The sequence below is a fragment of the Candidatus Pelagibacter sp. PS_34 genome (genome assembly GCF_059417845.1).
This window is the reverse complement of sequence record NZ_CM182068.1, coordinates 1-57,671: the sequence shown is the minus strand read 5'-3', so window position 1 is coordinate 57,671 and position 57,671 is coordinate 1. Positions and strand designations below refer to the sequence as shown.

Sequence of the window (57,671 nt, the reverse complement as noted above, 5' to 3'; positions counted from 1 at the left end):
TAACTGTAACTTATTCTCAATTTCAGTAGTAATTAAAATTCCTTGATAAATTAGCGCTCTTGTCTCAATTCTTGAGAGTACTTTTGTTGATTCTTTAATATTTAATAATTGATTAATATTAAATTGAAATCTCTTATAAAGTTCAAATAATTCTTTTTCTGCATAATTTCCCTCATGTGTTGCTTTCTCAATACTCTTAATTTTCTCTATATCTGTAAGCTCAATATCACTAATATCATCTAATAGATTTGAAGTTGATAGATATTTCCATATTTGCCTGGATGTAGTATTTTTTGGTTCAAATTTAAATTCTGGGTTCGTTCTGTGAGATAAATGGAAATCTAAAATTGTTTTTTCTGAAACTTCTGTTACTGGTTCTGTATTATACCCCATTAAATAATCAATTTTTTTACTAAAAAACTTATCTGCAATGCCTAATTCTAATTGAAGATCGATAAGCAATTGAGCTTCATCTCTTTTATTATTATTAATTAAACAATAAATATTGAATTTAGATAAATATAAATCTTGTATCGGTGCATTAATTTTAGAAAAAATTTCACAAGCTTTTTTAACATCTGATTGAGACAAATAATGATCTACTAAATGTTTGGTAAGTTTTGGATGCTCATTAATAATCTCATTATTTAATAAATATTTTTCAATCAAGTCAAAGTTTGAGCGTTTAATAAGCCACTTTGATTTAATTTCTAAAAACTGTTCTTTTGAAATATTCATTTCTGGATAATGTGCATTTGTTAACAATAAAACATCCAAAATCTCTGCAGCGTCTCTTGAAAGTTCCAATTTATCTATTCTTTTAAAGATATTTAAAATTTGATCTCCATTAGAATTAGACCACATATTAATATCCAAACCATTTTCTGCAGGATCATAAATTCCAATTAATTTTTTTTCTTTTGAAATTAAAGTTTGTGTTTCTTCTATACTTAATTCCCCTTCTTTTTGGGACTGCATTTCATAAATACTATTCTGTGGAATATTTTTTTCCGCTTCATCTTCAGTTAAGATTATGTTTTCTTTAGATTTTTTTTCTCCTACTTCCCAGATATCCACTGGTTCTTGTGAGTTGGTTGCAAAACCAAAAAATAAGGAAAATAATATAACTAAAAAATAGTTCTTACTTAACAATTTTAAGTTTTTCATTAGGGATAATTTTTTCAATGTCTTTATTTGGAGATGGAAATTCAATATTACCAAGTAGTACTATGGCTCCAATAAAAATAATTAACACAAATACTATTTTGATTAATAAACTTTTACCACTCCGATTACTTGTGTTTTTTGAAAATTGCATATATTCTTTAGTAATTTCAAATTAAGACATATTTGTGTTTTTTCAATAAAGAAAGCTTATGAATTCAAATAAAAACCTCGTTTTTTTAGGTATGATGGGGTCAGGCAAATCTTCTATTGGGGCTATGGTTTCCAAAAAATTGAATATTCCATTCATTGATATAGACAATTTAATTGAAGAACATGCTGGTATGACCATCTCAGAAATATTTAAAGTAAATGGCGAGGCATACTTTAGAAATTTAGAAGAAAAAATAACTATTAAGTCTTTAAAACATAAAAAAGTTGTTGTTTCTTTAGGTGGGGGCAGTTTTATTAATGACAAGATAAGAAAAGATATTTTAAAAAATCATTTTTCTTTTTGGCTCGATTGGGATGATTTAATTTTAATTAAAAGAATTAAAGGTAGTAAAAAAAGACCCTTAGCCTCAAATTCAACTGATCTTGAAATTAAAGCCATTATTAATAAAAGAAAGAAAGTATATTCAAAAGCTAATTTTAAAATAAACTGTAATAAATTAACAAAAAATGAAATAGTTAAAACAATAATAAAAACATATGAGCTTAATTAAATTAAAAGTTAACACCAACAGCCAACAATATTCAATTATTATTGGAAATAATATTTTAAAAAAAGTAAATAAATTTTTGAAAGAAAATTCTATTGATTTTAATCAATGTCTTCTAGTAATTGACAAAAATATTCCAAAAAATTTAGTAAAAGATACTTTAAAATCTTTACCAAAAGGATCTGTTTCAATTCATTATTTTAATGCGAGTGAAAAAAATAAAAATCTAAAAAGTGTCAATGAAATCACATCAATTCTTTTAAAAAAAAGTTTTAATAGAAATGATTGTTTAATTTCTATTGGTGGTGGTATTACTGGTGATGTATCAGGCTTTGCAGCAAGCACTTTTAAGCGAGGCTTAAAGTTTGTAAATATACCAACTACACTACTTTCACAGGTCGACTCATCAATCGGAGGCAAAACAGGTGTAAACACCAAATATGGTAAAAACTTAATTGGCTCATTTTATCAACCTAGTCTAGTTATATCAGATACTAACTTTTTAAACTCTTTACCAAAAAGAGAAGTTGTATGTGGCTATGGTGAAATTTTAAAACACTCACTTATTAATGGAAAAAAATTTTTTTATTTTTTAAATAAAAATGGAAAAAAAATTATCCAATTAAAAAGTCCCTTTATACAAACAGCTATTCATCAAAGCTGCTTGATTAAAAAAAAAGTAGTTGAGGCTGACGAAAAAGAATTAGGTATAAGAAAAATACTAAATTTTGGACATACCTTTGCTCATGCCTTTGAAGCAACACTGCGTTATTCAGCAAAGTTAAATCATGGTGAAGCAGTTATCCTCGGTGTTAAAACTGCTGCTAGATTTAGTTTATTAAATAAAATTTTAAATAAAAAAGAATTTAAATTAATTGATGGTCACTTAAATGACCTAAATCTTCCAAGAGATATTAATAAATTCTTTTCAATAAAAAATTTAAATACAATTTTATCTTTTATGAAAAAAGATAAAAAAAATAATACAAAGAAAATTAGTCTGGTTTTGCTTAAAAGAATAGGTTCTCCAGTTTACAAATTACAGTTTAATGAAAAAACTATTAATCTCTTTTTAAAAAAAGAATTAACTAAGTAGTATTTGAACAGAATGTATGTGTTCTTTCAACTCATGATCTAAAATATTATAGATTTTCTTGGTTGATACTATCTTATTTAATTTTTTAAGCTCTTCAGATTTAATAATTAATTTTAGATGGAACATTCCTTCTTGATTTCCTTTATGATTTTTATGTAAAAAACTTTTATCTTCGATTTTAAGATCCTGTATAACAATTTTTGCTTCAAGTTTATTTTTAACAATTTTAATTAATTCGTTTATATTCATAAATAATAATTTATTACTATACAGCATGAAAAATATTTGTGATTGGAATAATTGCTTTGATACTGGTGAATATAAGGCACCAATTGAGAAAGATAATAGTAAACGCTACAGATTGCTTTGCTTAGCTCATGTTAAAGAATTCAATAAAAATTGGAATTATTTTAAAGGAATGGATGATGAACAAGTATTCGATTTTTTAAAGTCTGACATGACCTGGCATAAACCCACTCAAAGCTTTAGCTCTTCAGATAATTTTTTTAAAGTTCTATGGAACAACACTTTAAAAGATGAGTTTGATAAAACCAAGCTTAGAGGTGAATATAACCATATGAATCAATTCAAATTTGATGCTAATGATATTAAAGCTTTTAGTATTCTGGGTGTTTCAGTTGGCCAAAAATGGGAACAAATACAAGATCAGTTCAAAACTCTTGTCAAAAAATTTCACCCTGATATTAATTTGGGAAATAAAGAATACGAAGAAAAACTTAAATTAATTACTTTGGCTTATACTCAGCTAAAAAATACTTATAAGGAAAAAATTGACACCTAATTTAAACATACAACCAGACATTAAAATGTCTTTAAAGCAAAGTTTTGGAATTGATTCAGATATGGAAGTTGACGCTTTCTCTAAAAGAAGTGAATACGTTCCCGAAATAGATAAAAATTATAAGTTTGATAGAGATACTACCCTTGCTATCTTATCAGGTTTTGCTTTTAATAAACGTGTCTTGGTTCAAGGCTATCATGGTACAGGAAAGTCTACTCACATTGAACAAATCGCAGCTAGATTAAACTGGCCTTGTATTAGAGTGAATTTAGACAGTCATGTAAGTAGAATTGATCTTATTGGAAAAGATGCAATTGTTGTAAAAGATGGAAAACAGATTACTGAGTTTAAAGAAGGTATTTTACCTTGGTCCATTCAAAACCCTGTTGCACTTGTTTTTGATGAGTATGATGCAGGAAGACCAGACGTGATGTTTGTTATTCAAAGAGTATTAGAAGCTGAAGGTAATTTTACTCTTTTAGATAAAAATAAAGTTATAAAACAAAATAAATTTTTTAGATTATTTGCGACTTCAAATACAGTTGGTCTAGGGGATACAACAGGATTGTACCATGGTACTCAACAAATTAACCAAGGGCAGATGGATAGATGGAATATTGTAACATCTTTAAATTATCTTAGTCTTGATAGAGAAATGGAAATCGTTCTTGCTAAAAATAAAAATTTAAACAACCCAAAAGGTAAAGAAAAAGTCTCTAACATGATTAAAGTTGCATCTTTAACTAGAAAAGGCTTTATAGCTGGAGATATATCAACCGTAATGAGTCCAAGGACGGTACTTCATTGGGCTGAAAATGCTGAAATTTTCAAAGACACAGGTTATGCTTTTAGGGTCACTTTTTTGAATAAGTGTGACGATATAGAAAAAAATACAATAGCTGAATATTATCAGAGATGCTTTGGAGACGAATTACCAGAGTCGATGGTTAATATTCAGATCTAAATGAGCTCAAAAGAAAACAATTTTAAAGAGCAATTTAAACAAGCATTAATTTCTACAGCTAAAGTAATTTCCGAAGATTATAAATTAGATGTTAAAAAATTAGATAAAGATTTAAGTAATAAAAAAACTAATTTTTTTGATATAACCAATTTATCAAATAAAAATGATTTTGTTAAACTAAGAGCAGAAACTGACTCTGGTGCCTTAAAGAAAAAATTTTCAAATAAAGAAATATTTAATAAAAACCTACCTAATAATCCTTCTTGTAAATCTTTATATAATATTGCCGAAAAAATCAGGTATGAGCTTCTTGGCGGTAAAATGCTTAAAGGAGTTGGAAAAAATTTAAGTGAAAATTATAACCAAAAAATACTTTCTAATCGTAAAGAACAATTAAAAAATAAAGAAGATGTTCCTGTGAATGAAGCTTTTGAATTATACATGTTAAACAAATTCTTTAAATTAGAACTCAATGATGTGTCTACAAAAATGTTAGATTTTTGGAAGAAAGAATTTGACGAATCTATTGATAAACATTTTGATTTTTTAAGTAAAAATTTGGAAGATCAAAATAATTATAGTTTAAAATTTTCAGAAATTTTAGAAAATATGGATGTCTTTGCTTCAAATAATGAAGAAAATAATGAAGAAAATGATGAACAAGAAAATGAGCAAGACAATAAATCAGAGAACAATAATGACGGCCAGTCTGATGACAAAGAAGAAGAAAATAAACAAGATGACAGCCAGACTAGTTTAGATGCTGGCTTTGACCTAAGCGACCAGCAGATGGAAGAGCAATTAGAAGATTCGGATTCTTTAAAGGAGAGTGCAGAAAGTGTTTTACAAAAAACAAATGTTGATAATATTGATCAAGATTACAAAGTATTCACCACAGAATTTGATGAAATTGCAAAAGCTGAAATATTAGAAGATATAAAAGAAACACAAAAATTAAGAAAAAATTTAGACCAACAACTTGTCGGGTTTCAAGATTTAATTACTAAGCTTGCTAACAAACTACAAAGGCAGCTCCTTGCAAAACAAAATAGAGCATGGGAGTTTGACTTAGAAGAGGGTTTATTAGATAGCTCAAAATTAACTAGAATAATTATGGATCCTTATAATTCTTTATCTTTTATGAAAGAAAAGGATCTTGATTTTAAGGACACAATCGTAACCTTGTTAATAGACAATTCTGGTTCCATGAGAGGTCGGCCAATAACAATTGCTGCACTTTGTGCAGATATATTATCTAGAACTTTAGAAAGATGCTCAGTAAAAGTAGAGGTTTTAGGCTTTACTACAAAAAATTGGAAAGGTGGTAAAAGCAGAGAAGCTTGGTCTAAAAATGATAAGCCAAAAAATCCTGGAAGATTAAATGATTTAAGACATATAATTTATAAAGGTGCAGACACTCAGTGGAGGCAGGCGAAAAACAATATAGGCTTAATGCTTAAAGAAGGATTATTAAAAGAAAATATTGATGGGGAAGCTATTTCGTGGGCCTATAATAGAATTAAAAAAAGAAAAGAAGAACGGAAAATACTGATGGTTATTTCAGATGGTGCCCCAGTTGACGACTCAACTTTATCAGTTAATTCAGGAGATTTTTTAGAAAAACATTTAAAAAAAATGGTTAAATTTATAGAAACTAAGAGTGACGTTGAAATTTTAGCTATCGGTATTGGGCATGATGTTTCTAGATATTACAATAAAGCTATTAAAATAACAGATGTGCATGAACTTGGAGATGTTATGGTTTCACAATTGAGTGGCTTATTCGAAAATAAAAAAAAACTACATTAAAGTTTTAAAAGATCTTCATTTTTCCATTTAATACTTACTTCTGCCCCACTTCTTGTTTGGGAATTTCTGCATAAAATATTTGCATAATTTTTTTCAAGTAAAGTTTTGCCTATAAAAATTCCAAGACCTAATCCAGATTTAGATTTTATTGAAGACTTAAAAGATTTAATATAAGGCTCTCCAATTTTACTCAAAACATCTTTTGGGTACCCCTCACCATCATCTTCAATCATAACTTCTGTGAAATCGCTATCACTTTTTATATTAATAAAAATCTTATTTTCAGAAAACTTATTTGCATTACCAATAAAATTTCTTAGTCCATAAACAATTTCTATTGATTTAGTTATATTTAGTGAATTTGAATTTTGATCATAATTTACAATAAAATCTTTTTTACTTGTTTCTTGGAATGATTTGACTATTTCACTCACGTATTCTGCCATTGTTAAATCACGATCAATAAAATTATCTTCGATTATTGGGTTTAATGTTAATTTTTTTAAAATTTCACTACATCTCTCTAATTGACTGGATAATAACTCAATATCTTTTTTTACATCTTCATTATCTTTAAATCGCTCCAATAAATCAGTGGAGATAATCTTCATTGTTGAAAACGGTGTACCTAATGAATGTGCGGCGGCAGCGGCCTGCCCTCCTAATGATAATAGCTCATGTTCTTTTGACATGATTTCTTCCATTTTATTTAATGCCTCTTTCCTTATTCTAGATTCTGATCCAAAGGTTAAGGCAAAATAATTTAAAAAAATTAAAGCAATAATTAATGCGATTGGAATTGAATAGTAATAATAGCTGTCTACGTGAAAATGTTCTTTAATTGGATAGGGCAAAGGTTGATTAAAAAAAGTAAGAAAAATAATCACTAAAACTGTGAGGCTGACTAACAATAAATTACTCCTAAAACCTAAATTAGATGAGGAAAATATAGCTGGGATAATCAAAAAAATTGAAAAAGGATTTATAATTCCACCTGTTAAATAAATCAAACAACTCAGTTGTAAAATATCAATAGATAAAAAAAGGAATGCTATTTTATCTGACAGTTGTGTGTTTTTGTTAATATAGATTAAATAAAGATTGCTTAGCGCTCCAATCAAAATTATTGAATTTTCTAGAATTAGATTAAATCTAAAATCAAAAACAAAATAAATAACATTAACTGTTATAAGTTGGCCAATAATAGCAATCCATCTGAGATTGATGTAGGTTGATTTTTTTAATGAAAAATATTTAGAAGTTTCGAAAAACTTCATTATTAGATATCTAGATTTTGAACATTAATTGCATTTGAAACAATAAAATCTTTTCTCAATGCAACATCATTACCCATTAATGTGTGTATTAAATCTTGATCTTTTTTTATATCTTTTGAGTATTGTACTTGTAATAAATTTCTTGTTTCAGGGTCTAACGTAGTATTCCATAGCTCTTCTGGGTTCATCTCTCCTAATCCCTTAAACCTTTGAATGCTCATTCTAGATTTTTCATCTTCATAAGCTTTGGTGAATTCTTTTGTTCCTTTTTTAATTTTTTGTAATTCTTTGTTATTCTTTAAAATATAATCTTCTAACTCTTTTTCGTCTTTTATATAAATGCCTTTTGTACCCTTATTAATCTTGAATAAAGGTGGCTGTGCAAGATAAACGTGTCCATTTTCAATTAGTTTATTAAATGGCTTGTTGTTAAAGAATGTTAGTAATAATGCTCGTATATGAGAACCATCAACATCAGCATCAGTCATGATAATAATTTTTCCATACCTTAAATCTTTCAAATCAATATCTTCAACTTTTGGATCAAGGCCAAGTGCATTAATTAAAGTCACAACCTCATTAGATGACATCATTTTTGCTAAAGATTTTGTTCTATGTTCGCTACCATCTCTATTACTATTTTTTTTAAGAATAATCTCTTCCACATAAGTATTAAGAATTTTACCTCTAAGTGGTAAAACAGCTTGATTTGACCTATTTCTTCCTTGTTTAGCAGAACCACCCGCAGAATCTCCCTCAACAATAAACAATTCTGTTCCTTCTTGTTTGCCTATTTGACAATCTGCTAATTTTCCAGGTAATCCACTTAATTCTAAAGCACCTTTACGTCTAACATTTTCTCTAGCTTTTCTAGCAACGTCTCTTGCTAGAGCTGCCTGCATTACTTTAGCTAAAATAATCTTAGATAAAGTTGGGTTTTGATCAAACCATATTGAAAGTTTTTCACTAACAATGCTTTCTACAATCATTCTAACTTCTGATGAAACAAGCTTATCTTTTGTTTGAGAAGAAAATTTAGGATCAGGTATTTTTGCTGAAATTACACATGTAAGACCTTCTTTAATATCATCTCCTGAAATAGTTAATTTATTTTTTTTTAATAAATTATGCTCTGTAGCATATTTATTAATGACTCTTGTAAGGGCACTCCTAAATCCTAATAAGTGGGTACCACCGTCTTTTTGGTAAATGTTATTTGTATATGGATAGATGTCTTCTCCATAACTTGCATTCCACTTTAAAGAACATTCAATTTCAATATTGTCTTTTTTTCCTTCAATATAAATAGGCTTCTTAAATAAATCATTACCGGTTTTATTTACAAGTTTTTCTCTTTTTTCGTCTAAAAAATCAACAAATTCTAAAACTCCTCCATCAAACTTAAATACAATTATTTTTTCTTTTTTTTGATTTAAATCGTTAACGGTTATTTTTATTCCCTTATTCAAGAATGCAAGTTCACGCATTCTTTTAATAATTATATTTGGAGTAAATTTAATTGAAGAGAATATTTCTTTTGATGGTAAAAATGTTATTTGTGTTCCAGTTTCTTTTGATTTTCCTATAACTTTAAGGGGTGCTTTTGATGCTCCATCTTTAAATTCTATAAAATATCTATTTCCATCTCTATCGATTTCTAATTTTAATTTTTCTGATAATGCATTTACAACTGAAACTCCAACACCATGTAAACCACCCGATACTTTGTATGAATCATGATCAAATTTTCCTCCAGCATGAAGCTGTGTCATAATAACTTCTGCAGCAGACATTTTTTCACCCTTATGCATATCCACAGGTATTCCTCTGCCATCATCTCTAACAGTAATGGTGCCATCAGAATTTATTTTAACATCTATATTTTTACAATGTCCTGCTAAAGCCTCATCTATTGAATTGTCTACAACCTCATAAACCATATGATGTAAACCAGTTCCATCATCGGTATCACCAATATACATTCCTGGTCTTTTTCTAACTGCTTCAAGACCTTTTAAAACTTTGATAGAATCCGCCTGATATGTGGAAGTATTTTTCATATTTTATTAATTTGAAATTAAGTAACTATAACATTTTTTATAAAAAAAGAGGAAAATTAATTATGTTAATCCACTTAATTATTGTTAATGAGCATTTTTTTTATCTATCTAGTTCTGGCGGAGAGACAGGGATTCGAACCCTGGGTACCTTTGATAGTACACACACTTTCCAAGCGTGCGCTTTAAACCGCTCAGCCATCTCTCCAAAAATTTACAAAACGTATAATATAGTTAAAATAAAGATTATATGGATTTAATTATACATAAACATCTGGGTTTGGGAGATATGATTTTATGCAATGGCTTGATAAGACATATTCTAAACCAAAAATGAAAAAATTCTATTAATTTGTAAAGATATTCACTTCAATACTGTCAAGTTTATGTATCGAGATGAAAGTAGAATTAAGCTTTTAAAAATAAGTAGTAAAAATAATGAGAATGATGAGGTACAAAAATATTTAATTAAAAATAAATTTAAAAAAAATGACTTTTAAAAGATTGGACATGAGTTTTATCAAGCAACATCAAATTTAGATAAATCAAATGAATGGCCTTGTGATGTGGTTTTTATAAACAATTAAATTTTCTATTTAAATACAGATTTACAAAGACATTCTAGAAAAGAGACATTGAATCTCTATAAAGTTTAATATTTAAGACTCTAGAAGCCTTAATAGTATCTGCTTTATATCTAATCATATTACCAATTTTCTATTAATTAAAAGAATAAAATAATTTTAATTCTAACTTTTAAGTAAAAATATGTCATTTAGTTGTTAATGGAATTTTGGAATAAAATCTAACTTGATTTAATTAATAATAATTTTATTTCGATTGTCCTAAGCTGAATAACTTAATGATTTGAATTTTACTCAAAGTATACTAAATTTAAATTTATAAATGCCAACAGGGTTCTTAACAAAAATTATATTATCTATTATTATTGTAATTGGCTTATTTATATTTTTAAGCATAGACAATGGTTTTTTGTTTTTTGTTATAATTATTTTAACATTTTTGATAGCTTACTTTCTATTGATTATTTATAAACTGAATATTGGTATACCTATTAATAATAATAAATCTAAAAAAATTCCAAAAAAGATTTATGTCACCTATTATAACAAAAAAAAAATTCCTAAGAAAGTATGGAAAAATTTATATTATTTCGGAAAAGGATATAAAATAAATTTTTTCTCAGACTATGATTGTATAAATTACTTAAATAAAAATTTTAATCATAAATTTTCAAATAAATTTAAGCAAATAAAACTAGGAGCTCATAAAGCTGATTTTTTTAGATATTGTATTTTATATAAGGAAGGTGGCATATACCTGGATATTGACCTTGAACCTAAAATCAAATTTGACAAAATTTTTGATCATGAGTCAGAAAAAATTTTTTATACAATAATAACTGAAACTAAATTGGGTAAAAGAAAAAAAAAATTATTTAAAATTAAAGAAATATTTAGACGATTAAATAACCAAAGTGAAAAATCAATTTTTCAAGCAATGATAGCTACCTATCCGAATAACCCTATATTTAAAAAATTAATTAAAGATTTTTGGGTTATCACTAATTTACATAAAAAATATGATATTATAACAATAAAGTTTTATTATAGGTTAAAAGATATAGTGTCACAAAATCTTAAAGAAGGGAGTTTTTTAACAAAAAATAAAGATAAAATAATTTTATTCTCAGAACGTAATAAAAAAATTAAAAAAAATGAAAAACCAGATAGGACTGGTAATTACCCTAAAGTTTTTAATAAAAATAAGGTTTTATTTAATTCAAGATATTTTGATTATCCGTGGTAACTGCTTAATATAAAAAATAATTTAAAATTATTAGTTAGTAAGTTTTGAAAGAAAAAAAAGATCTTTAGATCTTTACAATTGAAATTATGTTCACTTTTCAAAAATCTATTTTCACTAATTTGATTACAATTGCTCAAAAATTATCTAATTGTATCCAATTCTCTTCTTTAAAAATTGTATTCTTTTTAAACCAATAAGATAAATATCTTTCAGCCAAATAAGCAAATAGTCTTCTGGTGTCGTAATCTTTAAGATTTTCAAATTTAAATTTATATTCACAACGCTCTAACCAGGAAAAAAGGCTCTCAAACCATTTATTAATTATAATTGGTTTAGTAATAAACATTATATGTGGATTGAAAGTATTGTTATTCATAACATAATCTCTAAAATCATCTCTATTTTCATCATCTAATTCATTTATAGCTATATCTAAATTTCCATTTCCATGATGCATATCAAAATGTAGTAAAATATTTTGTTTTTTTTTATTAAATAAGATTGATGGATTTTTAATTACATTCCTCCATCCTCTTTTAATTATTTTTATTTTTTTAGCTCCAGAGACTTTAATTTGTTTGCATATTATAGCTTGATAATTAGACCAGTCATTTAAAGGTTCTGTGATCAAAAAATTATTGATATTATCTTGATTAATTAAATTGTTTGATTTTTCTTTAATCCAAAATCTTCTTTTTTGACAAAATCCCACCCACTGATTATTATTTTCATACTGAAGTAAATTTTTCCAATACCAATAATGAAAAGTAAGCTCTGAATAATATTTTTCTTTATAATAAATATTATTTCCACTATTACATGTTAAATAATTATTTGGTGCAACTTGTTCACCAACCCAACATAAATTATATTGATTTTTTTTAATAAAATTTACTTCTTTGTTTGTTACACAATAAAATTTAATATTTTTAAAATTCATATTTATTTATGATAATTATACATTAAAATATGTTTAATATATCTTAAGTAAAATTTAAAAAAATTTTTTAAAAAAATTGTAATTAAGCCAGTGTAACTTTGAGATCTATTAAGCATACCTAAACTTTTAATATTTCTATGTACGTGTTCATAGGTTACGTGTTTATATCCTAATAATATTGAAATGCTTTTTTGAAATTTTGTTAATTTTCCATCTAAACCAAATCTTAAAAATAACATGGGTTTTTGCATTATCTTGTTATAAATTAAATTTGACTGTCCAATAAACTCATACTCAGAAAATAATGATCCATTATAAGTTTTATGTTTTTTGAAAATACTTTGAATAATAAATTCTGATATTTTTTGACCTAAGTCTTCATTTAAATAATCATATTTTAAATGGCTATTTATTAAAAAATCACATTCTTTTTTTGAAAGTGCAATAAATTGATTTAAGAAGGAAATAAAGTGGCGTGGCAATTTTTTAAAAATAGCCTCATTAGTAACATAATAAGCTTTGTGATACTCAAAAAAATTTCCATAATTAATAGACTGATCATTATAAAAAAAATTAATCTTATCTAAGATTATTGTATCAGCATCCCAAATTATTAGGTTTTCTTTGCTTGTTTTAATAAAGTTAATTGCAAAACAAATTTTTAAGATTTGTTGATAATACCAATTAAGTCTTTCTTTAAATTCATTTTGATAATTAATATTAATTGATAAATCATTACATATTTTATTAAAATCTTTAAATGAAATAATTTTATTTTCATTTATTATTTCAACACCTTCTAGGTTTAGTCTATTTCGAAACTCATTAATTTGTGTTTCTGGGCAAATTATATATATGTTTATTTTCTTATAAATTTTTTTAAAATTCTTATAATTTTCGATTATTAATGGTATATTTTTGTTAAGTGATACTTGACAAATATTTAGAGTATTTTCTGACATAAGTTTTTTTGAATTATAAATTATTTTTTTATGCTAATTTTAAAAGAATAATAATCTAGCATAATACTAATAACTACCATAAATTATTTACTTACATGAAAAATAAGTTTTTAAAAAAAGTCATAAATCTTTTTGGTTATAAGCTAATTGAAAAAAAACTTGTTAAAAATAATAGGATTCTTTCAAAAAATGCAGTCTTAAATTTAAGATTAATTCTTAGTAATATTTTTGAAAAAAATAATATTAAAAATTTAGTACAAATTGGGGCAAATGATGGCATCTCTTTTGATGAATTAAATTATTTTATCAAAAAGAACAAAGTTAAAAGTGTCCTAGTTGAACCAATTATTGAAAATTTTTTAAACTTAAAAAATAATTACAAAAATTGTGATTTTATTATTTTTGAAAATTCTGCAATATCTTCTCATCAAAAAATGTATCATTTATATAAAGTTGATACTAAATTTGCAAAAAATTATGGGAATCATATTCCAGCAATACCATCATTTGATAAAAATCATCTTATTAAACATGGTGTAAAAAATTCACATATTGTTAAAGAAAAAGTTAATTCTATAACTATTAAAGACTTAATTAATAAATATAAAATTATAAATTTAGATTTATTTTTTGTTGATGCAGAAGGGTATGATGGAAATATAGTTACTGATTTATTAAACGATACTAATTTAAGACCAATAATTATTTTTGAATATATTCATATTGATAACATAACTTTTCAAAATTTGTTAAATTTATTAACAAAAAAAAATTTTTTTTATTTTAACATATCAGAGTGCTTAATTGTATTTCCAGAAGAAAAAAAAATACAAATTTCTTTTTAGGTTATTAAATATTCCTTAAACTTATCTCTATTATTTAATAAATATTTAGGAAACTTATAATCAAAATTTACAACTTCATAATGATGCCCTCTATTAAATAAATCAATTTTATTATTTATTTTTTTTTGAACAATAATTTCATCATAAAATTCAATTTTTGAAAATTCTATGTGAGCAAATGTTTTAAGTTTTAAAGAAATTTCTTTGGCTGTTAAAATATTATTAAAATGCCAGCCACCTTTTTTAAAGGTTTCAATATTTTTTTCTTTATCAAACCTGAAAAAATTATATTTCAAATTTTTTGATTTTACTTTTTGTCTTAAAAAATCTATAGATTGAATATTTTTCTTCTTTGCAACTCTTGTTCCTTCCCATGGAGACTCATGGGGATTATAAAGATTAAATTTATAATTAAAGCAATCTTGCATAAAAATTCCATATTTTTTTTTTAATTCAAAATTTTCTAAAAGCTCAGGCCTTACAATCTCATCAGGGTCAGAAAAAAATATGTAATCTTCTGAGTTTGCAAAATTAACAGCTTCTAAAAGATGCTCTCTTTGAATTGCTTGATTTTGCCATCTATCTGTATTCTTTGGAAATGGTCTATCTATTAATATATATTTAATTTTATTTTGGTCATAATAATCTTTCCACTCAAAATTTTGTTTTTTAGAATTTCCTTTATGATCAAATTTTGACTCACAAATAACAAAATAATCAACAAATTCTGACAGTATATTATAACGAATTTCAAACATAAAATTATTATCAAAAAAAGTGATGCAGTCTATAATTTTACTTTTATCCATCTAACCAATTCTCTAAGATTTTCATATTCAGCATTGTTTCCTCTATGCTCATACTGGGGTATACTGGTTTGTAAATGCCTTTTAATATATTTTTGCTTATAGTTGCTATTTGAAATGAATAGATATTTTTATTTTTTTCAATATTTATAACTTTCTTATAATTATTATTTATTTTTACTATATTATCATTTCCTAACCATGTATCATTGAGAATTAGAGAACCTTTCTCACCATTGATAATTGTTTTTTTACCTATATCCTTTTTAAATGACGCATTTATTTTCGATTTAAAACCTTCCTCAAATAAAAGCTCACCACAAGAATCAATATCAACACCTGTTTCACCTATTTCTTTATTGATTTTAGAAATTTTCAATTTTTTATAATCTAATTTTTTTATTAATGATCCAATCAACAAGCTAAATGAGGATGGATAGCATCCCAAATCTAAAATACACCCCCCACCAAGCGTTTTGTTAAATAATCTGTTATTTTTATCTATTTTTTTTTTTTCAAAAAAATAAAATTTTTTCTTTGTTAATATATTTACTCCAAATGAGGACTCCATGGACAATAAATTTCCTATTTCATTATTTACAATCATATCTAATACTAACTTGATTTGAGGGTGATTCCTGTACATGAAAGCCTCTCCAAAAAATAAATTTTCATTTGATAAATTTTCACTTATATCTTTTGATTCTGCTGTATTTAATGTTGCAGGTTTTTCTACTAAAACATTTTTTTTATTTTTTAAGCTTCTGACAATCCAATGATGATGAAATGAATTTGGTAGTGCTATATATACAATATCTATTTCTTTGCAGTTAATTAAATCTTCATAATTATTAAATGAAAATTTTTGCTCTATGTTAAATTGATCTTTAAATTTTTCTAAATGTTCTAAATTTCTACTTGCCACAGCCAACAGTTTAGCATTTGGAGTATCAAAAAAACCTTCTGAAAACTTTTGGGCTATGCCACCTAGACCAATAATTCCCCAATTAAGTTTTTCCATATATTATTCTTTTTTTATCTTAAGCACTCCAATAAATGCCTCTTGTGGTATTTCAACTTTTCCAAACTGTTTACCTCTAGCTTTTCCTTTTTTCTGCTTATCTAATAGTTTTCTTTTTCTATCTCTAGCACCGCCACCATGAATTTTTGTTAAGACATCTTTTTTAAAACCTTTAATAGTTTCTCTTGCTATAATCTTTCCTCCAATTGCTGCCTGAACTGGGATCATAAAATTATGACGTGGGATTAAATCTTTTAATTTTTCACATACCTCTCTTCCAACAGTTTGTGCAAAATCTTTATGAACCATCATTGATAAAGCATCAACTGGCTCAGCATTAACAAGTATTCCTAATTTTACCAAATCCCCTTCTCTATGACCTATAATCTCGTAATCAAAACTTGCATAACCGCTAGTCATTGATTTAAGTCTATCATTAAAATCAAAAACAACTTCATTTAGAGGGATTTCATAATTTAAAACCGCTCTATTACCCGAATAATTTAAGTTTGTTTGTACTCCTCTTTTATCCTGACAAACTTTTATAATTGCACCTAGATATTGATCTGGTGTAATAATCGTTGCTTTAATCCAGGGCTCTTCAATAAATTTGATTAAAGTAGGTTCTGGTAAACTTGAAGGGTTTTGTAACTCTATTATTTCTCCTTTGTTCATATGAACTTTATAAACAACCCCCGGTGTTGTAGTTAATAAATTTATATCAAATTCTCTTTCTAATCTTTCAGTTATAATTTCTAAATGCAAGAGACCTAAAAAACCACATCTAAAGCCAAGACCTAACGCAGATGAAGATTCTGCCTCATATGAAAAACTAGCATCATTTAATTGAAGTTTACCTAGGCCATCTTTTAATTTTTGGTATTCAGAGCTATCAACAGGAAACAAACCACAAAATACAACTGGCTTACTTGGTTTAAATCCAGGTAGTGCTTCTTGTGTTGGTTTAGTTGCATCACAAATAGTATCTCCCACTTTTGTTTCTGATAAAATTTTTATTCCTGTTGTTATAAAACCAATTTCTCCTGCGTTTAATTCCTTAACATCAGTTGCTTTTGGAGTAAATACACCTACTTTTTCAATTATATATTCTTGATCAGTAGACATCATTTTAATTTTCATATTTTTTGAAATTTTTCCATTAATAACTCTAACTAGAATAACCACCCCTAAGTAAGTGTCATACCAACTGTCAACTAATAAGCATTTTAAATCAGCATCTTTTTCTCCTTCTGGAGCTGGTAGTGACACAATAATTTGTTCTAGAATATCTTCTATACCCTCACCCGTTTTTCCAGAGCAAGGTATGGCATTTTCAGTGTCAATACCTATGACCTCTTCTATTTGCTTCTTTGTTTTTTCTAAGTCTGATGCTGGTAAATCAACTTTATTTAGTACAGGTACTATCTCATGCTTGGTGTCTAAAGCTTGATAAACATTAGCTAATGTTTGAGCCTCTACTCCTTGGGTACTATCAACAATTAAAATAGATCCCTCACATGCATACAGCGATCTACTAACTTCATAGCTAAAATCTACGTGTCCTGGAGTATCAATTATATTTAGAATGTACTCTTTACCATCTTTTGCTTTATAATTAAGTTTAACTGTTTGAGCTTTAATAGTTATGCCTCTTTCTCTCTCAATATCCATTGAGTCTAAAACTTGTGCCTTCATTTCTCTTTCGGTTAGACCACCACAACTATGAATTATCCTATCTGCAATTGTTGACTTACCATGATCAATATGCGCAATGATTGCAAAATTTCTGATGTGATCAATTTTTGTCATGATTATGATCTAATCTTTGCACCAGTTTTGGATTCAACAGCAGAAATAATAAGTTGATTAATTTTGTTTAAATCATCCTCAACCAAAGTTTTTTCTAAAGATTGAATAATTACATTTAATGCAATTGATTTTTTACCTTCAGGAATATTCGCTCCTTCATAAACATCAAATACTTTGACAGATTTTATTAACTCTTTGTCTACATTAGAGATGGTTTCAATTAATTCTTGAGCTTTAAAATTTTTATCTAAAACAAAAGCAAAATCTCTTTCTGATTTTTGAAAATCTGAATATTTATACTGAGTTTTTTGATCTTTTAATGATTTTTTTGGCTGTTTTAAATTGTCTAAAAATATTTCAAAACCCACTAAAGACTCAACTTTAATATCTAATTTTTTTAATATACCTGGGTGAATATCACCAAAAAAAGCAACTATTTTTTCTTTTCCTTTGTTAAGAAATATTCTTCCTGATTTTCCAGGATGATAATAGCTTGGTGTTTCATCATCAATATAGAGCTTATCTTTATTATAACCTGCTTCAACTAAACTTTTGATAACATCACTTTTAACATCAAACACATCTATTAATCTTTCTTTTTCCAGCCAGCTCTGCCTAGCCAATTTTCCTGATCTTAATCCAGTAGCGACTGTCTGTTGCTCACCTGGCTCAGATCCTAAAAAAATTGGACCTATTTCAAAAAATGACAAATCTTTAAATCCTCTTCCTAAATTCTTATTCAAATGAATTATCAAATTAGAAAAAATTGAACTTCGCAAAACGTTCAAATCAGAACTTATAGGATTAATTATTTTAATTTCTTTGTTATTTTCAATGAATAGTTGATTAATTTTACTGTCGGTAAAAGACCATGTGATAGCTTCAAAATACCCCTTAGAAGCAATAGATCTTTGTAAAAAATGAAATAATTTTTGTTTTAAATTTAATGTTTGTTTTTTTCTAACTTTTTCTGGTTCAATAATTTTAATTTGATCATAGCCCTTGATTCTTACAAGTTCTTCTACCACATCAACTTCCTGTGAAATATCTGGTCTCCAAGATGGTATAACGGCATCTAGCATTCCCTTGTTTTCTTTAATTTCAAATCCAAGGTTATCTAAGATTTTTATCATTTCTTTTATATCAATATTAAATCCAGTAATTTTTTCAAACAAAGAAGGATCAAATTTTAATGATTTTTTTTTAACATCTTCAATTTTTTGAATATCAAATTCACTAACTTCACCGCCACATATTTCTTGTATTAAATTAGCTGCTCTTTCAAGTCCTTGATCAATTGATAATGGATCAATACCTCTTTCAAATCTAAATTTTGCATCCGTATCTATATTCAAGATTTTAGATGATTTTCTGATTGATCGTGGACTAAAGTAAGCAGACTCAATTAACACATTCTTTGTATCTAGTTCAGTTCCAGTTCTTGTGCCCCCTATTATGCCTCCAAGACCTAATACGCCTGACGCATCTGATATGACACACATCTCATCCTCTAATTTATACTCCTTATTATCTAATGCTTCGAATGTTTCACCTTTCTTAGAATTTCTTACAACTATTCCTTTATCTATTTTATCAACATCATATGCATGAAGTGGTCTATTCAAATCAAACATTACATAATTTGTAATATCAACTATTGCCGAAATAGGTTTTTGGCCCAAAGAAATTATTTTGTCTTTTAGCCACTCTGGACTTTCAGTGTTTTTTACCCCTTTAATTAAACAACTACCAAAGGATGTACATGCTTGATTTTTTTCATCTTCAATTTTTACACTAATTGTTTGTTTATTTTTTTTATCAAGTTTTTTTTCTTTTTGATTTATTAATATTCCCGCACCTGCAGCAGCTAAATCTCTTGCTATTCCTCTAACCCCTAAGCAATCTGCTCTATTTGGTGTAATAGAAATATCAATTACGTTTAAATTTTTTTTTGGAAAATAATTTTCTCCTACTTTTTTGTTATATTTTTCTGGTAAAAGCTCTGTTATGCCATCACTTTCGTTTGATAGGTTAAGTTCAGATTCTGAACAAAGCATTCCATATGAGGTTACACCTCTTATTTTACTTACCACCAATTTCATTTGACTTTTTGGCACTATAGCACCAGGAGGAGCATAAATTGTTAATAAACCCTCTTTAGCATTTGGAGCTCCACAAACAACTTTTACTGGTTTGCCCGAACCTATATCAACATCACATACTCTAAGCCTATCTGCATCAGGATGCTTTTCAGCCTTCAAAATTTTAGCAATTACAAATTGATCAAGCTCTCCTGATTGACTATCAACACCCTCTACTTCTAAACCAATATCTGTAAGTTTATCGATGATTTGATTTTCATTAAGTTTGGTATCTAAATGATCTTTGAGCCATGCTGTTGTAATCTTCATCGGCTTAAGCCCCTATAGTTTGTTGGGACATCTATTGGATCAAACCCAAAATGATTTAACCATCTATAGTCACAATCAAAGAAGGCTCTTAAATCATTAATGCCATATTTCAACATTGCGAGTCTATCTATTCCTATTCCAAATGCATAACCTTGGAATTCATCAGGGTTTACTTTAACATTTTTTAAAACATTCGGATGAACCATTCCACAACCTAAAACTTCTAGCCATTTATCACCTTCCCCAATTACTATTTTTCCATCTTTTATTTCATAACCAATATCAACTTCTGCAGATGGCTCTGTAAATGGGAAATGACTAGGTCTAAATCTCATTTTAATTTTATCAACCTCAAAAAACTCTTTAATAAAATAATTTAAGCATCCTTTTAAATGCCCCATATTAATATTTTTATCAATATGTAGCCCTTCAACTTGATGAAACATTGGAGTATGAGTTTGATCGCTGTCAGATCTATATGTTCTACCAGGTGCTATTATTTTAAAAGGTGGTTTATCATTAAGCATTGTTCTAATTTGAACTGGCGAAGTATGTGTTCTTAACAATAGTTCTTTTGCATCATCTAGATAAAAAGTATCATGCATATCTCTTGCAGGATGGTTATCAGGTGTATTTAACGCAGTAAAATTATTATATTCATTTTCAACATCTGGTCCTTCTTCTACACTAAAACCAATTTCTGAAAAAATTGAAGAAATTTCATCTATAACTTGAGATACAGGATGAATTTTTCCCTGAACAAAAGGTCTCTCTGGTAAAGTTATGTCTATTTTTTCTTTTTCTAATTTTTTGTTAATCTCTTTTTTTTCAATATCATCAATTTTTATAGTAATTAAATTTTCAAGTTCACTTTTGACTAAGTTTAAATCTGATGCAAATTTTTTTCTTTCTTCTTCTGCTAATTTTCCAAGCTGTTTAAATTGCGAGCTGATTAACCCAGTTTTACCAAATAGTTCTGTTTTAATTTGATTAACTTGATTTAAATCTAAATTTTCTTTTAACTTTAAAAGAAATTCATCTTTTATTTTTTTAATATCAGACATATTGAGAGATTATTTCTTCACCGAAGAAAAACAATAGTGAAGATTAATTTAGTGCCGATTGAGCTTTTTGAACGATCGTTTTAAAGGCTTCTGGGCTATCGTATGCTATTTCAGCTAGTATTTTTCTATCTAACTTAATTCCACATTTAGTTAAACCATTAATAAATTTTGAATAAGTTATTCCTTCAGATCTAACACCTGCATTAATTCTTTGTATCCATAAAGATTTAAATTCTCTTTTTTTAGTTCTACGATCTCTGTATGCATATTGCATAGCTTTTTCCATAGCTTGCTTTGCAACTCTTATAGTGCTTTTTCTTCTGCCCCATTGACCTTTGACAGCTTTTAAAACTTTTTTATGTTTTGCGTGACTTGTTACGCCTCTTTTTACTCTAGCCATTTTATCCTCTTAAACTGTAAGGCATGTATGATTTAACTATTTTGCCATCTTGTTTTGACATAGCAGTCGTGCCTCTTAATTTTCTAATTTGTGAATTTGTTCTTTTTATCATACCATGTCTCTTTCCAGCTTGAGCCATCATAACTTTCCCTGTAGCTGAGATTTTAAATCTTTTTTTTGCTGAACTTTTAGTTTTTAATTTTGGCATAATTCTGCGGACTTATACAAATATTGGAATGGATTTACAACCTCTATTAAGCCTTATAAAGGCTGAATAACCATGATCATTTGCTTACCATCAAACTTTGGGTGCAATTCAACTTTGCCAATATCTTGCATATCAGCTTTTATTTTATCCATTAATTCTCTACCTAAGTGTGAGTGTTGTAGCTCTCTACCCTTAAATCGTATTGTAAATTTTACCTTGTCACCTTTTCCAATAAATTTTTTAGCATTTTTAACTTTAAAATCATAATCATGAGTTTCTGTAACTGGTCTCATTTTAATTTCTTTTAATAAAACTATTTTTTGTTTCTTTTTAGCAACATTTGCTTTTTTTTGAGCATCATATTTAAATTTACCCATATCAATAATTTTACATACAGGTGGTTTTGCGTTTGGAGCTATTTCAATTAAATCCAATCCTTGCTCTTTAGCCATTGATATAGCTTCATTAGTATTAATGATTCCTATATTTTCACCATCGCTTCCAATTACTTGAACCTCAGGTGAAGAAATTCTATTGTTAGATCTTGGACCTTTATCTTTAGTTCTTCTTTGAAAATAATTTTGTTTAAAATCTGCCACTTAGTTTGAGGATGCTTTGTTTAAAGCTGAGAAAGTTTCTAAGAATAAGTTTAATTCCATATTTTCTTGTTTGTTCGTATCCAATCTTCTAATCGTTACTGAGTTACTGTCAACTTCTTTTTTTCCACAAATCAATAAAAGTGGTATTTTTGATAGTGAATGTTCTCTAATTTTATAATTTAAGTTATGGTTTTTTAAATCTACCTCAGAGCTTATGCCTGCATTGTTAATTTTTTCATTTACTTCTTTTGCATAAGAATCAAATTCCTCTGAAATTGGAATTACAACAGCTTGTAAAGGAGCTATCCAAAATGGAAATTTGCCTGCATAATTTTCTATAAGAATTCCAATAAATCTTTCTAATGATCCAAATAACGCCCTGTGAAGCATTACAGGAATTTTTTTAGTTCCATCTTTATCAACAAAAGAAGCATCTAATCTTCCTGGTAAATTAAGGTCTACTTGTAAAGTTCCACATTGCCAATCCCTACCAATAGCATCTCGTAAAACAAATTCAATTTTTGGACCATAGAATGCTCCCTCTCCTTTATTAATTGTGTATTGAAGCTTTGAAGCTTTAACTGCATCTAATAAAGCTTTTTCAGCTTTGTCCCAAACATTATCATCACCAACTCTTAAGTCTGGTCTATCTGAGTATTTTAATATTACATCTTCAAATCCAAGATCTTTATAAATATCTAAAATTAAATTAGTAACAATCAAACATTCTGATGTAATTTGATCTTCTGTGCAAAAAATATGAGCATCGTCTTGAGTAAAAGCTCTAACTCTTAAAAGTCCATGTAAAGCACCTGAAGGCTCATATCTGTGTACTTTTCCAAATTCTGAAATTCTTAAAGGAAGATCTCGGTAACTTTTTAATCCTTGATTAAAAACTTGTACGTGACCTGGGCAATTCATTGGTTTTATTGCAAATATTTTTTCATCTGGTGTTTGAGAAGTATACATATGCTCTCCATATTTTTCCCAGTGGCCAGATTTTTCCCAAAGAGATCTATCTAAAATTTCAGGAGTGTTCACTTCTTTGTAGCCAGCTTTTTCTTGTCTAGCTCTCATATATGCAACTAATTTTTGAAATAACTTCCAACCTTTTTCATGCCAAAATACTGATCCTGGACTTTCTTCCCTAAAGTGAAATAAATCCATTTCTTTTCCAAGTTTTCTGTGGTCTCTTTTTTCTGCTTCTTCTATTCTTTTTAAATATTCATCTAAATCTTTTTGTGATGCCCAACTTGTTCCATAAATTCTTTGCAACATTTCATTATTTGAGTCACCTCTCCAATAAGCCCCAGATACCTTTGTTAATTTAAAGTACTTACCAATTTTTCCCGTTGAAGAAAGATGAGGGCCTCTGCATAAATCATGCCAGTCTCCATGAAAATATATAGAAACATCTTCACCCTGTGGAATACTTTCAATAATTTCAGCCTTGTATATTTCTCCTTTATCTTTGAAATGAGATATGGCTTTATCTCTTTTCCAAACTTCTCTTGTAGTTGGAATATCTCTATCAACGATTTCTTTCATTTTATTTTCAATTTTATTTAAATCATCTTCTGTAAAGGGTTCTTTTCTTGAAAAATCATAATAAAATCCATTTTCTATAATTGGACCAATGGTTACTTGCGTTCCTGGAAAGAGTTCTTGAACTGCCATTGCAGTTATATGGGCCGTATCATGACGAATAGTTTCTAAACCTTCTTTATCTTTTGAAGTAAAAATTTTAACTGAGCAATCCTCATCAATAACAAAACTTAAATCCTTAAGTTCTTCATTAACACTAATAATAGTTGCCTGCTTTGATAAAGATTTACTAATCTTTTCAGCAACCTCAAGTCCTGTTACTTTATTTGGAAATTCAATAGTGTTTCCGTCTGGCAATGTTATTAATGGCATTTAATTTAATAATTTTTTGTATTCTGAATATGTAGAAAAACACATTTTTTCAACATTAAATTTTTTAATTATATTTTTTCTACCTTCTATACCAATAGATTTCAATCTAGATTCGTCTAATTGTAAGACTTCTATTATTTTTTTACTCAAAGCTTCTGCATTACCAGACTGAAATAAAAAACCTGTCACGTTATCAATAATAGTTTCGTTAGATCCCCCAATATCACTTGCTATTATTGGTTTTTCCATTGATTGAGCTTCAACTGCTACCCTTCCAAAAGCTTCAGGTTCTACTGAGGCTGAAACAACAATGTCTGATATTTTATAGGCTAACGGCATATTTTTACAATGTTCTATAAATTTTAACTGACTAGTTAGCCTATATTGCTCAGCCAATCTTTTAATTTTTTTAGTATAAATGTCTCTTCCTTGATCGCTACCCAAAATAATAGCATTAAAAGACTCATACCCCAGTTCTTTATTAACAAGATTTAATGCCTCAATAAATGTCTCCTGACCTTTCCAAGCAGTTAACCGACCTGGCATTAGGATCGTTTTTTTATTTCTATCAACATCCCAATCTGAAATAAGTCTGTTTTCTTCACTGTCTAAAATTGTTGATAATTCAAAATAATCGACATTAATTCCCCTAAAAATTACCAAGAATTTTTTTTTTAAATCTAAATATTTTGGATAATTTTGATTAATATGTGAAAAAATAAAATTTGATCCTGCTATTATTAAATCTGATCTAACCATTACTGAATTATAGAATTTTTTAATTGAGTTTTTAAAATTATAGGTACCATGAAAAGTTGTAACAAACTTTCTTCTTGTAATTTTTGTTGCAAACAAACAAGACCAAGCTGGAGCACGACTTCTTGCATGAACAATAGATATATTATTTAGTAAAATAATAAAAATCAAAGCTATTGAATTAAAGAGCATTAAAAATGGATTTTTACTATGGACGGGAAGTTTTATTACTTTTACTTTTTTTTTATCAATAAATTTTAATAACTCTCCTCCACTAGTTACTATATAAGAGCTACAATTATTTTCTGGTAAATAGTGTGCAAGATCGTAACAGCCTGTTTCCGCACCCCCATATCCAAGTTTAGGAATTACTTGCAGTACTTTTAATTCTGAAGACATTTGATAGAACTATATATTAAGAATTAATTCTAATAAACTTATATGAATAAATTTAAATATATTAAGGTCCTTAATAACAGGCAAATAAGATACTTAAGTAAGGATTATAGAGATAATCTTTATATTGTTTTTTTACATGGTTTTATGTCAAGCATTGAAGGTGAAAAACCTCAGGCAATACTAAAATTTGCAAAAAAAAATAAGCTTGGTTTTCTTGCTCTTGAATATTCTGGTCATGGAAAATCTTCAGGAAAATTTACCAAGGGAAATATCACACAATGGTCAAAAGAAGTTAAAATAGTAATAAAAAAAATAGTTAAAAAAAACAAATTTATCTTAGTTGGTTCAAGTATGGGAGCGTGGCTCTCCTTAAATCAATTTAAATATTTTAAAGATCAAATTAAAGGTTTTTTAGGAATTGGTTCAGCTCCAGAGTTTTTACAAAACCTAATGTGGAAAAAATTTACAAAAAAAATGAAAAATGAAACTATAAAGAAAGGAATTTATAACTTAAAACATGGTAATTATGAGTATCCAATCACTTATCAGTTAATAAAAGATGGTAGAAAAAATAAAATCTTGAATAAAAAGATTAAATCTAAAATCAATGTAACTATGATTCATGGAAGTAAAGATGAAGTTGTTCCAACAAGTTATTCTAGAAAAGTTCTTAAGTTATTTACTAAAGCTAATAAAAAATTAGTGATAATAAAAAATGGTGATCACAGCTTATCAAGTAAACGAGGTTTAAAAAAAATACTCTTAGAGCTAAATAAAATTACAACTAATATAGTTTAATCCTTCGATATAGCTTGGAAATTTTAAATTATAATCAAAATAACTTTTCATCTTTTTGTTACTAACTTTTTTAGACTCATTATAAAAATTTTTCAACATCTCACTTTTAATTTGGTCAACTTCAATTTTTTCGATATTTTCAATATTTAATATCTTTGCTCCAAATAAAGTAACCTCTTCAGATGTAGAAGGTTTATCATCAGATAGATTGTATATTTCTCCTGACTTAAATTTTGATAAAGATTTAAATAATATATTTGAAATATCATCTACATGAATTCTAGAAAAAAAATGATTTTTTTTGTTGATCAATTTCACGCCTCCTGATTTTAGACGTATTAAAATATTTTTTTCATTAGAATAAATTCCAGATAACCTAAATATCTGAATTGGTATTTTCTTACTTTTTTCTAGAGAAAACCATGCATTTTCAGCTTTCAATCTTGCAATACCATTATTTGAAATTGGGTTTGTTTTGCTATTTTCATTAACCCACTCTCCCTTATGATCACCATAAATACTAGTGGCTGATAAATATGTTATCCATTTTACTTTGGAGCTTTCTATAAATTTAGAAAAATTTTTTATAACTAAATCTTCTTGATTTTCTGGTGGTATAGAAACTAAGATATGATCTGCTTCTTTTAATTTTACAACTAAATTTTGATCAAAGTTGTCTCTATTAAATAGATAACTATTATAATTAATACCCTTGAATGTTTTTTTTGAAGACTCACTTCTAGAGGTTGCTGACAAATTAATATTATACTGCTCAACACTAAGCTTCTTTATAAAATTTTTTGCTACTTGGCCAAAACCAAAACAAAAAATATTTATATCCTTCATTTTAACTAACTTCTTTTATAATAGATTTTAAACTTATTGGGTTTTTTAGCTTATCAATCATTTCTTTTGGACAAACTTGAATAAAATTAGAAATTTCTCTATCAAAATTTTCTATAATCTTTTTAGAAAAATCTGAATTTGTCTCCTGATGATGCTCTTGAACTAAATTTTTTAAATAAGTTATCCAATAATCTGTTTCTGGCGTTTGCCATACTACAGTCTCTGGGTTTACTTTTTTATAAAATTTCTTATTTATATCGTAAATAAACGCCATTCCGCCAGTCATTCCAGCTCCAAAATTGTCTCCTACATCGCCTAGAATTACAACTGTACCACCAGTCATATATTCACAAGCATTAGAATCGCATCCTTCAATAACTGAAATTGATCCTGAGTTTCTTACAGCATATCTTTCTCCAGCTTGACCTGCTGCAAAAAGTTTTCCAGATGTTGCTCCATACAAAACTGTATTTCCTATTATGGTATTCTCATGTGAAACTAGATTACTTTCGTCTGGAAGTTTGACTACCACCGTTGCGCCTGATAAACCTTTACCAACATAATCATTAGCATCGCCTTTTAAAATAAGTTTTAATCCTTTTATTGCAAATGCACCAAATGACTGTCCAGCTGATCCTTTAAACTTTAAAGATAAAAAGCCATCATCTAGTTTTTCAGATCCATATTTTTCATAAAGATGATTAGAAATTCTTGTTCCAACTGTCCTATGAGTATTTTTAATAATATATTCCTTTTCAATAATTTTTACTTTTCCAATTTGTTCTTTAATTTCAGGTAAAATTTCTTGATCCAAAGTATCTGGAACAGAATTTATTTCTGGAACTGTACAGTATCTTGTGTTCTCACCAGCATCTGTTTGAACAAATAAAGGGTTAAGATCTAAATCATCTAAGTTTGGTGAAGCTTTACTTACCTGTCTTAATAAATCAGTCCTACCAATTATTTCATTTAATGATTTAAATCCTATTTGTGCTAAAATTTCTCTTACTTCCTCGGCTATAAATTTAAATAAGTTGACTACCTTTTCTGGCGTACCAGAAAATTTTTCTCTTAGTTTTTCATCTTGAGTACAAACTCCAACTGGACATGTGTTTGAGTGACACTGTCTAACCATTATACATCCCATGGCTACTAAAGCTGTAGTAGCTACTCCATATTCTTCTGCTCCCATCATGGCTGCAATAATAACATCTCTTCCTGTTTTAATTCCACCATCTGTTCTTAGAGTAACTTTATGCCTTAAATTATTTAAAGTTAAAACTTGATTAGCTTCAGTTAATCCCATCTCCCAAGGTATCCCCACATATTTAACACTTGTTTGTGGTGTAGCTCCTGTTCCTCCATTATGTCCAGAAATTAAAATTATATCTGCTTTAGCTTTAGCTACTCCAGCTGCGATTGTTCCTATCCCAGAAGATGCTACTAATTTTACACCAACTCTTGCTTTTGGATTGGCTTGTTTAAGATCGTAAATTAATTGAGCTAAATCCTCGATAGAATAAATATCATGGTGAGGTGGTGGTGATATTAGGGTTACACCCGGAGTTGAATGTCTTAATTTGGCAATTTCTTCTGTAACTTTAAACCCTGGTAATTGACCTCCCTCACCAGGTTTTGCTCCTTGTGCAATTTTAATCTCTATTTCGTTACAGTTATTTAGATATTTAAGTGTTACTCCAAATCTTGCTGAGGCTATTTGCTTAACTCTAGAATTAGCACTATCTCCGTTTTCCATCTTAATAAATCTTTTTTCATCTTCTCCACCTTCACCACTACAAGAGGCTCCTTTAATTCTATTCATTCCTATAGCTAATGTTTCGTGTGCTTCTTTCGATAATGCGCCATGAGACATACTTCCACTTCCAAATCTTGTTAAAATATTTTCGATTGGTTCTACTTCTGAAATATCTAAGGATGGGTTTAAATTTTTATCTCTAAATCCAATCAAGTCTCTAAGGTGTATAGGAGGAAGATTATAAATACCTTCTGCATATTTTTTATAAGCTTCAAAAGAATTTGATGAAACTGCACTTTGCAAAAGATGAATGAGCTTACCTTGATATTGATGAGTTTCACCATCCTTTCTATATCTATAAATTCCTCCAATTGGTAAAACTGCATCCGTTCCTTCAAATGCTTCTTTGTGAATAGTTCTTAATTTTTTTTCTATTCCATTTAACCCTATGCCTGAAATCTTTGATAAAATTCCTGGAAAGTATTCTGATGCTACTGTTCTACTCAAACCAACTGTTTCGAAATTACATCCACCTCTATAAGAGCTTATGACCGAAATTCCCATTTTTGACATTATTTTCAGAAGTCCATAATTTACCGATTGTATATATCTAGCTATGCATTCATCGTACTCAAACTTTCCAAATAATTTTTTTTCAAACCTTTGATATAAACTATCCATTGCTAAATAAGGATTAACAGTAGTTGCTCCAACACCTATAAGTGTTGCAAATGAATGCGTGTCTAATGCTTCTCCAGTTTGAGCATTGATTGATGCATAGCCTCTTAATTTTTTTTTAATAAGATAAGTATTTATTGCACCAACACATAATAGCATTGGGATGGGTAATCTTTTTTCAGAAATATTTTTATCACTTAAAACTAATTGCGTAAGGCCTTGTCGAACTGCAATTTCAGACTCTTTTCTAATTCTCTCAATAGAAGTTTCAAGATTTTCACTTTTATCAAAAGTACAATCAATTGTTATTGATTTTTCCCCAAAAAAATTAATAAATTTTTCTAATTGAGAATTTGATAATATGGGGCTGTCTAAAACGTATATGTTTTCTTCTGTTAAATTAGTGAAATCTAAAATATTTCCAAGATTACCAAAACGAGTTTTTAAACTCATAACCTTGTTTTCTCTTAAAGAATCAATTGGTGGATTTGTAACTTGACTAAAATTTTGTCTAAAAAAATGGTAAAGCGGTCTATAACGGTCAGACAATACTGCAAGTGGAGTGTCATCACCCATAGAACCAATGGCTTCTTTTGCATCTTCTGCCATCGGATGAAGAATAAGCTCCAGATCTTCTAAACTATAACCAAATGTATGTTGTCTTTTTTTTAGCTCATCACCTGAAAAAGTAGATTTTTCATTCTTTATTGGGAATTTCTTTTCTAAATCAATTATTTGATTGTTAAAATGTTTAAACTCTTTTGCTAGATAGTCTTTTATTTCAACATTAGAGAATACTTTACCTTTAGCTATTCTAACTCCAAGAATTTCTCCAGGTCCTAATCTACCTTTTTTAAGAATTTGCTTCTCATCAATTTCAACCATTCCCGTTTCTGATCCTGCACACAATATTTTATCTTTTGAAATAGTATATCTCATTGGGCGTAACCCATTTCTATCAGCAGCTACTATAGCCCATTCATTATCAGTAGCTGCAATAGCGGCTGGTCCATCCCATGGCTCCATTGTACTATTTAAAAAATTAAATAGTTGTTGGTGATCTTTTGATAATGTTTGACTTTTTTTAGACCATGCATCTGGAATTAACATTAATTTTGCAAGGGGTGCTGATTGGCCAGAAATATTTAAAAGTTCAAAAACACTATCTAGCGCAGCAGAGTCTGATGATCCTGGTTGTATAACTGGTTTTAAATTTTCCATATTATCAAATAATGGACTATTCATTTCTTGCTCATGAATTTTCATCCAGTTTGTATTTCCTTTGAATGTATTTATTTCTCCATTATGAGCTAATGCTCTAAAAGGTTGTGCCAGATCCCAACTAGGTGCTGTGTTTGTTGAAAATCTTTGATGAAATATTGCAAATCGAGATATAAACCTCTCATCCTTTAAATCTAAATAAAAATCTGCAATAGACTCCGCTAAAAACATGCCCTTATAAATAACTGACTTAGAACTTATTGAACAAATATAAAAACCTTCTATCGCATCTTTAATAGCTTCTTTTTCAATTTTTCTTCTTGATTCATAAATTTTTCTTTCTAACTCTTTTTCTGTTAAATCTTTATTATTATGTTTAAATAATACTTGAGTAATTTCTGGTCTTGTAAGATTTGCCTTTTCACCTAAAACTTTTGGATTTACTGGAACCTGTCTCCATCCATAAATACTAAAATTACTTTTTGTTAATTCACTTTCAACTAAAGTTCTTGCATTTTCTTGTGCTTGATAATTGTTTCTGGGTAAAAAAATCATACCCACACAAATTTCTGAACCATCATGGTCATGACCTGTGATTTCTATCTTTTCAGCAAAGAAGTCTGAGGGAATTTCTAAATGGATTCCAGCTCCATCACCTGTTTTTCCATCAGCATCAACTGCTCCTCTGTGCCAAACCGCTTTTAGGGCATTAATTCCATATTCTACTACTTTCCTTGATTTTTTACCTTCTGTAGAAGCAATTAACCCTACTCCACAAGCGTCATGCTCCATTTCTTTAGAATAAACATGACCATCCTCAAGAATTTTAAGATTTTTTTTATAATTTTTCATTAAGCAACCTTCTCTTTACTGAGTTCTTTGGTTTCTAAAAAATTTTTTATTGATACTGCTACATCTCTTCCGTCTTTTATGGCCCAGACAACTAAAGATGCACCCCTAATAATATCTCCAGCTGCAAACACACCTGGTAAATTTGTCTCCATAGTATCAAAATTGGTTTTTAATGTTCCCCATTTAGTAACTTGTAGATCCTCAGAACCAAATAGTTTTGGTAAATTTTCTGGATCAAAACCAAGAGCCTTAATTACTATGTCTGCCTTAATATTAAAGTGAGAATTATTCTGAATTTCTGGTTTACGTCTTCCACTGTCATCAGGTTCCCCAAGTTTGATCTTATCCACTATCAAACCTTCAACTTTATTTGTTCCAATAAATTCTTTGGGACTAGATAGCCATACAAACTCTACTCCCTCTTCCTCTGCATTGGCTACCTCTCTTGCAGATCCAGGCATATTTTCTTTGTCTCTCCTGTAAAGACATTTAACTGATTTTGCTTTTTGTCTGATTGAAGTTCTAACACAGTCCATTGCAGTGTCACCTCCTCCAATTACTACAATATTTTTTCCTTCAGCATTTAAAGTTCCATTATCAAATAATTCTACTTTGTCTCCTAATCCTTTTTTATTTGAAGCTGTTAAAAATTCCATGGCTGGAAATATATTTCCTAAATCTTTTCCTGGAAGATCTATTTCTCGAGCTTTATAAACTCCAGTTGCAATTAAAAGAGCATCATGTTTTTTTCTTAATTGCTCTAATGTAGCATCTTTTCCAACTTCAAAATTTTGAACAAATTTAATTCCACCTTCTTCTAATAATTTGGTTCTTCTCTCTACAACAAATTTTTCTAATTTAAAATTTGGAATGCCATAAATCATTAAACCACCAGCTCTATCATATCGATCGTATACTGTAATTTGATAACCTGACTTACGTAACTGCTCCGCAGCAGCTAGACCAGCTGGGCCTGCTCCTATAATTCCAATACTTTGACTCTTTTCATTTTTAACCTTTATTGGATTTACCCATCCTTGTTCCCAAGCATTATCAGTAATATACTTCTCAACTGAACCTATAGTTACAGTTCCATGTCCAGATTGTTCAATTACACAATTTCCTTCACACAATCTATCTTGTGGACATATTCTTCCACACACCTCTGGCATGTTGTTAGTGCTTTGAGATAATTCGTAAGCCTCTTTTAATCGTCCTTCTGCGGTTAATTTTAGCCAATCTGGAATATTATTACTTAATGGACAATGGACCTGGCAAAAAGGAACTCCACATTGAGAACACCTGCTAGATTGTTCGCTTGCTTTATCGTTAATAAATTCCTTATAAATTTCATTAAAGTCTTCTTTTCTATTTCCAACTTCTCTTTTAGGTGGAGTTTGTTGACCTATTTTAACAAATTTAAGCATATTTTCTGACATATTTAACCCTCAATAAATTTAGCATATATCAAGGTTTTATGTAATAAAAGACAAACAAGGTCAGCATATATGACCTTAAATTTGAAATAAATCCAATTAAATCTTAATATTTTAATTTATGCATATCTAATATGTTAAAATGGAATTGTTTAAATTATTGAATATTTAAGCTACGAAGCATTAAATGTTCTCAAATATTATTGAAATTATAATCTTATCAATAGTTCAGGGAATATCAGAATTTTTACCAATTAGTTCATCAGCTCACTTGAATATTGTTGAGATAATATTTGAGTTTAATTCTAACTCACTAATGATTGATGTTAGTCTCCATCTTGGCTCTTTACTTGCAATAGTCTTTTATTTTAGAAGAGAGTTATTGGACCTTAGAAATAATCAGAAGTTATTATCTTTATTAATTATTGGCTCAATACCAATTGTAATAGCTGGCTACGTAATCAGCTCCACAGGTCTAGTTAACCTATTAGAAAACAATTTAAAGATAATCGCTTGGACAACATTAATTTTTGGAATTATCTTATATCTCGCAGATAAAAGTAAATTTGATAAAAAAATATCATCTAATTTAAATTTTAAAACAATACTATATATTGGTTTGTTCCAAATACTTGCTTTAATACCTGGTGTGAGTAGGGCAGGTATTACAATAACGGCTGCAAGACTTTTTAGATTTAATAGATTTGATTCAAGTAAAATTTCTTTTTTACTAGCTATACCTGCTATAGCTGGAGCAAGTGTGCTACAGTTAAAAAATGCCATTGGTCAAAGCTTTGAGCTTAACTATCTTGTACTAATATCAATCACTCTTTCTTTTTTATTTTCTTATTTTACAGTTAAGTTTTTCCTAGATTATATAAACAAATTTTCTTTGAATGTTTTTGTTATTTACAGAATAATTATTTCAATAATTCTGTTTATAATAATATATAATTAATTTTTTTTTAATATTGGTGCTAATTGTGAAAACAAAACACCAAATAAAATAAATAAACATCCAAATAAATTATTTATATCTAAAATTTGATCTAATAAAATCCAAGCAGCAATTGTCGCAAAAACACCCTCTAAAGAAAAGATTATTGCTGAGGGAGCAGGGGATATATTTTTTTGTGCATATATTTGTAAAACAAATGCAAGACCTCCAGACAAAATTCCAGCATATAAGATTTGAAATTTTTCTTTAAGAATATTGGACCAAATAAAATCTTCAAAAATTAATCCTATAATTAATGATAGCGAGGAAACAATTAAAGTTTGAATCGCACCAATTGTTAATGGAAGATTATATTTTTCTATAATTTTGCCAGTAAAAATAATGTGTGTACTCCAGAAAAATGCGCCTATTATTATAAGTGCATCACCATTTCTAACTGTTGCGCTATAAAAATTAGTTAACAAATAACCTCCCATCACACAAAGAAGAACAGAAGGCCAAATACTCCAGTGAATTGGCTTTTTATACATGAAAAAAATTATAAACGGAACCATTGGCACATAAAAAATCGTAAAGAATGCAGCATTAGCAACATCTGTATAGAGTAAAGCTACTTGTTGAAGTGCTGATCCCAAAAATAAAGATAGGCCTATTAAAATAGCCAAGTTGATAAATTCTTTTTGATTTTTTTGTACTGATTTTGATATTTTTTTTCTTTCAAAAATAAAAGCTAATGGAGCTACTACTAAAAAACCAACAAAAAACCTGACAGCATTAAAAGTGAAAGGGCCAATGTCGTCCATTCCAGTATCTTGAGCTATAAAAGTCGTTCCCCATATGAATGTACATAATAATGCACAAAATAATGATGATGTTTTTGACATTAATATCTATACAGCTAATTTATAAGCAAAATTTTTGCCTAAATTTTCTTTTAGATCATTATTAAATCTAGCTGCTTCAGCTCCATCAATTATTCTGTGATCATATGATAAAGAAAGCGGTAGCATTGTTCTTGTTTCAAATTTCCCATTAATAAAAATTTGTTTTTTTTGTGCCTTGCCTACTCCTAATATAGCAACTTCTGGATAATTTATTATTGGTGTAAAGAATGAACCTCCAATTCCTCCAAGACTCGTAATAGTCATAGATCCTCCAAAAAATTCTTTCTTATCTATTTTTAAATTTCTACATTGGTCACTTACTATTTTCAATTCATTGCTAATATATGAGATGCTTTTATTGTCAGCATTTCTAATTTTTGGCACCATTAAACCATGTGGAGTATCCACTGCAATCCCAACATGAAAATAGTTTTTCATTGTAATTTTTCCATTTTCAATATCATCTATTGAAGAGTTGAAACTAGGAAACTTTTTTAAAGATGCAACTAAAGCTTTAACAATAAAAGCTAATGGAGTAATTTTTTTTCTTTCCCCTGTATACATGTCAGTAAGTGAAGTTCTAAAATCTTCCATTTCAGTTATATCTGCTTCATCATGATTTGTGACATGAGGTATTGTAGTCCAAGAATTAACTAAATATGTAGAGGCTAATTTTTTAACTCTAGGCATATCTTTAACTTCAATTTCACCAAAATCAGAATGAGAATATTCACTAACAATTTTTTTTGGTTGAACTTCGGTCTTATCTGGAGCTTTATTAATTCTAGAGGATATAAAATTTTTTACATCATCTTCCACAATTCTTCCCTGTCTTTCACTACCAACTATTTCATTAATATTAACCCCAAGTTCTCTAGCAAATTTACGTACTTTTGGGCTTGCAGATGAAATTTCTGAATTATCTTTTTTTATTGTATTTTGTGCTGGATTGACTTTTGCAATTTTTTCTACTTGATTTTGATTTGTAACTTGTTCTGCTTCTTTAATAGTTTTTTGTTCTATTTTTTTTTCTTCTTCTCCAGACTGTTCTATAGTTAATATTAAATCACCTTCTGAAACCCTATCTCCCACTTTAATTTTAACAGACTTAACCTTTCCATCAAAAGAAGCTGGTATTTCAACACTAGATTTGTCACTCTCAATTGTAATAAGTGGATCATTTTTAGAAACTGACTGGCCATTTGAAACTAGCACCTCAATTACCTCAACGTCTTTAAATTCACCAATATTTGGTACTTTAATCTCTTTATCTGACATCTTATAGTTTTGTTGGCATTGGTTTGCTGCCATCAATATTATACTTCTTTATGGCTTCTTTAGCGTATTTAGAAGCTATCAGTTGCTCTTTTGCTAACACACTCAGTCCATAGGCAACAATATGCTCTTTATCAACTTCAAAAAATTTTCTAAGGTTTTTTCTAGTGTCACTTCTTCCATAACCATCTGTCCCTAAAGAATAAAAACTTTTATTAGTATAAGGTCTAATTTGGTCAGAATTCATTCTCATATAATCTGAGGCTGCCATAATCGGTCCTTCAGTTTTTCCTAAACACTGTTCTACAAATGAAACTTTTTGTTCTTTATCAGGGTTTAAGAGATTATATCTTTCAACTTCCATGCCATCTTTTCTCAACTCATTAAAGCTAGTAACACTCCAAATTTCACTATCTATCTGATATTCATTTTGAAGAATTTCTGCTGCAGACATCATTTCTCTCAATATTGTACCTGAGCCTAAAAGTTGAATTTTTGTTTTTCCATACCTATTAAATTCTTTAATCTTGTACATTCCTTTAAGAATTCCTTCTTCACAATTTTTATCTTTTGGCATTCCTGGATGTGAATAGTTTTCATTCATGGTTGTGATATAATAAAAAACATTTTCATTTTTTTCATGCATTCTTCTCAAGCCTTCTCTAAAAATAACAGCTAACTCATAATGAAAAGTTGGGTCATATGTTACACAATTTGGTATCGTTGAAGCTATCAAGTGACTGTGTCCATCTTGGTGTTGTAATCCTTCACCAGCCAAAGTAGTTCTTCCAGCTGTTGCTCCAATTAAAAAACCTCTGGCCTGACTATCTCCAGCAGCCCATGCAAGATCTCCTATTCTTTGAAAACCAAACATTGAGTAAAAAATATAAATTGGAATCATTTCAATATCATGATTCGTGTAAGCTGTTGCAGCTGCAATCCATGATGACATTGCTCCAGCTTCATTAATTCCTTCCTCTAATACTTGTCCACTTTTATCTTCTCTATAAGAGCTTAACTGTGCAGAGTCTTCAGGTTCATATTTTTGACCTTCATGAGCATATATTCCTATTTTTTGAAAAAATCCTTCCATGCCAAAAGTTCTTGCTTCATCAGGAATAATTGGGACTAACCTCGGTGAAACATTCTTGTCTCTTAGCAAATTTGTAAACATTCTAACTAATGCCATGGTTGTAGACATTTCTTTTTCACCTGTTGATACTTTCATAAAATCAAAAATATCTTTTGCTGGTGCTTTAATTGGCTTTGCGTAAGTTGTTCTCTCTGGCAAAGAACCCCCAAGGTTCATTCTTCTTTCTTTGATGTATTTAATTTCAGGAGATTTTTCGTCTGGCTTAAAATACTCTACATTTTTTACTTGATCGTCAGTCAAGGGCACATCAAAACGATCTCTATAATATAATAAATCGTCTACGTCTAATTTCTTAGTTTGATGAGTTGTGTTAACACTTTCGCCTGTTTTTCCCATGCCATAACCTTTAATGGTTTTAGCGATTATAACCGTTGGGCTGCCTTGATTTTTTGATGCCTGATCATATGCTGCATAAACTTTATGAGGATCATGACCACCTCTATTCAATCTCCAAATATCTTTATCTGACAAACTAGAAACTAGCTCTTGTGTCTCTGGATATTTTCCAAAAAATTTTTCTCTAACGTAAGCTCCATCTCTAGCCTTCATTGCTTGATACTCACCATCAACAGTTTCGTTCATAGCTTTAACTAAATGACCTGTTTTATCATTAGCAATCAGTGAGTCCCAGTAAGAACCCCAAATTACTTTAATTACATTCCAGCCAGCTCCTCTAAAACTTCCTTCTAGCTCTTGAATAATTTTTCCATTACCTCTAACAGGTCCATCTAATCTTTGAAGATTACAGTTTATAACAAATATTAAATTATCCAGTTTTTCCCTAGAAGCTAACCCTATAGCACCTAAAGACTCAGGCTCATCCATTTCTCCATCACCAAGAAATGCCCAAACTTTTCTACCTTCATCTTTAATTAATCCTCTATTAATTAAATATTTCATATATCTCGCCTGGTAAATTGCAAGCATAGGTCCTAATCCCATTGACACAGTTGGAAACTGCCAAAACTTTGGCATCAACCAAGGGTGTGGATATGAAGAAAGTCCCCCTGGTTTTACTTCTTGTCTAAAACTATCTAATTGTTTTTCATTTAATCTGCCTTCTAAAAATGCTCTAGCATAGATGCCTGGTGCACTATGACCTTGAAAATAAACTAAATCACCACCAAATTTATTATTTTTAGCTCTCCAAAAATGATTCATTCCTACATCATAAAGTGTTGCTGCAGATGCGAATGTTCCTATATGACCACCTAATTCAGGAAATTTTTTATTTGCTCTCACAACCATGGCTGCTGCATTCCATCTAATTAAAGATCTAATTCTTCTTTCAATGTTCTGATCTCCATTGGACTTGACTTCTGCCTCTGGTGGGATTGTATTTATGTAAGGAGTGTGTTGTGTATAAGGAATATTTGCACCTTCTTGATATGCTTTGTTGATTAATTCTTTTATCAAAAAATGAGCTCTTTGATTTCCATCTTTTTCAACAACTGCAGATAAAGACTCTAACCAATCTTGTGTCTCTAATGGATCAATATCATTTTCATTTGTAACTTGAATTATTGTTTGTTTTTTTTCTGGGGCTGGACTTTGTTGACTAGCTTCTTCTTTTTTTTCATTCTTTAAAACAGATTCTGCTTGTTTAATAATACTTTCTGTATCTTTAGGAATTGGCTTTTCTGAAGGGCTTTCTTTTGAAGACTCAATACTTAATAATATGTCTCCTTTAGAAACTTTATCACCCACTTTAATATTTACAGATTCTATCTTGCCAGAAACTGTTGATGGAATTTCAACACTAGATTTGTCACTCTCAATGGTAACAACAGGATCATTTAAGTTTATTTGATCTCCAACTTTTACTAAAAGTTCAATGACCTCAACTTTTTCAAATTCACCAATGTCCGGAACAAGTAATTTTTCACTCATTATTTTAAATCGATTTATACACTTAAAAAAAACTATATCTCATGTTATTTTAGCACAATAATAAGCCTTTTTGTGCAAACCTGTATTTTTATTGAACAAAAAACTTTAAAATTAACAAATAAATAAGAAGTTAATTTCTCTCAATGCACATGGCTATTCCCATTCCACCACCAATACAGAGGGTGGCACAACCTTTGCTTTTATTTCGTCTAATCATCTCATGAATAAGAGTTACTAAAATTCTGGTTCCTGAAGCTCCAATTGGATGTCCTAATGCAATTGCCCCACCATTAACATTTACAATCTCTTTAGGAATTTTAAGATCTCTAATTACAGCAATACTTTGAGCTGCAAAGGCTTCATTTATTTCAAATAAATCGACATCTTCTCTCCTCCATTCAGCTTTTTCTAAAGCTATATTAACAGCTTGAATTGGACCTAACCCCATCAACGAGGGTTCAACACCACAAGTTGCCCAAGAGACTACTTTAGCTAAAGGCTCTATGTCTCTATGTTCTGCTTCATCTCTAGACATTAATATAGTTGCTGCCGCACCATCATTGATTCCTGATGAATTTCCTGCGGTGACTGTTCCATTTTCTTTGAAAACAGTTTTTAGTTTTTTTAGATCTTCTAAATTTAAATTGCTTCTTGGATGTTCATCTTTTTCAAAAAGAAAATTTTTATTATCTGTATCAATCTTTAATTTGATCAGCTCATTTTTGAATCTATTTTCATTTATAGCTTGTTGAGTTTTTTCTTGAGAATTTAATGCAAATAAATCTTGTTCATCTCTAGAAATTTTATATTTTTCTGCAACATTTTCAGCAGTTATTCCCATGTGATAATTGTTAAACGAGTCTATTAATCCATCATTGATCATCGTATCTACTAACTTATTTTCATCTAGTCTTTTATCTTCTCGATAAAATATAGCATGTGGTGCTCTAGACATATTTTCTTGTCCACCAGCAACTATAATTTTATTTTCACCTAGTTTAATAGACTGATATCCTGAAATTACAGATCTTAATCCAGATCCACATACTTGATTGATTATATGTGCAGGTTTTGAAACTGGAATTCCAGCATGAATAGAAGCTTGTCTTGCTGGGTTTTGTCCTAGTCCAGAAGTTAAAACATGTCCCATAATCACTTCATCAATATCGTCTGATTTTAATTTTGATTTATAGACAGCTTCTTTAATAGCTAATGCACCTAATTTATCAGCACTCAAATCTTTTAAAGATCCTTTATATGTGCCTATAGGTGTTCTTAATGCAGCTGTAATAACTACATCATCTAGTTTTTTGGTCATTGCTAATACAACATAATATTTTATAAGTTAAATTACATTAAAAACTTTGATATACTGAGTAAATTATTTAATTAAGGACCGCTGGCCAAATTGGATAAGGCGCTCGGCTACGAACCGGGAGATTCCAGATTCGAGTTCTGGGCGGTCCACCAAAAAGGATAAATAAAAAAATGTTAGATTGGCTACTAAAATCATCTCTACAAAAATCAGTTATATATTTTTTTATAATTGTTTTTATAATCTTATTAATTTTAACCTTCATATTATAAAAATTATGAGTAATGAATTTGAACAAATAAGTATTAAATCTGGTTTTATGAAACACAATGGTGGTGTTTTATTTAGAACTATGTCTGAAACAGAATATGAGTTTAAATCTATAATTAATGAAAACCATTTGAATAATGCAGGAATAACTCATGGTGGTTATTTATCAGCCTTAATTGATGCAGGTGCAGGAACTGCTGCACACAGAGCGTCAGGTAATGCACCTTGTGTAACCATTTCATTAGACTTAAAATTTATTGGTGCATCTAAAGTGGGAGATGAAATCACCGGTTTTACAAGAATTTTAAAAAAAACAAATTCACTAGTATTTTTGTTTTGTGAACTAAAATGTAACAATAAAATTATAACCTCTGCTTCAGGTATATGGAAAATTTTAAAAATAAAATCTTCTAACTTAGGTCCAGGTGGTTAATTTTTAATAATTTTATAAACTTTAAAATGAGAACTTTTCTCTAATGATTCGGTCATGTTTTAACCTATTTTTGTTCTTTATGGACAACAATATATGGTGGAGTAAAAATTTAAGGTACCATCAATAGAAATGTCTAAAAATAAAATTACAGCTGTTCTTGGTCCAACAAATACCGGCAAAACCTATCTTGCAATAGAAACAATGCTTTCTTTTGATTCGGGAATGATTGGATTTCCATTACGTTTACTTGCAAGAGAGGTATATGACAAAATTATAAAAAAAATAAGCTCTGATAAAGTTGCATTAATCACGGGTGAAGAAAAAATAATTCCTCCTAATGCAAAATATTTTCTTTGCACAGTAGAATCGATGCCAATCAATAAGCATTTAGATTTTGTGGGTATTGATGAAATACAAATGTGTGCAGATCATGAGAGAGGTCATATTTTTACTGATAGATTGTTAAATCTTCGTGGCGAAAAACTAACGATGTTTATGGGATCTAGCACTATTAAAAATATAGTTAATAAATTGAATGAAGACACTGAGTTTATAAATAGAGAAAGACTTTCAAAACTTACTTATGTAGGGCATAAAAAAATATCAAGAATAAATAGAAAAACTGCAATAATAGCTTTTTCAACTGAAGAAGTTTATGCAATTGCTGAACTTGTACGTAGACAAAAAGGTGGAGCAGCTATTGTTATGGGCTCTCTAAGTCCAAAAACCAGAAATGCGCAGGTTGAATTATATCAATCAGGGGATGTTGATTTCCTAGTTGCTACAGATGCAATTGGTATGGGAATTAATATGGATTTAGAAAATGTATATTTTTCAAACCTTAAAAAATTTGATGGTAAAAAATTAAGACGTCTTAATATGTCTGAGATTGGGCAAATTGCTGGAAGAGCAGGCAGATATTTAAATGATGGTAGTTTTGGAGTGACTGGAGACTGCAAAGATATTTCAGCTGAGGAAGTAGAATTACTTGAAAATCATAAATTTGAAGAAATTAGAATGTTATTTTGGAGAAATTCTAATTTAAATTTTAATAACGCTTTAAGTTTAATTAAATCACTTGAAGAAAAACCCAATAAAGATTGGTTAAGGAAAATACACGAGTGCGGAGATGAAAAAGTATTAAAATATTTTTTAAAAGATATGGAAGGTAACAAAATTGAAAACAACAGAGAAACACTTGAATTACTTTGGGAGTGTTGTCAAATTCCAGACTTTGTGAAAAAAACATATGGAAATCATATTGAAGTTGTTGGCAAGGTATTCAATTTTTTAAATAGTAATTATGGTAAAATTACCAATGATTATATGAGATTACAGTTGATGAAATTAGATAAATTAGAAGGAAATGTAGATTCTTTGTCAAATAGAATTGCAAATGTTAGAACTTGGTCTTATGTTTCCAATAAAATTAATTGGGTTGAAAACCAAGATTATTGGATAGAGAAAACAAAACTATTAGAAGATAGATTATCAGATAGACTACATGAAGAACTTACAAAAACATTTATTGATAAACGAGCCAGCGTACTTGCAAGAGGCTTAAACCAAGATATGGATTTTAAAACTGAAATAATGGAAAACGACAAAGTAATAATTGATGAGCAGTTTATTGGTGATTTAAAAGGTCTAAAATTTGAAATGGACTTAAAAGTTGGGGCTTTAGAAACTGACATTAAATCATTGAAAAAGGCAGCAAGACAGACTGTGGGGCCCGAGCTTCAAAAAAGAGTTCAGTTAATCATAGAAACAGGTCTAATTGAATTAAAAGATGATTTTAAAATCTATTGGAAAAATTTTCCTATTGCAAAATTAGTAACCGGAAAAGATTATTTAAATCCAGATATACTTTTAATAGTAGATGATCTTTTAGAAAATAATGACAAACAAAAATTATCAGAATTTATTGAAAAATGGGTTAATGAAAAAATTAATTTAATACTAAAAAGTTTAATTGATCTAAGAAATTTAAAAGAAAGTAACTCATCCATTAAAGCTTTAGCTTATCAATTGTATGAAAGCAATGGTGTAGTTAAAAGAGAAATGGTTACCGAATACTTAAAAAAACTTGGGCAAGATGAAAGAAAAATTTTAAGAGACTTAGGGGTGAAGTTTGGGCGTTATCATATTTTTTTATTCAAACTATTAAAACCTGAAGCAGTTTCTTTAAGAACTTTATTATGGAAAAATTTTAACCAAAAGTATTTTGAGTTGACGCCACCTACGTTTGGTTTAAATTTTTTAGATGACAAAAATAAAAGAAATAAAAAATTTATGCTTTTATGTGGATTTGAAAATTTTGATAATTATTTTGTTAGAATTGACATCTTAGAGAGATTATTTATGCTAATTATTAACGCTAGCCCCGAAAAGGATAAAGAAATTAAACTAGTACCAGAGATGCTTAATTTATTAGGATGTAGTAAAGATAACTTTAAGAAATTGATTGAAAAAATGAATTATAAAACTTTAGAAAAAGACAATGATATGTATTTTAGATATAATCCAAAAAAACAAATTAAAAAAACTTTTAAAAAAATAGATACTTCAAACAGCCCATTTAAAGTATTGAAAAACTTAAATTTGAATTAATGATTAGCTTTTTTAAAAATAAAGAAAAAAATGAACCTCAGGATAACTCTTATTCTAAAATTGCTGCCTTGCTAATTCATGCAGCAAAAATAGATGAGGCTTATGAAAAAAAAGAAGAAGATATTATTAAAGAAACGCTTATTGATTTAGGCGCACCGGTCTCTGAGATAGATAAAATTATGTCTGAAGCAATAATTGTTGAAGATAACTCAAATCAAATATTAGATTTTACAAGAGAAGTAAAAAATGTTCCAGATTCTGATAAAATTAAAATAATTGAGTCATTATGGAAAATAATCTATTCAAACGATAGTGCTGACATTTATGAAACAAACTTAATGAGAAGACTCTCAGGTTTACTATATGTGGATGCCAAGACAATGGGAGACTTGAAGTTAAAAGTAAAAAGTGAATTGGGAAAATGACATACGTTGTAAATGATAAATGTATTAAGTGTAAACTAATGGACTGCGTTGAAGTCTGTCCTGTTGATTGCTTTTATGAAGGCAAAAATATGCTTGTAATTAAACCGGAGGAGTGTATAGATTGTGGCGTTTGCGAGCCAGAATGTCCAGTAGATGCGATAGTAGCAGATACTGAGTCTGGGAGCGAAAAATGGCTTGAACTAAATACAAAGTATTCTGAAATTTGGCCAAATATAACTATTAAAAAAGATCCTCCAGAGGATAATGAAAAATATAAAAATGAAGAAAACAAGTACGACAAATATTTTAGCGAAAATCTTTAAAAAAACTCCTGAGAAAAAAGTAAAAAAAAAAACTAAAGCAAAGGTAGCAAAAAAGCCTACGCTTCCTAAAGCTAAAGTTGTAAAAAAAAAAATTCCAGTAAAAAAAACTAAAACAATAAAAGCAACTCCAACTAAAATTAAAAAAAATTTAAAAACAGTCTCTAAAAAAGCTGTTCCAGAAAAAGTAGAAATTAAAACTGATAATTTAAGAATTTCAAAAAGTAATGAAGTTAAGCCTGAAATTAAAAAGGTAAAAAAACAAGAAACAGAAAAAAGAGAATATAAAGTTAAAGATTACGTTGTTTATCCAAAACATGGCGTTGGCCAAATTACAGAGTTTAAAAAAATTAACATTGGTGGAATTGATGTTGAAACTTATGTTCTTAAATTTGAAAAAGACAAAGCCAATGGTATGGTTCCTGTAAATAAGCAATCTCATCTTAGACCTCTTGCAACAATAAATCAGGTCAATAAATGTATATCTATTTTAAAAAGCAAGCCAAAAATTAAAAGATCTATGTGGAGTAGAAGAGCACAGGAATATGAAGCAAAAATTTCTTCAGGCAAAATCTATGAGCTTGCAGAAGTTGTTAGAGATTTAAATAAAGGTGACGACTTAATGGTTGATCAATCATACAGTGAAAGACAGTTGTTTGAAAAAGCTTATGAAAGAATTTTATCTGAATTTCAAATAGTGATGGGTGTATCATTAGAAGATACCCAGAAAAAATTAGATAAGGCTTTAAAGAGAAATTTTGAGGGCCAAGCAAAAGCTGTGGCTGCACCAACTAAGATTAAAGAACCTATCACAGAATCTGACACAGACTCAGAGCCAATTACCGATACTGAGGATTAAAAATTAGGGCAAAAAAAACGCCTCTCACACATAACGTTATGAGAAGCGTTTTTTGAAAAGTCTAAGATACTATCTTTTTCTTTTCTTCGCTTTTTTAGCTTTTTTAGCTTTTTTCTTAGTCTTCTTTTTAGCTTTTTTAGCTTTTTTCTTTGTAGCCATCTTTAGCTCCCTGTTTAAGTTAAACGAATCAAAGTGATTCGTTGTTAACTTATTTTTATTTTTTTATACAAGTGATGTCAATTCATTAATTAATTGGCAAATTATAAATTTATTTTTTAAAAAAAATTTTTATTTAAAATTTTTGTTATGTAAAAAACATTAACGTTTATGCGACTTATAATGTCTTTTATAAAAATTAATTAAAAAGTTTTTCTAACTCATTTTGATAAGTTTTTATAATTTTATATCTTTTTAATTTTAAAGTAGGGGTCATCATATTGTTTTCAATTGTAAATTGATTTTTAATTACAAAAAACTTTTTTATTTTTTCTATTTTACTTAAATTTTTATTTATTTTTTCTATTTCTATTTTAATTTCTTCATTCTTTATATTTTTATATTCTGAGCTTAAAACAATTAAACAAACTAGATAAGGTTTGTTGTCACCATAAACTAAACTTTGCTCTATGTAATTAGATTTATTTAAATCACTCTCTATTTTGATTGGAGAAATATTATCTCCACCTGGAGTTATAATTATATCTTTTTTTCTATCTGTTATTTTTAAAAACTCGCCATCAAACTCTCCAATGTCACCTGTAGATAACCATCCATTCTTTAAAACTTTATTTGTTTCTTCTTCATTATTCCAGTAACCCAACATCACATTTTCTCCTTTAACCAGAATCTCACCATCATTTGCAATTTTAACTAAATTTCCCCTAAATGGTTTGCCCACAGTTTCTACCCTAATTTCATTAATAGAATTACAGCTTACTACAGGAGATGTTTCGGTTAATCCGTACCCTTGTAACGTTGGGAGACCAATTGCATTTAAAAAGCAACCCACTTCTTTGTCTAACGCTCCTCCTCCTGAAATAAATGCCTTTAGATTTCCACCAAATTGTTCTTTGATTTTCTTTCGTACTAAAAGATCACAAACAAAATTTATTAAACTTTCTATTAATGAAAATTGCACTCTATTTAATTTCTTATTTCCAAGTTTGATGGTTTGATTGATTAAGAATTTTTTTATTCCTGTAGCTTTACTAAAATTAGTATTTATTTTTTGATGTAAATTTTGATAAAATCTAGGAACTGCTGTCATTATCTCAGGTGAACAATTTTCCATATTTTTTATAAGTTTTTCTATACTCTCAGCATAGAATACCTGTGCTCCCACGACTATTTGAACAAATTGGACTGTATGTTCATATGAATGAGAAAGGGGTAGCCATGTCAAAAATTTAGGTTTTTTTGAGACAAACTCTTTTAATAAACCAAGGGCTCCCTCACAATTGTTTAAAATTCCACCATGGCTTAATACAACTCCTTTTGGATTTCCCTGGGTACCAGATGTATAAATTATACAAGCAATATCTTTTCTTTGAATTTTTAATTCAGAAAAATTTAAGGAATTAAAGTTTTTATTAGCAAAAATTTGATTAATACTTACATGAAGTTCTTGGTCAAATTCTTCAATTACATCAAAAAAAATAATTTTTTTTATAAATTTTTTTTTAGGTATAATATTTTTTACTTTTAAATACTGTGTCTTATTAGAAATGATTAAAACAGTCGGAGTGCAATCATCAATTATATACTCATAGTCTCTTTCTACATAAGTTGTATAAGCCGGAACTGTTATGCCCTCCGAAAGCATAATAGATAAATCTGATATCATCCACTCTGGTCTATTTTCTGATATTAACAAGCATCTATCACCTTTTTTTATATATCTTGATATTTCCTCAGAAAGTTTAATGACATTTGAATATACATCTTCCCAAGAATATTTTTTTTCAACTTCTTTTAAGGATTGTAAAAACACACTTGTTTTATCTTGTGTAAGATACTGTTTATAAAATAGTTCTAATAAATTATTAATTTTGTTTATTTCCATAATATATTGGTGGGCGAAGAGAGAATCGAACTCTCACTTCTTGCGAAACACGATTTTGAGTCGTGCGCGTCTACCAGTTCCGCCACTCGCCCTTTGTTTTCTTTATTATAACTATAAAATTAAATAGTATAAGAACATAATTTATATTAAAAACAAAAAAATGCTTAATGAATTATATCAAAAAACTTTAAAACTTGCTGCCCACAAGAAGTCAAATACTTATCTTGCAATTTTATCTTTTACTGAAAGTTCTTTTTTTCCAATCCCACCTGACGTTATGATTGCTCCAATGGTTATTGCAAAAAAAAATGATTATTTAAAAATTTTTTTAATAGCTACTTTGTTTTCTTCACTTGGAGGTATCCTTGGATATTTCATTGGATCTTATTTTTTTGATCTTGGAATGATTGTAGTAGAATTTTATAATTATGAAGAAAAGGTAATTAATCTTAAAAATAGCTTATCTGAGGGAAGTGGTCTTTATGTGTGGCTTGCTACATTATTTCTTGCTGGGTTTACGCCTTTGCCCTTTAAAGTATTCACAATAACAAGTGGTATGATTGGTTTTAATTTGCCTATATTTTTCATTATTTGTCTATTTTCTAGAGGGTTGAGATTTTTTATCGTCTCATACCTATCATATAAATTTGGTGATATTTTTAGCAAGTTTATGAAAACTGATGCTGCAAAATGGTTTACAATTTTAGGTATTATAATTGTATTAATTTTTACCCTAATATATTTTGCAATTAAATAACACAAACATGATTAAACGAAAAACTACACTTCATCTTATATTGTTATTCAGTATTTTTGCTCTTTTAACAGCCTATTTTATTGAACATATTTTGGGTCATCAACCGTGCAATCTTTGTTTAATTGAAAGAATACCTTATGTTGTTTCAATAGTTATAATTTTACTTTTTATTTTTATTCAAAAGTTTGAAAGATTTTTTTTAATAATTTTAAGTATTACATTTATTATAGCATTCTCTATTTCGTTTTATCATTTTGGAATAGAGCAAGGCTTTATAAAAGAGTCTTTAGTTTGTGACCTAAATTCTAATAATGCAGATTTGACTAAAGAAGCTCTTCTAAATCAGCTAAAAGAGGTTACAGTTAGCTGTAAAGATGCAACGTTTAAAATTTTAGGATTATCTCTTGCTACAATAAATATTTTTATCTCTTTAATAATCACAACTATAACTATAAAACTTTTCTTAACTTATGAAAAAAACAAATAAAGAAAAAGTAAAAGAATTTATTCGAGTTGATCACGCAGGTGAACGAGGTGCAATAAAGATTTATGAAGGCCAATTACTAGCTCTAAATACATTTGTTAAAGATGAAAACCTTAAAAAGAAAATTGAAGAAATGAAAATTCACGAAAAAGAACACTGTGAATATTTTGAAAATGAAATTAAAAAAAGAAATATAAAACCTACAAAGTTTTTACCTTTATGGGATTTGCTTGGTGTAGGACTTGGTTTTGGCTCAACAATGCTGGGGAAAAAAGCTGCTATGCTATGCACTGCCTCAGTGGAAGAAGTAATTGACGAACATTATCTAAATCAAATTAATGAGTTAGAAAACGATGAGAAAAAATTAAAAGAAAAAATAATTAAATTTAGAGAAGATGAGCTGCATCATAAAGATATAGCCTATAAAGAAGGTGCAACTAAAAAAGGAATGTATTCTATTCTGGATAAATTAATTAAAACTGGATCAAAAATTGCTATTAATATTTCTGAGAAAATTTAATTAAGCTTCTAACTCAACATCCCAATACAAATAATCCATCCAGCTCTTGTGTAGGAAATTTGGTGGGAAATTTTTACCATTTTTATGTAGGTCTTCTGTAGATGGCTGATATGGCTTTTGATTTAAGCTCATATCCAAATTTTTTAATAACCTTCCACCTTTTTTTACATTGCATGAAGAACAAGCAGTTACAACATTATCCCAGTTGGTTTGTCCACCTTTGGATCTTGGAAGTAAATGATCAAAAGTAAGATCTTCACCACTTCCACAGTATTGACATGAAAATTTATCTCTTAAAAAAACATTAAATCTTGTGAAGCTAGGATTAGACTGTGGTTTTATAAAACTTTTTAATGCAATAACACTTGGTAATCTCATATTAAACGATGGGCTCCTAATAACTCTGTCATAATTACTAACTATAACAACTCTATCCAAAAAAACAGATTTTATAGAATCTTGCCAGCTCCATAAAGACAATGGATAATAACTTAAAGGCCTATAATCTGCATTTAACACTAGCGCAGGACATTTTTCTAAAGACAAATTCTGATCGTTAAAAATCATTATAAAAAACTCTAACTGAAAAAAAATAATTTATCAATAAATAGAATTTAATTATATTTGAAAGTTATTTTTAATATAATTTAAAGCCGCGCTTGATGCCTCAATAGGAATATGATGTTCACAATTCTTTATCATTTTGGTTTCAATTTCAATATTATTTCTAATTAGGAAATCTTTTGCCTCTAATAAAAATGTTGGTGACACAACTGCGTCTTGATCACCATGTATCAATAGCATTTTAGTAGAAGAAGATTTTCTCATACTAAGATCATCTTGATTAATTATCTTACCAGAAAAACCAACAATACAATTATAATTTTGATTGCTAGTTAAACCTAAATTAATAGACATCATGCATCCTTGACTAAATCCTGATAAGCAAATTTGAGAATTATTAAGATTATATTCAGTTTTAACTTCTTCAATATATTTTTGGAGTTTATTTTCTGCTTTTTTAGATTCTTCTAGAATATAACTTGGATCATCTTTAGTTAAATCAAACCATTGAAAACCTGCTGGGTTAATTTTACATTCTTCATGACCATCTGGACATAAAAAAATAGTATTAGGCAAAAATCTTTTCCAATTTAAGGTCAACATACTTATGTCTTTCCCATCACCCCCATAACCGTGCAGTAAAATAATAGCATTTTTAATTGGCATGTCTTTTTCTGGCTTAATAATTGTAGTTGATAGACAAAGTGTCATAGATGTTTTTATTATGTTTTTTTTATTAAAAATTATTCTACAATAGTTTCATGATAACAGGAACATTAGTTAAAATTTTAGGTATTGTGCTTTTAATAGTTGTAGCAGTCGTCTTGATCTTAGGAATTGGAACTTTGTTCAAAGGTGGCGAAACTAGCAAAAAATATTCGAATAAACTGATGCAGCTAAGAGTGTTGCTGCAATTCATTGCTATAGTAGCATTGGTTAGTTTTGCTTATTTCTTTAAAGATTAATCGTATTGTTTTAGCCAATTAATAAAATCCAAATTATTAAAATCAATAGATCCCATAATACGCCCAAACTCTTCACCTTTTTTATTAAATAAAATAGTTGTAGGAACTCCCCTTAAAGAAAATTTTTTAGCCAAAGTAATTGGCGCATCAAAATATATCTCTAGATTTTGAATATTTAGTTCTCTAAAAAAAGAATCTGATTTAGAGAAATTTTCCTGGCCAATATTAATAGGAAAAATTTTTAAGTTATCAAAATTACTATTTGACTGTAAGTCATCTAGAGATGGCATCTCCTCTCTGCAAGGAGCACACCAAGTAGCCCAAAAATTCAATATTAACAATTTTCCTTTAAAATCATCTAAATTTACATCATAATTATTTGAGTCTTTAAAAACTACTCCCTCATATATTTTTGTATTTTTTGATAAAACTAAATTTTTTATATTAGGTTTTTCTAGTGCATAACTAATGTTGCTAGTTATTAGGTAGATAAATATTAATAATAATTTCATGCTAAATATGTATAATTAATTATCATGGTAAAAAATAAAAACAATATGGCAATATGGGGATCAAGAATAAAGAAAGATGCCTCAACTTTGTTCCAAAAAGTTGGTAATTCAATAGATATTGATAAAAAGCTTTTTCAAGAAGATATTTTAGGATCAATCGCACATGTTGAGATGTTATTTAGACAAAAAATTATTTCTTTTAAAATTAAGAATAAGATAATTTTTGGACTTAATAAAATTGAGAAAGAAATTTTAAAAAATAAATTTGAATATAATAAAAAATATGAAGATATTCATATGAATATTGAAAAAAGATTATTTCAAATTATAGGAGAAGAGGCTGGATATGTTCACACGGCTAGATCTAGAAATGATCAGGTAATTACTGATTTTAAAATGTGGACGACTTCAGCAACTAAAGAAATTAATAAGAATTTAGACAATATTATTAAAACCATTCTCAAAATTTCAGAAAAAAATATTGAAACCATAATGCCTGGGTTTACTCATTTAAAAAATGCACAAGCTGTATCTTTTGCACATTATTTAATGTCTTATGTAGAAATGTTTAATAGGGACAAAAAAAGATTTACCTATAATTTAGAAAGTTTATCAGAAAATCCTTTGGGTGTTGCCGCTTTAACAGGTACTTCTTTTAATATTGACAGAAATTTTACTTCAAAAAAACTAGGCTTTAAAAGACCAACAAATAATTCAATTGATACTGTTGCAGATAGAGATTTTGTTCTAGATTTTTTATATAGCGCTTCTGTTTGTTCAATGCATATTTCAAGAATTGCTGAAGAGCTTATTATTTGGAACTCTGATGGATTCAACTTAATTGCACTTTCAGATAAAGTGGTAACTGGTTCTTCGATAATGCCTCAAAAGAAGAATCCCGATTTGTTAGAATACTTAAGAGGGAAAACTGGAATGGTTTATGGAAATTTATTTTCAATGCTGACAATTCTTAAAGGACTTCCCATATCTTATTTTAAAGATCTTCAAGATGACAAAGAAATACTCTTCAAATCTAATGAAATCCTTAATAATAGTATTGCTATTCTTAATGAGGTTTTAAAAAATCTAAAGCCTAATAAACAACAAATGTTAGACCTTGCTAACTCAGGCTATATTACAGCTACTGACTTAGCTGACTATCTTGTTAAAAATCATTCAATGCCATTTAGAAAAGCGTATCAAACTACAGCTTCTATTGTGAATTATGCAGAGAAAAAAAAGAAAAAATTGAATGAATTAGATATTGACGAACTAAAGAAAATTGAACCAAGGCTCACAATTGAAGTTTTAAAGATATTTAATGTGAAAAACTCTGTTAACTCTAAAAAATCTTATGGTGGAACGTCTTTTGATAATATCAAAAAAATGATAATGAAATATAAAAAGATGTAAAATGATAAAAAAACTAATTTTAATTTTTATAATTTGTTCTTTCTTGTTTTCATGTGGAAAAAAAGGAGATCCTCAATATGAGGGGAATGAAATGGTTTTTCCAAAGTCAGTAGATTGATGAAATATATAAATAAAAACTTAACAATTGAAAAAGTTAATGTTCAAAAAATAGCAAAAAAGTTTGGTACACCAACTTATTGTTATTCACACAAACGGCTAACAGAAAATATAAAAAATTTTAAAAAAAATTTTAGCTCTTTTTCTCCATTGATTTGTTTTGCTGTCAAATCCAATACTAATGTAAATCTGATAAGAGAAATTAGAAAATTAGGGCTAGGTGCTGATGTTGTTTCAATGGGTGAGTTAATGATGGCTCTAAAAGCAGGTATAGACCCAAAAAAAATTGTTTTTTCGGGCGTGGGTAAAACTTCAAAAGAAATAAGTTATGCAATTGATAAAAAAATTTTATTAATAAATGCTGAGTCTAAAAGTGAAATTATTGAAATTGAAAAAATTGCAAAATCAAAAAAAAAAATAGTTAATATAGGTATTAGACTTAATCCCAATACAGATGCTAAGACATTAAAACAAATTTCAACTGGAAAAAAAGAAAATAAATTTGGTGTAGATGAAAAAACTTTTTTTGAATTAGTAAATTTTACAAATCATTCTAAAAATATTAACCTTAAATGCTTAAGTGTTCATATTGGTAGTCAAATTTTAGATCACAAACCATATGAAAAAATGCTCAATGTAGTGAATAAAATAATAAAAAAAAGTGGTCATGTCTTTGAATTTATTGATCTAGGTGGGGGCATGGGTATATCTTATGAAAAAAATAGTAAAAAACTTAACTATCAAAAATATAACATTGCTATACAAAAATTTTTAAAGGACCAAAAAACAAAAATAATATTTGAACCTGGTCGATCTATAGTTGGTAATATTGGATTTTTAATTTCTCAAGTTATTTATATAAAGGAAAATACTAAAAAAGATTTCGTCATATTAGATGCTGCAATGAATGATCTTATGAGACCTGCATTATATGGTGCAAATCACCAAACTATACCTGTAGTAAAAAATAATAGAATTTCAAACAAAACTTATGAATTTGTAGGACCAATTTGTGAAAGTACAGACAAATTTACAACTATAAAAGGTTTTCAGAAATTAAAAGAAAAAGATCTTGTGATAATGTGTGATGTTGGAGCTTATGGAATGTCACTAAGCTCAAATTACAATGTAAGACCAAAACCAGCAGAATTAATAATTAAAGGATCAAAGATTAATATTATTAAAAAAAGACAAAAACTAAAAGATTTGATTTAGTTTTTGATTAATATGATAAGAAATTTTTTATTTTCATTATTTTTTTTCTTAGGAATAGTTTTAATTTCCATAATTTTCTTGCCAGCAATTTTACTACCAAAAAAAATAGTTTTATTTGGTGGAAAAATTATGGGCTTTTGGACTTCTTTATGTTTAAAAATATTTTTATCAACAAAGATAATCATTAAAGGTAGGGAAAACATAATTAGAGGAAAAAAATTTTTTATAGCTGCTTCACACCAGTCAATGTTTGAAACTTTTTTTTTACAAACTATTTTTAATTCTCCTGTTTTTATTTTAAAAAAAGAATTGCTAATGATTCCTATATTTGGCTGGTATTTAAAAAAAATAGGGTCAATTTCAATTAAAAGAAATAAAATTTCTAAAGAAAACTTAGGTTTTTTCGATGATATTTCTAAACAAGTGAAATTATCTGAAAGACCTTTAATAATTTTTCCACAAGGAACAAGACTTTCTGCAGAAGATAGAACTCCTTTTAAAAAAGGATCTGGTAGAATTTATGAAGAATTGAATATTCCATGCCAACCAATCGCAATCAATTCTGGTAATACCTGGCCAAAACATGGTTGGAAAAAAATTAATACCACTCTAACTGTTTCAATTTTAAAACCTATTGAACCTGGACTAAGCAAGGAAATTTTTACAAAGGAATTGGAAAAAACTATTTATACTGAACTTGATACTTTAAGCTAGCCTTTCATAGGCATTACAACAAATATACTGTCAAAATCGCCTGGATCTTTAATTAATGCCGGAGACCCAGTATCATTGAAAAAAATTTCAATCTTATCTCCATCAAGTTGTGCTGCTACATCAATTAAATATCTAGAATTAAAACTTATTTCTAGATCATGATCAAACTTTACAGTTAAACTTTCTTTTCCATCACCACTATTTGTGTTGTTAACTGATAAGTTTAAAACGTCTTTTGACAAATTAAATTTAACTCCATCTTTTTTATCTAATGAAACTGAAGCAACTCGATCAACAGAGTCTAAAAATAATTTTAAATCTATTTCTAACTTCTTTTGATTATTCTTAGGTATTACCTGAATATAATTTGGAAATTTTCCATCAATTAACTTAGATATTAATATACTATTATTTAATTCAAATTTTATTTTAGATTTAATATTTGAAATTTTAACATCACCATCATAACTTTCTAACAATGAGCATAGTTGAAAAATTGTTTTTTTAGGAAGTATTATTGGTTCAAAATCTACTTGCTGGTCTAATCTTATTTTTGAAATAGACATTCTATGACTGTCTGTAGCTGCTGCTGTTAAAAAATTTTTATCTTCAGTTTGTGTTTGATGAAAAAAAATTCCACTTAAATAGTGTCTTGTTTCATCATTTGAAACTGAAAATTTACATTTATTCAATAATTTCAATAATTGTTTTGATTTTATAGAAAATTCATTTTGATTAAAGTTTTCATCTGTTAGTGGAAACTCAGATGCACTAATACAATTTAAATTAAAAACAGACTTTTCAGACTCAACTTGAAGTTTGCTAACGTCTGTTAAAGATAAATTAATTTTTTTTCCTGACGAAAATTTTCTTATGATGTCATACATAATAGATGACGTGGTAGTTGTGTTTCCTTCTTCTATAACTTCTACATTGTTAATTTGATGAATAAATATTAAATCTAAATCGGTTGCTGTAATTGTTAGGTTAGAATTACTCGCATTTAATAAAACATTTGACAAAATAGGGAGTGTGCTTCTTTTTTCAATTACGCCTTGGCAATAATTAAGTGCTTGTTGCAGATCTTGTTGATTAACGTTAAATTTCATTTTCTTTATTATACAATATCTGATTTTTTAGATTATTAATATTGTTTGTCATTTCTGGATCTTTTTCCTTCAATTTTTCAATGGTTTTAACTGAATGAATGATTGTTGTATGATCTCTATTAGAAAATTCTCTTCCAATTTCAGGTAATGACTTAGATGTCAAAATTTTTGTTAAATATATTGCTGTTTGTCTTGGTCTTACAAGATATCTAGATCTTCTTGAAGAAAGCATCTCACTTTTACTAATTTTGAAGAACTTACATACAGTTGATTGTATTAAATCTATTGTTACTTTGTTTTCTCCAATATTTAATAGATCTTTTAAAACTACTTTAACCTCTGATAAATTTGGAACTTTGTTGTAAATTCTTGAAAAAGAAACAACTCTATTAATTGCTCCTACTAACTCTCTAATACTTGTGGTTATTTCTGTGCTTATAAATTTTTGTATTTCTTCTGAAATATTTACTTGATTTGAGTAAAAAATATTTAGTTCCTCTGTTTTTTGTTTAACAATTTTACTTCTAAGTTCATAGTCAGGTTTTTGTATATCTACAACAAGACCTCCAGCAAATCTTGATTTAATTCTATCTTGGATTCTTGATAATTTGTTTGGAGCTCTATCGGCAGAGATTATAACTTGTGAGCCTTTATCTAATAGTGCATTAAACGTATGAAAAAACTCTTCTTGCATTGCTTCTTTACCATTCATGAATTGAATATCGTCTATCAATAATATGTCAGTATTTCTAAAATACTCTTTAAACTTCACCATATCATTAGATTTGATTGATTTTACAAACTGATACATAAATCTCTCAGCAGAAATAAACATAACTTTGTTTTTTTCTTTTAATGAAAGACCAATTGAATTTAATAAATGTGTTTTTCCCATTCCAACTCCTCCATAAATATAAAGTGGATTATAATGAGAAATATTTTCTGAAACTTTCATGGATGCTTCATAGGCAAGTTTATTACTTGTTCCTGTTATAAAATTATCAAATCTTTTATTTGGATCTATTCTGTTATATTGCAAGTATGTATCTTTAATGAATGATACGTTTTCATTATTTTCATTTTTAGTAAAATTATTTTCTATCTCATTTTCAGAATTTTTTTCAATAATCTTAAACTCTATTCTTGTTAAATCTTTCTTATACGTTTTTACTATTTGTAAAATTTGGTCTAAATATCTTGAAGTAATCCAGTCTCGAATAAATCTAGTAGAAACCGAAAGTAAGACATAGCTATTCATCTCTTCAACAAAGTCTATCTTTCTAAGCCAGCTTTCATATATATCGCTACCTAGCTTATTTTTCATATCCTTTTGAATTACAGCCCAATCTAAAGCTTCAGATGAAACATCTTTTGTACTTTGTGTTGTGTTGTTGCTTGTCAT

General features: G+C 28.3%; 50 protein-coding genes and 3 tRNA genes (1 of these 53 running past the window's edge). 22 read left to right on the top strand and 31 right to left on the bottom strand.

Annotated features, from left to right (window positions below; all coding sequences use genetic code 11):
- Nucleotides 1-1,167, bottom strand: the 5' portion of a protein-coding gene (locus AC5SL3_RS00265) for a hypothetical protein (protein WP_494578154.1). It extends 594 nt beyond the left edge of the window; 1,167 of the gene's 1,761 nt are visible here — the first part of the coding sequence; its start codon is at nucleotides 1,165-1,167; its stop codon lies beyond the left edge, outside the window.
- A gap of 209 nt (nucleotides 1,168-1,376) precedes the next feature.
- Here AC5SL3_RS00265 and AC5SL3_RS00260 point away from each other — a divergent pair, with 209 nt between their 5' ends.
- Together AC5SL3_RS00260 and aroB are read left to right on the top strand one after the other, a co-directional pair.
- Complete coding sequence (locus tag AC5SL3_RS00260; protein ID WP_494575169.1) at nucleotides 1,377-1,889, top strand: shikimate kinase; 513 nt, start codon at nucleotides 1,377-1,379, stop codon at nucleotides 1,887-1,889.
- Entirely contained in the window at nucleotides 1,876-2,982 is a 1,107-nt protein-coding gene (gene aroB, locus AC5SL3_RS00255) for a 3-dehydroquinate synthase (RefSeq protein WP_494578152.1), read from the top strand. Before AC5SL3_RS00260 ends, aroB begins: the two co-directional genes overlap by 14 nt.
- Here the strand turns inward: aroB and AC5SL3_RS00250 are convergent.
- Nucleotides 2,971-3,231, bottom strand: coding sequence for a BolA/IbaG family iron-sulfur metabolism protein (locus tag AC5SL3_RS00250; RefSeq protein WP_494578150.1), 261 nt, complete (start codon nucleotides 3,229-3,231; stop codon nucleotides 2,971-2,973). The genes aroB and AC5SL3_RS00250 overlap by 12 nt on opposite strands.
- A 25-nt stretch (nucleotides 3,232-3,256) precedes the next feature.
- On the opposite strand from AC5SL3_RS00250, the gene AC5SL3_RS00245 reads away from it, so the two are divergent.
- Genes AC5SL3_RS00245 through AC5SL3_RS00235 form a run of 3 tightly spaced genes read left to right on the top strand, consistent with a single transcriptional unit; the run spans nucleotide 3,257 to nucleotide 6,557 of the window.
- Complete coding sequence (locus AC5SL3_RS00245) at nucleotides 3,257-3,784, top strand: J domain-containing protein (protein ID WP_006997453.1); 528 nt, start codon at nucleotides 3,257-3,259, stop codon at nucleotides 3,782-3,784.
- Nucleotides 3,774-4,748 carry a cobaltochelatase subunit CobS gene (cobS, locus tag AC5SL3_RS00240; RefSeq protein ID WP_494578148.1) on the top strand — a complete coding sequence of 325 codons (975 nt, stop codon included), beginning with the start codon at nucleotides 3,774-3,776 and terminating at the stop codon, nucleotides 4,746-4,748. Before AC5SL3_RS00245 ends, cobS begins: the two co-directional genes overlap by 11 nt.
- Complete coding sequence (locus AC5SL3_RS00235; RefSeq protein WP_494578146.1) at nucleotides 4,749-6,557, top strand: cobaltochelatase CobT-related protein; 1,809 nt, start codon at nucleotides 4,749-4,751, stop codon at nucleotides 6,555-6,557.
- Here AC5SL3_RS00235 and AC5SL3_RS00230 read toward each other — a convergent pair.
- From AC5SL3_RS00230 to AC5SL3_RS00220, 3 genes are all read right to left on the bottom strand, one after another.
- Entirely contained in the window at nucleotides 6,554-7,834 is a 1,281-nt protein-coding gene (locus AC5SL3_RS00230) for an ActS/PrrB/RegB family redox-sensitive histidine kinase (protein ID WP_494578144.1), read from the bottom strand. The two genes, AC5SL3_RS00235 and AC5SL3_RS00230, sit on opposite strands and share 4 nt — an antisense overlap.
- Before the next feature lie 2 nt (nucleotides 7,835-7,836).
- Nucleotides 7,837-9,894, bottom strand: a complete 2,058-nt coding sequence (locus tag AC5SL3_RS00225) for a DNA gyrase subunit B (RefSeq protein WP_494578142.1) — start codon at nucleotides 9,892-9,894, stop codon at nucleotides 7,837-7,839.
- Between the two features lie 115 nt (nucleotides 9,895-10,009).
- Nucleotides 10,010-10,099, bottom strand: a tRNA-Ser gene (locus tag AC5SL3_RS00220).
- A 698-nt stretch (nucleotides 10,100-10,797) separates the two neighbouring features.
- On the opposite strand from AC5SL3_RS00220, the gene AC5SL3_RS00215 reads away from it, so the two are divergent.
- The gene (locus AC5SL3_RS00215; RefSeq protein ID WP_494578140.1) at nucleotides 10,798-11,721 is read left to right on the top strand and encodes a glycosyltransferase family 32 protein; all 924 of its coding nucleotides are present in this window, start codon (nucleotides 10,798-10,800) and stop codon (nucleotides 11,719-11,721) included.
- Between the two features lie 133 nt (nucleotides 11,722-11,854).
- Here AC5SL3_RS00215 and AC5SL3_RS00210 read toward each other — a convergent pair whose 3' ends face one another.
- Nucleotides 11,855-12,661 carry a DUF4422 domain-containing protein gene (locus tag AC5SL3_RS00210; protein ID WP_494578138.1) on the bottom strand — a complete coding sequence of 269 codons (807 nt, stop codon included), beginning with the start codon at nucleotides 12,659-12,661 and terminating at the stop codon, nucleotides 11,855-11,857.
- A 2-nt stretch (nucleotides 12,662-12,663) separates the two neighbouring features.
- On the bottom strand, nucleotides 12,664-13,623 hold the full coding sequence (locus tag AC5SL3_RS00205; RefSeq protein WP_494578136.1) for a hypothetical protein: 960 nt from the start codon (nucleotides 13,621-13,623) through the stop codon (nucleotides 12,664-12,666).
- A 95-nt stretch (nucleotides 13,624-13,718) separates the two neighbouring features.
- Here AC5SL3_RS00205 and AC5SL3_RS00200 point away from each other — a divergent pair, with 95 nt between their 5' ends.
- Complete coding sequence (locus AC5SL3_RS00200) at nucleotides 13,719-14,468, top strand: FkbM family methyltransferase (RefSeq protein WP_494578134.1); 750 nt, start codon at nucleotides 13,719-13,721, stop codon at nucleotides 14,466-14,468.
- Here the strand turns inward: AC5SL3_RS00200 and AC5SL3_RS00195 are convergent.
- From AC5SL3_RS00195 to AC5SL3_RS00150, 10 genes are read right to left on the bottom strand one after another with little or no spacing between them, the layout of a single operon-like run.
- Nucleotides 14,465-15,277: a glycosyltransferase family 17 protein gene (locus tag AC5SL3_RS00195; RefSeq protein ID WP_494578132.1), complete on the bottom strand. Its 813-nt coding sequence runs from the start codon at nucleotides 15,275-15,277 to the stop codon at nucleotides 14,465-14,467. The two genes, AC5SL3_RS00200 and AC5SL3_RS00195, sit on opposite strands and share 4 nt — an antisense overlap.
- Nucleotides 15,270-16,295: a Gfo/Idh/MocA family protein gene (locus AC5SL3_RS00190; protein ID WP_494578130.1), complete on the bottom strand. Its 1,026-nt coding sequence runs from the start codon at nucleotides 16,293-16,295 to the stop codon at nucleotides 15,270-15,272. Before AC5SL3_RS00190 ends, AC5SL3_RS00195 begins: the two co-directional genes overlap by 8 nt.
- Before the next feature lie 3 nt (nucleotides 16,296-16,298).
- Nucleotides 16,299-18,104 (bottom strand): translation elongation factor 4, encoded by a 1,806-nt coding sequence (lepA, locus tag AC5SL3_RS00185; RefSeq protein ID WP_494578129.1) that lies wholly within the window; start codon nucleotides 18,102-18,104, stop codon nucleotides 16,299-16,301.
- Nucleotides 18,105-18,106: 2 nt separating this feature from the next.
- Nucleotides 18,107-20,515: a phenylalanine--tRNA ligase subunit beta gene (pheT, locus tag AC5SL3_RS00180; protein ID WP_494578127.1), complete on the bottom strand. Its 2,409-nt coding sequence runs from the start codon at nucleotides 20,513-20,515 to the stop codon at nucleotides 18,107-18,109.
- The gene (gene pheS, locus AC5SL3_RS00175) at nucleotides 20,512-21,579 is read right to left on the bottom strand and encodes a phenylalanine--tRNA ligase subunit alpha (RefSeq protein ID WP_494574074.1); all 1,068 of its coding nucleotides are present in this window, start codon (nucleotides 21,577-21,579) and stop codon (nucleotides 20,512-20,514) included. The genes pheT and pheS overlap by 4 nt, the downstream gene beginning before the upstream one ends.
- A 43-nt stretch (nucleotides 21,580-21,622) precedes the next feature.
- Nucleotides 21,623-21,979: a 50S ribosomal protein L20 gene (gene rplT / locus AC5SL3_RS00170; RefSeq protein WP_006997461.1), complete on the bottom strand. Its 357-nt coding sequence runs from the start codon at nucleotides 21,977-21,979 to the stop codon at nucleotides 21,623-21,625.
- 1 nt (nucleotide 21,980) lies between these two features.
- A complete protein-coding gene (gene rpmI, locus AC5SL3_RS00165; RefSeq protein WP_006997462.1) occupies nucleotides 21,981-22,187 on the bottom strand; it encodes a 50S ribosomal protein L35 in 207 nt (68 codons plus the stop codon).
- 53 nt (nucleotides 22,188-22,240) lie between these two features.
- Complete coding sequence (gene infC / locus AC5SL3_RS00160) at nucleotides 22,241-22,786, bottom strand: translation initiation factor IF-3 (RefSeq protein ID WP_006997463.1); 546 nt, start codon at nucleotides 22,784-22,786, stop codon at nucleotides 22,241-22,243.
- Complete coding sequence (gene thrS / locus AC5SL3_RS00155; protein ID WP_494578125.1) at nucleotides 22,787-24,703, bottom strand: threonine--tRNA ligase; 1,917 nt, start codon at nucleotides 24,701-24,703, stop codon at nucleotides 22,787-22,789.
- Nucleotides 24,704-25,858, bottom strand: coding sequence for a glycosyltransferase family 4 protein (locus AC5SL3_RS00150; RefSeq protein ID WP_018413764.1), 1,155 nt, complete (start codon nucleotides 25,856-25,858; stop codon nucleotides 24,704-24,706). It lies immediately after the preceding gene.
- Between the two features lie 42 nt (nucleotides 25,859-25,900).
- On the opposite strand from AC5SL3_RS00150, the gene AC5SL3_RS00145 reads away from it, so the two are divergent.
- The gene (locus AC5SL3_RS00145; protein WP_018413763.1) at nucleotides 25,901-26,656 is read left to right on the top strand and encodes an alpha/beta fold hydrolase; all 756 of its coding nucleotides are present in this window, start codon (nucleotides 25,901-25,903) and stop codon (nucleotides 26,654-26,656) included.
- Here AC5SL3_RS00145 and AC5SL3_RS00140 read toward each other — a convergent pair.
- The 3 genes from AC5SL3_RS00140 to AC5SL3_RS00130 are packed head-to-tail and all read right to left on the bottom strand — an operon-like array spanning nucleotide 26,627 to nucleotide 33,448.
- The gene (locus tag AC5SL3_RS00140; RefSeq protein WP_494578123.1) at nucleotides 26,627-27,502 is read right to left on the bottom strand and encodes an NAD-dependent epimerase/dehydratase family protein; all 876 of its coding nucleotides are present in this window, start codon (nucleotides 27,500-27,502) and stop codon (nucleotides 26,627-26,629) included. The two genes, AC5SL3_RS00145 and AC5SL3_RS00140, sit on opposite strands and share 30 nt — an antisense overlap.
- A gap of 1 nt (nucleotide 27,503) precedes the next feature.
- A complete protein-coding gene (gene gltB, locus AC5SL3_RS00135) occupies nucleotides 27,504-32,009 on the bottom strand; it encodes a glutamate synthase large subunit (RefSeq protein WP_494578121.1) in 4,506 nt (1,501 codons plus the stop codon).
- Nucleotides 32,009-33,448 (bottom strand): NAD(P)-dependent oxidoreductase, encoded by a 1,440-nt coding sequence (locus AC5SL3_RS00130; RefSeq protein WP_011281706.1) that lies wholly within the window; start codon nucleotides 33,446-33,448, stop codon nucleotides 32,009-32,011. The genes gltB and AC5SL3_RS00130 overlap by 1 nt, the downstream gene beginning before the upstream one ends.
- A 184-nt stretch (nucleotides 33,449-33,632) precedes the next feature.
- Here AC5SL3_RS00130 and AC5SL3_RS00125 point away from each other — a divergent pair, with 184 nt between their 5' ends.
- The gene (locus AC5SL3_RS00125; RefSeq protein ID WP_011281705.1) at nucleotides 33,633-34,403 is read left to right on the top strand and encodes an undecaprenyl-diphosphate phosphatase; all 771 of its coding nucleotides are present in this window, start codon (nucleotides 33,633-33,635) and stop codon (nucleotides 34,401-34,403) included.
- On the opposite strand, the gene AC5SL3_RS00120 is transcribed toward AC5SL3_RS00125, so the two are convergent.
- The 4 genes from AC5SL3_RS00120 to AC5SL3_RS00105 all read right to left on the bottom strand — a co-directional run bounded on the left by AC5SL3_RS00120 (nucleotide 34,400) and on the right by AC5SL3_RS00105 (nucleotide 40,923).
- Complete coding sequence (locus tag AC5SL3_RS00120; protein ID WP_011281704.1) at nucleotides 34,400-35,287, bottom strand: DMT family transporter; 888 nt, start codon at nucleotides 35,285-35,287, stop codon at nucleotides 34,400-34,402. The two genes, AC5SL3_RS00125 and AC5SL3_RS00120, sit on opposite strands and share 4 nt — an antisense overlap.
- Before the next feature lie 6 nt (nucleotides 35,288-35,293).
- Nucleotides 35,294-36,565 carry a 2-oxo acid dehydrogenase subunit E2 gene (locus tag AC5SL3_RS00115; RefSeq protein ID WP_271580130.1) on the bottom strand — a complete coding sequence of 424 codons (1,272 nt, stop codon included), beginning with the start codon at nucleotides 36,563-36,565 and terminating at the stop codon, nucleotides 35,294-35,296.
- Nucleotide 36,566: 1 nt separating this feature from the next.
- Nucleotides 36,567-39,605, bottom strand: coding sequence for a pyruvate dehydrogenase (acetyl-transferring), homodimeric type (gene aceE / locus AC5SL3_RS00110; RefSeq protein ID WP_020169010.1), 3,039 nt, complete (start codon nucleotides 39,603-39,605; stop codon nucleotides 36,567-36,569).
- Nucleotides 39,606-39,735: 130 nt separating this feature from the next.
- Nucleotides 39,736-40,923, bottom strand: coding sequence for an acetyl-CoA C-acetyltransferase (locus AC5SL3_RS00105; RefSeq protein WP_011281701.1), 1,188 nt, complete (start codon nucleotides 40,921-40,923; stop codon nucleotides 39,736-39,738).
- Nucleotides 40,924-40,998: 75 nt separating this feature from the next.
- On the opposite strand from AC5SL3_RS00105, the gene AC5SL3_RS00100 reads away from it, so the two are divergent.
- The 6 genes from AC5SL3_RS00100 (at nucleotide 40,999) to AC5SL3_RS00075 (ending at nucleotide 45,837) form a co-directional block, all read left to right on the top strand.
- Nucleotides 40,999-41,075 (top strand) — tRNA-Arg (locus AC5SL3_RS00100).
- Between the two features lie 122 nt (nucleotides 41,076-41,197).
- Nucleotides 41,198-41,623 carry a PaaI family thioesterase gene (locus AC5SL3_RS00095; RefSeq protein WP_233788033.1) on the top strand — a complete coding sequence of 142 codons (426 nt, stop codon included), beginning with the start codon at nucleotides 41,198-41,200 and terminating at the stop codon, nucleotides 41,621-41,623.
- Between the two features lie 129 nt (nucleotides 41,624-41,752).
- Nucleotides 41,753-44,233, top strand: a complete 2,481-nt coding sequence (locus AC5SL3_RS00090; RefSeq protein WP_018413755.1) for a helicase-related protein — start codon at nucleotides 41,753-41,755, stop codon at nucleotides 44,231-44,233.
- Nucleotides 44,233-44,658, top strand: a complete 426-nt coding sequence (locus AC5SL3_RS00085; protein ID WP_006997481.1) for a tellurite resistance TerB family protein — start codon at nucleotides 44,233-44,235, stop codon at nucleotides 44,656-44,658. The genes AC5SL3_RS00090 and AC5SL3_RS00085 overlap by 1 nt, the downstream gene beginning before the upstream one ends.
- Complete coding sequence (fdxA, locus tag AC5SL3_RS00080) at nucleotides 44,655-44,981, top strand: ferredoxin FdxA (RefSeq protein ID WP_006997482.1); 327 nt, start codon at nucleotides 44,655-44,657, stop codon at nucleotides 44,979-44,981. The genes AC5SL3_RS00085 and fdxA overlap by 4 nt, the downstream gene beginning before the upstream one ends.
- Entirely contained in the window at nucleotides 44,923-45,837 is a 915-nt protein-coding gene (locus AC5SL3_RS00075; protein WP_494578117.1) for a CarD family transcriptional regulator, read from the top strand. Before fdxA ends, AC5SL3_RS00075 begins: the two co-directional genes overlap by 59 nt.
- 355 nt (nucleotides 45,838-46,192) lie before the next feature.
- Here AC5SL3_RS00075 and AC5SL3_RS00070 read toward each other — a convergent pair whose 3' ends face one another.
- Together AC5SL3_RS00070 and AC5SL3_RS00065 are read right to left on the bottom strand one after the other, a co-directional pair.
- Nucleotides 46,193-47,899: an AMP-dependent synthetase/ligase gene (locus tag AC5SL3_RS00070; protein ID WP_041185772.1), complete on the bottom strand. Its 1,707-nt coding sequence runs from the start codon at nucleotides 47,897-47,899 to the stop codon at nucleotides 46,193-46,195.
- A 7-nt stretch (nucleotides 47,900-47,906) separates the two neighbouring features.
- A tRNA-Leu gene (locus AC5SL3_RS00065) sits at nucleotides 47,907-47,991 on the bottom strand.
- A 68-nt stretch (nucleotides 47,992-48,059) separates the two neighbouring features.
- On the opposite strand from AC5SL3_RS00065, the gene AC5SL3_RS00060 reads away from it, so the two are divergent.
- From AC5SL3_RS00060 to AC5SL3_RS00050, 3 genes are read left to right on the top strand one after another with little or no spacing between them, the layout of a single operon-like run.
- The gene (locus tag AC5SL3_RS00060; protein WP_006997486.1) at nucleotides 48,060-48,656 is read left to right on the top strand and encodes a YqaA family protein; all 597 of its coding nucleotides are present in this window, start codon (nucleotides 48,060-48,062) and stop codon (nucleotides 48,654-48,656) included.
- A 7-nt stretch (nucleotides 48,657-48,663) separates the two neighbouring features.
- On the top strand, nucleotides 48,664-49,143 hold the full coding sequence (locus AC5SL3_RS00055; protein WP_006997487.1) for a disulfide bond formation protein B: 480 nt from the start codon (nucleotides 48,664-48,666) through the stop codon (nucleotides 49,141-49,143).
- The gene (locus tag AC5SL3_RS00050) at nucleotides 49,127-49,660 is read left to right on the top strand and encodes a demethoxyubiquinone hydroxylase family protein (RefSeq protein ID WP_006997488.1); all 534 of its coding nucleotides are present in this window, start codon (nucleotides 49,127-49,129) and stop codon (nucleotides 49,658-49,660) included. Before AC5SL3_RS00055 ends, AC5SL3_RS00050 begins: the two co-directional genes overlap by 17 nt.
- On the opposite strand, the gene AC5SL3_RS00045 is transcribed toward AC5SL3_RS00050, so the two are convergent.
- Nucleotides 49,661-50,227 carry an HNH endonuclease gene (locus tag AC5SL3_RS00045; RefSeq protein WP_006997489.1) on the bottom strand — a complete coding sequence of 189 codons (567 nt, stop codon included), beginning with the start codon at nucleotides 50,225-50,227 and terminating at the stop codon, nucleotides 49,661-49,663.
- A gap of 51 nt (nucleotides 50,228-50,278) precedes the next feature.
- Complete coding sequence (locus AC5SL3_RS00040; RefSeq protein WP_020169009.1) at nucleotides 50,279-50,935, bottom strand: alpha/beta hydrolase; 657 nt, start codon at nucleotides 50,933-50,935, stop codon at nucleotides 50,279-50,281.
- Nucleotides 50,936-50,985: 50 nt separating this feature from the next.
- Between AC5SL3_RS00040 and AC5SL3_RS00035 the strand changes: the two genes are divergently transcribed.
- Nucleotides 50,986-51,189 carry a twin transmembrane helix small protein gene (locus AC5SL3_RS00035; RefSeq protein ID WP_018413748.1) on the top strand — a complete coding sequence of 68 codons (204 nt, stop codon included), beginning with the start codon at nucleotides 50,986-50,988 and terminating at the stop codon, nucleotides 51,187-51,189.
- Here AC5SL3_RS00035 and AC5SL3_RS00030 read toward each other — a convergent pair.
- Nucleotides 51,186-51,701: a TlpA family protein disulfide reductase gene (locus AC5SL3_RS00030; RefSeq protein ID WP_006997492.1), complete on the bottom strand. Its 516-nt coding sequence runs from the start codon at nucleotides 51,699-51,701 to the stop codon at nucleotides 51,186-51,188. The two genes, AC5SL3_RS00035 and AC5SL3_RS00030, sit on opposite strands and share 4 nt — an antisense overlap.
- A 24-nt stretch (nucleotides 51,702-51,725) precedes the next feature.
- Between AC5SL3_RS00030 and argH the strand changes: the two genes are divergently transcribed.
- From argH to AC5SL3_RS00015, 3 genes are all read left to right on the top strand, one after another.
- Nucleotides 51,726-53,114 carry an argininosuccinate lyase gene (gene argH / locus AC5SL3_RS00025; RefSeq protein WP_494578115.1) on the top strand — a complete coding sequence of 463 codons (1,389 nt, stop codon included), beginning with the start codon at nucleotides 51,726-51,728 and terminating at the stop codon, nucleotides 53,112-53,114.
- A 117-nt stretch (nucleotides 53,115-53,231) separates the two neighbouring features.
- The gene (lysA, locus tag AC5SL3_RS00020; RefSeq protein ID WP_494578113.1) at nucleotides 53,232-54,446 is read left to right on the top strand and encodes a diaminopimelate decarboxylase; all 1,215 of its coding nucleotides are present in this window, start codon (nucleotides 53,232-53,234) and stop codon (nucleotides 54,444-54,446) included.
- 12 nt (nucleotides 54,447-54,458) lie between these two features.
- Complete coding sequence (locus AC5SL3_RS00015) at nucleotides 54,459-55,160, top strand: lysophospholipid acyltransferase family protein (RefSeq protein ID WP_011281690.1); 702 nt, start codon at nucleotides 54,459-54,461, stop codon at nucleotides 55,158-55,160.
- Here the strand turns inward: AC5SL3_RS00015 and dnaN are convergent.
- Nucleotides 55,157-56,269 carry a DNA polymerase III subunit beta gene (gene dnaN / locus AC5SL3_RS00010; protein ID WP_271480398.1) on the bottom strand — a complete coding sequence of 371 codons (1,113 nt, stop codon included), beginning with the start codon at nucleotides 56,267-56,269 and terminating at the stop codon, nucleotides 55,157-55,159. The two genes, AC5SL3_RS00015 and dnaN, sit on opposite strands and share 4 nt — an antisense overlap.
- Entirely contained in the window at nucleotides 56,259-57,671 is a 1,413-nt protein-coding gene (gene dnaA / locus AC5SL3_RS00005) for a chromosomal replication initiator protein DnaA (protein WP_271498742.1), read from the bottom strand. Before dnaA ends, dnaN begins: the two co-directional genes overlap by 11 nt.

Coding starts and splice junctions, on each gene's coding strand:
- AC5SL3_RS00260 (WP_494575169.1), top strand. CDS start 1,377: ATGAATTCAAATAAAAACCTCGTTTTTTTAGGTATGATGGGGTCAGGC.
- aroB (WP_494578152.1), top strand. CDS start 1,876: ATGAGCTTAATTAAATTAAAAGTTAACACCAACAGCCAACAATATTCA.
- AC5SL3_RS00250 (WP_494578150.1), bottom strand. CDS start 3,231: ATGAATATAAACGAATTAATTAAAATTGTTAAAAATAAACTTGAAGCA.
- AC5SL3_RS00245 (WP_006997453.1), top strand. CDS start 3,257: ATGAAAAATATTTGTGATTGGAATAATTGCTTTGATACTGGTGAATAT.
- AC5SL3_RS00235 (WP_494578146.1), top strand. CDS start 4,749: ATGAGCTCAAAAGAAAACAATTTTAAAGAGCAATTTAAACAAGCATTA.
- AC5SL3_RS00230 (WP_494578144.1), bottom strand. CDS start 7,834: ATGAAGTTTTTCGAAACTTCTAAATATTTTTCATTAAAAAAATCAACC.
- AC5SL3_RS00225 (WP_494578142.1), bottom strand. CDS start 9,894: ATGAAAAATACTTCCACATATCAGGCGGATTCTATCAAAGTTTTAAAA.
- AC5SL3_RS00215 (WP_494578140.1), top strand. CDS start 10,798: ATGCCAACAGGGTTCTTAACAAAAATTATATTATCTATTATTATTGTA.
- AC5SL3_RS00210 (WP_494578138.1), bottom strand. CDS start 12,661: ATGAATTTTAAAAATATTAAATTTTATTGTGTAACAAACAAAGAAGTA.
- AC5SL3_RS00205 (WP_494578136.1), bottom strand. CDS start 13,623: ATGTCAGAAAATACTCTAAATATTTGTCAAGTATCACTTAACAAAAAT.
- AC5SL3_RS00200 (WP_494578134.1), top strand. CDS start 13,719: ATGAAAAATAAGTTTTTAAAAAAAGTCATAAATCTTTTTGGTTATAAG.
- AC5SL3_RS00195 (WP_494578132.1), bottom strand. CDS start 15,277: ATGGATAAAAGTAAAATTATAGACTGCATCACTTTTTTTGATAATAAT.
- AC5SL3_RS00190 (WP_494578130.1), bottom strand. CDS start 16,295: ATGGAAAAACTTAATTGGGGAATTATTGGTCTAGGTGGCATAGCCCAA.
- lepA (WP_494578129.1), bottom strand. CDS start 18,104: ATGACAAAAATTGATCACATCAGAAATTTTGCAATCATTGCGCATATT.
- pheT (WP_494578127.1), bottom strand. CDS start 20,515: ATGAAGATTACAACAGCATGGCTCAAAGATCATTTAGATACCAAACTT.
- pheS (WP_494574074.1), bottom strand. CDS start 21,579: ATGTCTGATATTAAAAAAATAAAAGATGAATTTCTTTTAAAGTTAAAA.
- rplT (WP_006997461.1), bottom strand. CDS start 21,979: ATGGCTAGAGTAAAAAGAGGCGTAACAAGTCACGCAAAACATAAAAAA.
- rpmI (WP_006997462.1), bottom strand. CDS start 22,187: ATGCCAAAATTAAAAACTAAAAGTTCAGCAAAAAAAAGATTTAAAATC.
- thrS (WP_494578125.1), bottom strand. CDS start 24,703: ATGCCATTAATAACATTGCCAGACGGAAACACTATTGAATTTCCAAAT.
- AC5SL3_RS00150 (WP_018413764.1), bottom strand. CDS start 25,858: ATGTCTTCAGAATTAAAAGTACTGCAAGTAATTCCTAAACTTGGATAT.
- AC5SL3_RS00145 (WP_018413763.1), top strand. CDS start 25,901: ATGAATAAATTTAAATATATTAAGGTCCTTAATAACAGGCAAATAAGA.
- AC5SL3_RS00140 (WP_494578123.1), bottom strand. CDS start 27,502: ATGAAGGATATAAATATTTTTTGTTTTGGTTTTGGCCAAGTAGCAAAA.
- gltB (WP_494578121.1), bottom strand. CDS start 32,009: ATGAAAAATTATAAAAAAAATCTTAAAATTCTTGAGGATGGTCATGTT.
- AC5SL3_RS00130 (WP_011281706.1), bottom strand. CDS start 33,448: ATGTCAGAAAATATGCTTAAATTTGTTAAAATAGGTCAACAAACTCCA.
- AC5SL3_RS00125 (WP_011281705.1), top strand. CDS start 33,633: ATGTTCTCAAATATTATTGAAATTATAATCTTATCAATAGTTCAGGGA.
- AC5SL3_RS00120 (WP_011281704.1), bottom strand. CDS start 35,287: ATGTCAAAAACATCATCATTATTTTGTGCATTATTATGTACATTCATA.
- AC5SL3_RS00115 (WP_271580130.1), bottom strand. CDS start 36,565: ATGTCAGATAAAGAGATTAAAGTACCAAATATTGGTGAATTTAAAGAC.
- aceE (WP_020169010.1), bottom strand. CDS start 39,605: ATGAGTGAAAAATTACTTGTTCCGGACATTGGTGAATTTGAAAAAGTT.
- AC5SL3_RS00105 (WP_011281701.1), bottom strand. CDS start 40,923: ATGACCAAAAAACTAGATGATGTAGTTATTACAGCTGCATTAAGAACA.
- AC5SL3_RS00095 (WP_233788033.1), top strand. CDS start 41,198: ATGAGTAATGAATTTGAACAAATAAGTATTAAATCTGGTTTTATGAAA.
- AC5SL3_RS00090 (WP_018413755.1), top strand. CDS start 41,753: ATGTCTAAAAATAAAATTACAGCTGTTCTTGGTCCAACAAATACCGGC.
- AC5SL3_RS00085 (WP_006997481.1), top strand. CDS start 44,233: ATGATTAGCTTTTTTAAAAATAAAGAAAAAAATGAACCTCAGGATAAC.
- fdxA (WP_006997482.1), top strand. CDS start 44,655: ATGACATACGTTGTAAATGATAAATGTATTAAGTGTAAACTAATGGAC.
- AC5SL3_RS00075 (WP_494578117.1), top strand. CDS start 44,923: ATGAAAAATATAAAAATGAAGAAAACAAGTACGACAAATATTTTAGCG.
- AC5SL3_RS00070 (WP_041185772.1), bottom strand. CDS start 47,899: ATGGAAATAAACAAAATTAATAATTTATTAGAACTATTTTATAAACAG.
- AC5SL3_RS00060 (WP_006997486.1), top strand. CDS start 48,060: ATGCTTAATGAATTATATCAAAAAACTTTAAAACTTGCTGCCCACAAG.
- AC5SL3_RS00055 (WP_006997487.1), top strand. CDS start 48,664: ATGATTAAACGAAAAACTACACTTCATCTTATATTGTTATTCAGTATT.
- AC5SL3_RS00050 (WP_006997488.1), top strand. CDS start 49,127: ATGAAAAAAACAAATAAAGAAAAAGTAAAAGAATTTATTCGAGTTGAT.
- AC5SL3_RS00045 (WP_006997489.1), bottom strand. CDS start 50,227: ATGATTTTTAACGATCAGAATTTGTCTTTAGAAAAATGTCCTGCGCTA.
- AC5SL3_RS00040 (WP_020169009.1), bottom strand. CDS start 50,935: ATGACACTTTGTCTATCAACTACAATTATTAAGCCAGAAAAAGACATG.
- AC5SL3_RS00035 (WP_018413748.1), top strand. CDS start 50,986: ATGATAACAGGAACATTAGTTAAAATTTTAGGTATTGTGCTTTTAATA.
- AC5SL3_RS00030 (WP_006997492.1), bottom strand. CDS start 51,701: ATGAAATTATTATTAATATTTATCTACCTAATAACTAGCAACATTAGT.
- argH (WP_494578115.1), top strand. CDS start 51,726: ATGGTAAAAAATAAAAACAATATGGCAATATGGGGATCAAGAATAAAG.
- lysA (WP_494578113.1), top strand. CDS start 53,232: ATGAAATATATAAATAAAAACTTAACAATTGAAAAAGTTAATGTTCAA.
- AC5SL3_RS00015 (WP_011281690.1), top strand. CDS start 54,459: ATGATAAGAAATTTTTTATTTTCATTATTTTTTTTCTTAGGAATAGTT.
- dnaN (WP_271480398.1), bottom strand. CDS start 56,269: ATGAAATTTAACGTTAATCAACAAGATCTGCAACAAGCACTTAATTAT.
- dnaA (WP_271498742.1), bottom strand. CDS start 57,671: ATGACAAGCAACAACACAACACAAAGTACAAAAGATGTTTCATCTGAA.